The following is a 56,937-nucleotide window of genomic DNA, read 5'->3' on the forward strand; positions in this document are numbered from 1 at the left end:
ATTCCAATGATGCCGTAAACCATCGTATAGCCGATGGCGATCAGGGCATACGTGCTGCCAACGGTGAGACCGTTAACCAGCTGTTGGAAAAAGTGATAGAGGTCAGGCATTACAGCGCTCCTAAAAACCTGATACGCATTTCACTGGTGGAGTCATTTTCCCGCCTGTGCCCCGTGGATCTGCATCCACTTCGGGTCAGGTTTTGCCAGCGAACCGCTGATGACGGTTTTGAGATTTTCAGGTGGGCGGGCTTCCGGATCACGGAAAACAGGCCCAATACGTTCGTAAAACAAAGCCCACGGCACGCCGTGGGCTTTGTTGGCTGTCAGTCAGACAGGGCCTTATTGAGGCGAGACTTCGGTTTTAGGTTTGCCGAAGTGCCACTCGTAGACCACGAACTTGAAGTCTTTCAGGTCGCCCTTGGTGTCGAAGCTCAGGTCGCCGGTCGGGGTCTTGAACGTACCGGCGTGGATGGCTTCGGCCACCTTGGCCGGGTCTTCGCTCTTGGCGGCGGTGATACCGCCGGCGATGACTTCAACTGCGGAGTAGGAAGGGAACACGAACGGACCGCTCGGGTCTTCTTTCTTGGCCTTGAACGCATCCGCCAGGGCTACGTTGGCCGGATCCTGGTCGAAGGATTTCGGCAGGGTCACCAGCAGGCCTTCGGACGCGTCCTTGGCGATCTGCGAAATAGAGTCGTTACCCACGCCTTCCGGCCCCATGAACTTGGCTTTCAGGCCTTTTTCCTGGGCCTGGCGCAGGATCAGGCCCAGCTCCGGGTGGTAGCCGCCGTAGTAGACGAAGTCGACGTTGGCTTGCTTGAGCTTGGCGATCATCGAGGAGAAGTCTTTGTCGCCGGCGTTGATGCCTTCGAACACGGCAACCTTGGTGCCTTTCTTCTCGAGGGTCTGCTTCACGGCGGTGGCGATGCCTTCACCGTATTGCTGCTTGTCGTGCAGCACGGCAACGATTTTCGGCTTCACGTGATCGGCGATGTAGTTGCCGGCGGCAGGGCCCTGGGCGCTGTCCAGGCCGATGGTGCGGAACACCATCTTGTAACCACGGGTGGTGATGTCCGGGCTGGTGGCGGCGGGGGTGATCATGACCACGCCTTCGTCTTCGTAGATGTCCGAAGCCGGTTGAGTGGAGCTGGAGCACAGGTGACCGATCACGAACTTGACGCCGTCGTTGACGACTTTGTTGGCTACGGCGACGGCTTGTTTCGGATCGCAGGCATCATCGTATTCGACGGCCTGGAGCTGCTTGCCATCGACGCCGCCCTTGGCGTTGATTTGTTCGATGGCCATTTTGGCGCCACTGAACTGCATGTCGCCGTACTGGGCTACAGGGCCGGTCTTGGGGCCGGCGATGCCGATCTTGATGGTGTCAGCTGCGAACGAATGGCTGGCGACTCCGGCCAGAACCATAGCGGCAAACAGTTTGGAAATCTGCTTAGTAGCCTTATTCATAGTGCTCCACTCTTACTGTTGTAATTTTTATAGTCCTGGCGCCGTAGCAGCAGAACCGGGTCAGATATCTCTTGGATATCCCCGGAAAATGCCCCCGGCAACTGTACCGGTACAGTGTAGAGCGCCGATTGTTAGCCTGGGAAGCTGGCGCCAGGGGGCAAAATCAGGGGGTGTCGCTTTATTGAAAGAAAAAGACAGAATCGCGGCGGGGTTTTGACCGTATTCAGCGAGCAATCCCTGGCTCTCCTGCACTTCTCTATCGTTGACGCAATTGCAACCGGGTTTGTCTGCCAGAGCACCGACGTTATCATTGCGCCGATTTCTTTTCGGGACAGGCCCATGACTCAAGAACCTAGCACCCTCTATGCCAAGCTGCTTGGTGAAACCGCATCCATTACCTGGAAGGAGCTGGAACCGTTCTTCGCCAAGGGTGCCCTATTGTGGGTCGACGCCAGCCTGGATTTGATCGAGGCAGCCGAGGCCATGGCCGAGAACCAGGCCGAGAAAGTCTCTGCCTGGCTGGCCGCCGAGAAGGTGGGCAAGGTGTCTGCGACGCGGGCGCTGGATCTGGTGGAGCGCGATCCGCTGTTGTGGGCGGTGGTGGTTTCGCCGTGGATTCTGGTCCAGGAAAGGGCGCGGGGCGAAGGCTGAGCACCAAAATAGTGCCTGGTTTTTCCGGTTGAAAGTGTGTAGCCGAGTAACCGCGATGAGGATGATGGCAAGTTGCCCGTGGAGAAAGGCCCCACCCATCTCAGGCTGACGGTGACGTAAGCGGAATGGGAACAGTTTGCAAGGCAGCCCGAGGGCTGCCTGATTGTTCCTGGAGACTACCTTCCTTCTATATATCGCCTTGCAGAAACCGTCGGTCGGCCGCTGGTGAAAGCCATCGACCGGCGGCATCTGCAGGGGCGACAGGCGGTCAGTAAGCGGTCCTGCCCGTGTGGTTGTTCAGCGAGATGACCTTGGTCTTGCCGATGCGGTGGCGGTAGATCTCGCGCAGGTACTTGATGGCCTTCTTCACGCAATCGCGGGACAGGCGGATGTCGTTGATCGAGACGAACTTGTCCTTGTCGTTGATCAGCTCGCGGTACTTCTTCTCGTACATCGGCTTGATCGCGTACCAGTTGGTATCGAGTATCTTCGCCGGGTTCTCGAACTCGTTGAGCAACTCGTCGATGCGGCTTTCATCGAATGCCTCGCTGACGATGAAGTCGAGGATCGAGTTGTCCAGGGTCTCGTCGAAGCGGTACGGGTTGCGGGCGAAGCAACGCTTGATAAAGGCCACGATTAGCGTCAGGAAGTCGTCCGACAGGCACGGGCTCTTGGCGATCAGGGTGGTCAGCGAGAGGTTGGCCGAGGCGCCGATCACCAGGGCGTAACGCTTGAGGGTGGTATTGGGGAACAGGCTGTTGAGGTGGGTCTTGAGCCGGTTCAGGTCCATGTACGACAGCTTGTAGTCCTTGGGCAGGGAGACGATCGACACCACCGACGAGCAGTTCTTGAAGAAGTGCAGGTCGTGCAGGGCGGCGGCGTCGTAACCGGAAGCTTTGTATTGCTCCAGCGCCGCGCGATAACGCTTGGACTCGATCGGCAGCAGGCTGATGCCTTCGATGGCCTGGGTCACCTTGTTGAAGTGCGGCAGGTCGATGGAGCGGAAGAACAGGTCGTCGATGTTCAGGCGCTGCGGCTCTTTCTCGAACACCTTGAACTTGTCGCCGCTCGGCACCGGGGTTTCCGGGACCACGGACTCGGCGTAGGCGATCGCCACCGGGCCGGCCAGGCTCATGAACAGGTCGTTGGCATCCAGGCGGATGGTCTCGCCGATGTCGATGCCGGCGCGGCGGAAGTAGTTCTGGTCGTAGTCGGTGGTCACCGCCTGGGCGGTGAGGATGTTGAAGATCTGCTGGGAGATGTACTGGTTGGCGTGCTTCTCCATGGCGTTGACATCGATGTTCTGGATGTTGCCGTCATCGCTCTCTTCGGCATAACGCATGATGTCGTTAGAGATCAGCATCATCGCGTTCCATGGGCGGATGCGCCCCATGACGCTGGCTTCGCTGCTGTCTTCGTTATCGAAGTTGTAGGAGAAGTCCCATTCTTCCGACAGGTATTTGCACAGCAAGCGTCCGGCGTTGATGTGCAACGCTTCGGACATTTCGCTGCGGTGATCGGAGATGTTCGGCAGTACGCAGATACCGCTGGTGAAGATCGGCTCGAAGACGAAGGAGTGGCCGCTCTTGCTGTCGTGCTCGTCGATCGGCTTGGTGTCGAACGTCTTGTTCATGTACGAGTACTGCTGGGCCAGGCCGAACTCCGAGGCCATGCCCGAACCGGTACCGCCGCCGGCGCTGAAGATTGAGAAGTACAGGCGCGACTGGTTGGCCTTGATGCCGCAGGAGTCGATCAGGTACGAGTGGATCATTTTCCAGTCGGGGCTGGAGAAACGCTGCGTGTCCTTGTTGAGGATGATCTTGGCCAGGTACTGGCCGAGGATCGGCGCGTTGCCGGCGCCGCCGGCATGGACTTCCGAGAGGTCCATGATCTTCATTTTGCTGTAGTCGCGGATGAAGCCGCTTTTTTCGCCCTTGCGCGAGAAGCGGATGCGCCCGGCGATGTCCTTGTCCAGGTCGCCCAGCATCACCAGCGGCTCGACCAGGAACACCGGCTTGCTGGCCTTGCTCTGGCCCAGGCGCAGGTTGTGGCGGATCCACTGGGCGGGGCTGTAGCCCTTGTCGGCATAGGCCTTGTCGTCGGTGTTGAATTCGTTGAGGTAGAACTTGCGGGCGTTGTACACCAGCTCCGCCACATCCAGGGCGATGTTCGATCCGCAGCGGCCCAGGCCGATCAGGCAGACCGAGGGAAACTCCTGCTCGCGGCGCGCCTCGAGTTCGTCTTCCAGGTGCGGCGCGCGGGGAAATACCGAGTCGCGCAGGCCGTCGAGGTTGTCGAGGATGCGGTCGGTGTTGGTTTCGGTGAAGTAGAGGTACTGCTGGGGCGCCTGCGGGCGCGAGCTGGACAATGGCTTCGAATCTGAAAAGCTCTGGCTGCCCGGGGTCAGCGTCAGTTCGGATACTGCGTTGGCAGAATTGTTTTTAGAAGTCATTGTGCGCCGTGTGTCTGGACTGGTCGGCTCGGTGACGAGATGTCAAAGAGCCATCAAGTGGGATCTCGCGACTTTACAGCGCGATATTGGCCCCAGCGATAGGGATAAGTCTGATGACCGCTAGGGGGAATCCTTTCCTGAGCTCAGATAAATCGGCCAGTTTTTGGTGATCTTTAATCAAAAGGAGGCAAGATGATGGCAACGTTACCCACCCTCGGGTTCGCCGGTATTGGCCTGATGGGCTTGCCCATGTGTCGCCGTCTGCTGGCGGCGGGTTATCCCCTGGTGGTGTGGAACCGCAACCGGGAAAAATGCGCACCGCTGCTGGAGGCGGGCGCGCAACTGGCCGAGACTCCGGCCCAGCTGTGCGAGTCCGCGGACCTGGTGCTGCTGTGCCTGGCCAATACCGAGGTGGTGCGCGAGGTGGTGTTCGGTGCCGAGGGCATCGCCCAGGGAGCCCGGGCCGACCAACTGCTGGTGGACCTTTCCAGCCTGGAGCCGACCGCCACCCGGGAAATGGCCGCGCAACTGGCCAGCAGCACCGGCATGGGCTGGGTCGATGCCCCGGTGTCCGGCGGCACGCCCGGTGCCGAGACCGGCAGCCTGGCAATCATGGTCGGCGGCGAGGCGGCGGATATCGAACGGGTGCGCCCGGTCCTGTTCAATCTGGGGCAACGGGTGACTCATATGGGCGGCGTCGGCGCCGGCCAGGTGACCAAGGCCTGCAACCAGATGATCGTTGCCTGCAATGCCCTGGTGATCGCCGAAGTGGTGGCGCTGGCCGAGCGTTCCGGGGTCGATGCGTCATTGCTGGCCGAGGCGCTGGCCGGTGGTTTCGCCGATTCCAGGCCGTTGCAGATTCTCGCCCCGCAGATGGCCGAAAGCCGCTTCGAACCGATCAAATGGCATGTGCGCACCCTGCTCAAGGATCTGGACGGGGCGGTGAAGTTCTCCCGCGAGCAGGGCTCGGCCACGCCGATCAGCGGATTGGCTGCACAACTGATGCGCCTGCATGGCGGCCAGGGCTATCTGGAGCAGGATCCCGCGACCCTGATCCGCCTGTATCGCGAACCGACGTCAGAGGGCTGACCGCGGCGACGGCGGGCAGCATGCGCTGCTCGATCTCGTCGATCACCCCGGGCAACTCTTCCAGGGGCAGCGCCCGGCTGAGCAGGTAACCCTGGATGAAGTCGCAGCCGTATTGGGCGAGGAACTCGTACTGCTGCATGCTCTCGACGCCTTCGGTCACCACCTGCAGGTGCAGGGTATGGGCCATGACGATGATCGCCTGGACGATTTCCTTGTCCTGGGTCGACTGGGGCACGTCCTGGATGAACGAGCGGTCGATCTTCAGGGTGTTGAGCGGCAGGCGCTTGAGGTAGGCGAGGGACGAATAACCGGTGCCGAAGTCGTCGATCGACAGTGACACCCCGAGATTGCGGATCTGCCGCAACAAGGCCACGGTGCTGTCGATGTTACCCATCAGGGCGTTTTCCGTAACTTCCAGTTCCAGGCGCTGGGGCGCGACACCGGCGTTGCTCAGGGTGTTGGCGATCTCCTCGGCCAACTCCTCCCGCGCCAGGTTCAGGGCCGAGCAGTTCACCGCGATTTTCAGCTCGGCAAAGCCATGGCGGGACAGGGCGGCCAGGTCCTCGCAGGCCTTGCGCAGGACCCAGTTGTCCAGTTCGGCAATCAGCCCGTTGGCTTCGGCGATCCCGATGAAACGATCCGGGGCCAGCAGCCCGTGCAACGGATGCCGCCAGCGCACCAGCGCTTCGAGCTTGCTGACCTTGCGGCTGCCCAGGTCGTAGATGGGTTGGTAATACAGGGTCAATCCGGCTTCGTGGCGCAGGGCGTTGCGCAATTCTTCCTCCAGTTGCAGTTCCAGGCTCGCCCGGGTCTTCAGGTTGGTGCTGAAGAAGTGCAGGCTGTTGCGACCGCTGCCCTTGGATTGATAGAGCGCCAGGTCGGCATGCTTGAGCAGTTCTTCGCAGGTTGTGCCATCGTCGGGAAAGACGCTGATGCCGATGCTGGTGGTCATCACCATGCGCCTTCCTGCCAGCTCGATGGGCTCCTTCATCTTGTTCATGATGCGTTGCGCCATGTGCTGGGCTTCGTCGCGGTGGCTCAAGCTCATGAGGATGCAGAACTCGTCTCCACCGAAACGCGCCACCACGTCTTCATGGCTGCGGGTGGAGCTTTTGATGTGGCCGGCAATCACCTTCAACAGTTCGTCGCCGGCATCGTGGCCGAGGCTGTCGTTGATCCGCTTGAAGTGATCGATGTCGAGGAACATCACCGCCAGCATGCCGCCCTGCACGGTCTTTTCGATGAGCTTTTCGGCGAACAACTGATTGAAGCCACGACGATTGATCAGGTTGGTCAGGGCGTCGTAATGCGCCACCTGTTGCAGCGCCACCCGGGCCTGGTCCAGTTGGCTCAGCAGGGTGTTGACCCGGCGCAGGTCCTGTTCCTTGTGCTGGAGTTTCTTGTCCGCCAGGGCCGCGCTGATGCTGCTGCCGATGATCAGCAGGGCGATGACGGCGATGGTCAGGCCCAGTTGCAAGGGGTTGTCATCCACCACTATCGAAGGCGTGCCTGCCACTGGCATCACCAGTTTCAGCGCCCACATGCCGGTGAAATGCATGGCGACTATGCCGCCCCCCAGCAGCAGGCTGGCCGCGTATTTGAGTAACTGGTGGAACACGCCGCTGCCATTGCTCAGGTAGCGGGACAGCAGCAAGGCGACCAGGCTCGCGCTGATGGCGATGGCAATCGACAGGCCGAGGAGATCGGGTTGGTAGTAGGCCGTGGCTTGTGAGCGCATCGCCGCCATGCCGACATAATGCATGACGCAGATGCCCAGGCCGATCCAGATCGATGCCAGGAGGTAGCGCCACAGTTGCAGCTGGGTATGGCTGAGGGTCTTCATCGCCAGCCAGGATGCAATCACCGCGATCAGCAGCGATAGCAGGGTCATCGGCAGGTCGTAATGGGTTTCGATGGGGATTTGCAGTGCCAGCATGCCAATGAAATGCATGGCCCAGATGCCGCCGGCCAGGCAGAAGGCGCCGATCCAGCGCCAGCGTTGCTGGGCGGCTGCCAGGTCGACGTGGCGCACCCGTTCGGCCATGTCCAGGGTGGCGAAGCTGCCAGCGCAGGCCACCAGATAGGCGAGGATCACCAGCACGGGGTTGTGGCTGCAGGTGAGTAATACCTGCCCGCCTTCGGGGAGCTCGGTAAAAAAATGCAGACCAAGCCATTCCATCGCAGGCCCCGTTTCTTGAGTCATCCAGGGCCAGCCCTGATGGCTGACCAATGGGAGTGAGTATAGGAAGCCGAGGCAAGGCCGGGAGCGATGGTGGCAGATTGACTTAAATGATTTTGGAATTCACTCCATAGCCAATCGAGCTAAGCGCTCTGTTCGAAATACAGCGTCGGCTCCAGGGGCGCGAGCCCGAATGCCGCGCGCGCGGCGTCGCAATCGACGTTCTGTTGGCCATTTTCCCAGGACGCCTCGAACTCGCGGCAGGTGCTGGAACGCTGGTGGTAGATCGAACAGCTGACTTCCTTGCCGACCTCGCCGGTCAGCGCGGTGCAGCGGGTCGGCTTGCAATCGGTACCGAGCATGGCGACCCGGCTGGGGCTGATGGACGCCACCAGATCGTCGGGGACCGTACCGCCGGAAGAGGCGCATTCACCCCAGAAAAAAGACACACGAAAGTGTGAACAGCAGGCACCGCAATTCAGACACGGACTGGCTTCGGACATGGGCGTATTCAAAGGGGAGGAGGTTGATGAGGGGGGCAGCAAGGCCGCTATTCTAGGCTTCGCAACGGCCTTGGGAAGGGGGCGCGCGAGGTATTTTTCAGGCCCTGCGCAAGCCCTTGAAAAATCGGGCTTTAGCCCCGGTATCCGGGGGGCTTGCGGCGGTTTCTGCGGGGGCGCAGGCGTTGTTCGGGCGGCCGCCGAGCGCGGTCGACGACCTGTGCTTCGGATTGCCTGATATCAGCCTTACGAATCATTACAGACAAGCGCGGCGGGGCTGACTAGATTGCAACTTCCAGGCTCGGTTGCGTCTGGCCGAATAACAATAAAGAGACCGACCCATGCAGAACTCGACCCAAGCGGCGAATGCCTGGCGCATTCTGTTCCTGTTGTTCCTGGCTAACCTGTTCAACTTCTTCGATCGCACCATTCCGGCCATCATCATCGAGCCGATCCGCATGGAGTGGCACCTGAGCGACTTCCAGATCGGCATCATCGGCACCGCTTTCACCATCGTCTACGCCATTGCCGGCCTGCCCCTGGGGCGCATGGCCGATACCGGCTCGCGCAGCAAGCTCATGGGCTGGGGCCTGGCGGTGTGGAGCGGGCTGACCGCGGTCAATGGCCTGGTGGGCAGTTTCTGGAGTTTCCTCGTGGTGCGCATGGGTGTCGGCATCGGCGAGGCCAGCTATGCGCCGGCGGCCAACTCGCTGATCGGCGACCTGTTCCCGGCCCACCGCCGGTCCCGGGCCATGGGCATCTTCATGCTCGGCCTGCCCCTGGGCCTGTTGTTGGCGTTCTTCACCATCGGCGCCATGGTCAAGGCCTTCGACAGCTGGCGCGCGCCGTTCTTTATCGCCGCGGTGCCGGGGCTGTTGCTGGCGGTGTTCATGTTCTTCATCAAGGAGCCCAAGCGTGGGGCGGCGGAAGCCGTCAAGGTCTCCCAGGAACGCGTCGACCGGCCGATCCGCCGGGTGCTGGCGATTCCGACCTTTCTCTGGCTGGTGCTGGCCGGGCTGAGCTTCAACTTCGCCTCCTACGCCTGCAACTCGTTCCTGGTGCCGATGCTGCAGCGTTACTTCCTGATGCCCTTGCAGGAAGCCGCGGTGGCGACCGGGGTGATAGTCGGGATGACCGGCCTGTTCGGCCTGACCCTGGGCGGCTGGGTCGCCGACAAGATTCACCTGCGTGTCGCCAATGGCCGGTTGCTGTTCGCCGCCTTCAGCATGTTGATCTCGACCCTGTGCACCGCCTGGGCCCTGCATGCCGGGCGCATCGAGATCGGGGTATTCGTCGCGGTGTTCAGTGTCGGCTGGCTGTTCACCTACAACTACTATACCTGCGTTTACACGGCGATTCAGGATGTGGTCGAACCACGTCTGCGGGCCACGGCCATGGCGCTGTTCTTCGCCGGCCTGTATCTGCTGGGCGGAGGCCTGGGGCCGGTGGTGGTGGGGGCGCTGTCCGATCACTTCGCCCATGCGGCGATGTACGCCGCCGGAGCCGAGCAGATGACCGAGGCGTTCAAGGCGGTCGGCCTGCATGACGCCATGTACCTGATCCCGGTGGCGTTGCTGTTGACCATGCTGTTCCTGTTCCTGGCCTCGCGCTGCTTCGTGCGCGATGCGCAGCGGATGAAGGACGGGTTGGTACCGGGCGAGCCGGCGGGGGCGGCGGTGACCGCCTGATCGCCCAGGCTCCGACAGAAGTAGATAAAAAAAGGCCCGCAGTGTGCGGGCCTTTTCATTTACCGGCAGAGCAGGGGGATCAGCCCGCCACCAGCACCCGGATCGCCTCCAGGCGCAGCGCGGCTTTCTCAAGCATGGCCAGGCCTTGTTCGCGTTGTTGGCGCAGGGCTACCAGCTCGCTGTCGCGCACGGTTGGGTTGACCGCCTGCAACGCGGTCAGGCGCGCCAGCTCTTCGTCGGTGTCGGCGGCCAGGCGACGTTGCGCCTCGGCCACGCGCTCGGCGTGACGCGGGGCGATCTTCGCTTCGCCGGCGTTGATCTTCGGCGTCAGCTGGTCGCGCTGGGCCTGGATGAACTTGTTGGCGCTGGCCCGTGGCACGCTTTCCAGTTGGTCGTTGAGGGTCTCGAAGGCGACGCGTGCCGACAGGTCGTTGCCGTTGGCGTCCAGCAGGCAGCGCAGGGCGGCCGGTGGCAGGTAGCGGCCCAGCTGCAGCGAGCGCGGTGCCACCACTTCACTGACATACAGCAGTTCCAGCAACACGGTGCCGGGTTTCAGCGCCTTGTTCTTGATCAGCGCCACGGCGGTGTTGCCCATGGAGCCGGACAGCACCAGGTCCATGCCGCCTTGCACCATCGGGTGTTCCCAGGTGATGAACTGCATGTCTTCGCGAGACAGCGCCTGGTTGCGGTCGTAGGTGATGGTCACGCCTTCGTCGTCGCCCAGCGGGAAGCTGGCGTCGAGCATTTTTTCGCTCGGCTTGAGGATCAGCGCGTTGTCCGAATGGTCTTCGCTGTCGATGCCGAAGGCGTCGAACAGGGTTTCCATGTAGATCGGCAGGGCGAATTGGTCGTCCTGCTCGAGGATCGCTTCCACCAGTGCATCGCCTTCGCCGGCGCCGCCGGAGTTGAGTTCCAGCAGACGGTCGCGGCCGGTGTGCAGCTCGGCTTCCAGGCGCTCGCGCTCGGTGCGCGCCTCGTCGATCAGCGCTTGCCACTCGCCGTCGTCGGCTTCTTCCAGCAGCGGCAGCAGGCGCGGGCCGAACTGATGCTGCAGGGCGTTGCCGGTCGGGCAGGTATTGAGGAAGGCGTTCAGCGCTTCGTGGTACCACTGGAACAGGCGCTCTTGCGGGCTGGTTTCCAGGTACGGCACATGCAGCTCGATCACGTGTTTCTGGCCGATCCGGTCGAGACGGCCGATCCGCTGCTCCAGCAGGTCCGGGTGCGACGGCAGATCGAACAGCACCAGATGGTGGGCGAACTGGAAGTTGCGACCTTCACTGCCGATTTCCGAGCAGATCAGCACCTGGGCGCCGAACTCTTCGTCGGCGAAGTAGGCGGCGGCGCGGTCGCGCTCGAGGATGTTCATGCCTTCGTGGAATACCGTGGCCGGGATACCGGAGCGCACGCGCAGGGCGTCTTCCAGGTCCATGGCGGTTTCGGCGTGGGCGCAGATCACCAGGACCTTGGTGCGCTTGAGCATTTTCAGCTGGTCGATCAGCCACTCGACGCGTGGGTCGAACTTCCACCAGCGTTCTTCTTCGCTGGCGTCCGGCTGGGCCTGGAAGCTGACTTCCGGGTACAGCTCGGCGTGCTCGCCCAGCGGCAGTTCCAGGTACTCGTCCGGGCATGGCAGCGGGTACGGGTGCAGCTTGCGCTCAGGGAAGCCTTGCACCGCGGCGCGGGTGTTGCGGAACAGCACGCGGCCGGTGCCGTGGCGGTCCAGCAACTCGCGCACCAGGCGCGCGCTGGCTTCAGTGTCGCCGTCGTTGACGGCGGCGAGCAGGGCTTCGCCTTCGTTGCCGAGGAAACTGTGGATGGTCTTGTGCGCTTCTGGCGACAGGCGCCCTTTATCCAGCAACTCCTGCACGGCTTCGGCCACCGGGCGATAGTTTTCGCTCTCGGCACGGAAGGCGGCCAGGTCGTGGAAGCGGTTCGGGTCGAGCAGGCGCAGACGGGCGAAGTGGCTGTCCTGGCCCAGTTGTTCCGGGGTGGCGGTGAGCAGCAGGACACCGGGGATCACCTCGGCCAGCTGTTCCACCAGCGCGTATTCCGGGCTGACCTGATCTTCGTGCCACACCAGGTGGTGGGCCTCGTCGACCACCATCAGGTCCCAGCCGGCGGCGAACAGCGCGTCCTGGGCCTTCTCGTCGCCCACCAGCCATTCCAGGGCCACCAGGGCGAGCTGGGTGTCTTCGAAGGGGTTGGCGGCATCGCTTTCGATAAAACGCTCTTCGTCGAACAGCGCGACCTGCAGGTTGAAGCGCCGGCGCATTTCCACCAGCCACTGGTGCTGCAGGTTCTCCGGGACCAGGATCAGCACGCGGCTGGCGCGGCCCGACAGCAGCTGGCGATGGATCACCAGGCCGGCTTCGATGGTCTTGCCCAGGCCCACTTCGTCCGCCAGCAGAACCCGCGGCGCGATACGGTCGGCGACTTCACGGGCAATGTGCAGCTGGTGGGCGATAGGCTGGGCGCGTACGCCACCCAGGCCCCACAGCGACGATTGCAGCTGGCGGCTGGTGTGTTCCAGGGTGTGGTAGCGCAGGGAGAACCAGGCCAGCGGGTCGATCTGCCCGGCGAACAGACGGTCGCTGGCCAGGCGGAACTGGATGAAGTTCGAGAGTTGGGTTTCCGGCAGGGTGACGACTTCGTTCTGCCCGTTGAGGCCGTGGTAGACCAGCAGGCCGTCGACGTCGTCGACTTCGCGCACGGTCATTTTCCAGCCTTCGAAGTGGGTGATGGTGTCACCCGGGGAAAACCTCACGCGAGTGAGGGGCGCATTCCGTAGCGCATACTGGCGAGTGTCGCCAGTGGCCGGATAGAGCACGGTCAGCAAGCGGCCGTCCTGTGCCAGAACGGTGCCTAGACCTAGCTCGGCTTCGCTGTCACTAATCCAGCGTTGCCCCGGTTGATACTGCTGCGCCATGCTGCCTGACTCCCGCCTTGAAAAAGCCGACTATGTTAACGGATCGGCGGCCTCAGGCCAAAGAACTCTAACAAAAACAACTACGCTGGAAGGTAGCGTATCGGGCGCATTTGTCGGGGCTCGGGGCACTATCGGGTGACGACTGGGTCACAAGTTTGCGACCGATGGCTCAAGTCGCCCCCGCAGCAGCCGATAGCCTGCCGACAGGAGACCAATAATATGCTGCCCCCGATGCTGCCCTTGAGTGCCGTGCCCGTGACCTCCCAGCAGGATCCGATCCGGCCGCGCCCGGATATCCCGCCGGTGGTACCGGTGCAACAGAGTTCCAACGAAAGCACCATCGACCTGCACAAGCGCGATGCCGAACAGTCGGCGCTGCTGCTGCGCGAAGAACAGCAGCGCCAGCAGCAAAGGCACAAACGCCAGCGCGAAGCCGAGGCTGCGGACGATCCCGAACTGCACCTGGCCGTGCCTGGGGACGAGTTGAATGCCGACAACACCGTGCCGGTGGCGCCGCTGATCGAGGACGCGCCACGCCAGGGGCTGTGGGTCGACGTCGAGGTCTAGATGCTGTTCCTTGATGCCTGCGACAGTGGCGGGCAAGGGATCACAGGGTGCACTTCGCGCGATGCTGGTCAAACGGCGGACCCCCTTTAATTGCGCTCAATATCCTCCGATCACTGGTCAGGCGCCGCGTCACGCCGCATTATTGGCAAACCCGCAAGGGCCGCAGCCGCGCTATCGCTATATAGAGGCTCCGGTCGACATAGACCTGAACGATGCAAGCCAACGCCATGAGCCAAGACGACAACCTGATCGACCTGAACGCCGAACGTGCCAAGCGTGTGCATGACTTGAAGGAAAAGCGCCTGAACGAAGTGCGCCAGGCATTCGAGCAGGCAATGCCTTTGGGCAAGCCGAAGAAGAAACCGAAAAAGCCGAAAAAGCGCTGAACCGGGCGCGATCTGTTGATGTAAGTCAGTTATTTCCCCTCCCTGTCGTCCTGTCTGGGTCGACCATTGACCCCGGTCAATTTTCCCCGCCGCCTCTTTGGTTAACTTAGCCCCATCGCAACAGGGCAAGAGCAGGAGGCCAGTCATGTTTTTCGACAATGTGGTGATCGCCGGAGTGCTGACTGTCGGCCTCATGGTTCTGTTTTTCGCCGGGTTTGGATTTTTCATCTGGAAAGATGCGCATAAACGCAAAAAACCTTAAGTCTTTCCGGTAACGAGCACGCAAGGCATTTTGGGCAACTTCGGTTGCCCTTTTTTTTTGCCTGTGTGTTTTGTGGCAAAGCCATCATTTATTTCAGGCACAAAAAAAGGTGCGACCCGAGGGGCGCACCTTTTTTGTCGCGGACTGAACGAATCAGGTCCCGAGGGCTTTCGAGGCCAGCCAGAACAGACCGGCCGAGAGCGCCACGGTTGCCGGCAGGGTCAGCACCCAGGCCAGCAGGATGGTGCGTACGGTGCCGCTTTGCAGGCCGCTTTTGTTGGCGACCATGGTCCCCGCCACGCCCGAAGACAGCACGTGGGTGGTCGATACCGGCAGGCTGAAGATATTGGCCATGCCGATCAGGCCGGCGGCGGTGATCTGCGCCGACATGCCCTGGGCATAGGTCATGCCTTGCTTGCCGATTTTCTCGCCGATGGTCTGTACCACGCGTTTCCAACCGATCATGGTCCCCAGGCCAAGGGCCAGGGCCACGGCCAGGATCACCCAGAAGGGCGCGTATTCGGTGGTGGCGGTCAGGTCTTTGCGCAACTTGTCCAGGTCGGCCTTTTCACGGGCTGCGAGGTGCGGCAGCTTGCCGACTTTCTTCGCGGTGTCATCCAGGCAGAGCAGGTAGCGACGCACTTCGATACGGCTTTCGGCCGGCAGCGAGTGATAGTCGGCGACACCCTTGAGGGTGCCCAGCAGCGCGGCGATGGTCGGTTCGGTCTGCTGCGGGTTGCAGCGGAATTTGCCTGGCAGGTCGTCTTTCACGCTTTTGCCCAAGGCCAGGAACTCGCCCAGGGAGTCCTCGTTACGCTGGTAGAACTGGCTCAGGTGCAGGGTGGCGTCGCGGGTACGTTCGATCTGGTAGGTGGTGCTGTTCAGGTCGAGCACGAACTGCGCGGGCACGATACCGATCAGTACCAGCATGATCAGGCCGATGCCTTTCTGGCCGTCGTTGGAGCCGTGCACGAAGCTCACGGCCATGGCCGAGATCACCAGCACCAGGCGATTCCAGAAGGGCGGGTGTTTCTTGTCGTCGACCTTGCGGCGTTGTTCCGGGGTCTTGTGCATCTTCGAGATCGGGCGCCACCACTTCAGGCCGATCAGCACGAGAGCGGCAATCAGGAAGCCGGCCATGGGCGAGAACACCAGGGAAGCACCGATGTCGATCGCCTTCTGCCAGTTCACGCCATCGCCCAGCGGGATGTCGTTGAGCAGGGCATTGGCCAGGCCGACACCGAGGATCGAACCGATCAGGGTGTGGGAGCTGGAGGCGGGAATACCGAAGTACCAGGTGCCCAGGTTCCAGGTGATGGCCGCGGCCAGCAACGAGAAGACCATGGCCAGGCCGTGGCCGGTGTTGACATTGATCAGCAGCTCGACCGGCAGCAGATGGACGATGGCATAGGCCACGCCGACACCGCCCAGCAGCACGCCGAGGAAATTGAATACACCGGAAAAGAATACGGCCAGGTGCGGCGGCATGGCTTTGGTGTAGATAACAGTGGCAACCGCATTTGCGGTGTCATGAAAGCCGTTGATGAACTCGTAGGCGAGGACAAAAGCCAGGGCGAGCAAGAGGCTCACAAGCACCCAAGCATCCAGTCCGCTGAATAAATCGATCATGAAGGTTTTCTGACCCGGTCATAAGGGGGCGCGATTATGCCAGAAAACCCTGGTAATCGATGCACTAGGTGCTGGTTGGTAACATTCTTCAACGAAAAAGCCGGAGGCAGGCCAATGGCCATGCCTTTTTTTCGGGGCATGGGCAAGCCATTGATTTTACTGGGGCTCATCCTCATGGCCAGGGGCGCAACGCTGAGCCAAACCTCTCAAACGCTTGTATGAAATTTCAGTGCCATGACATTTTTTGAGCCCTTGGGGGCCATTCGCTGCCACCCGGCGGATGTCAGGCCGACCTTGCGATCGACCTTTATCTGCAAGGGCATCGAGCCGTGCGAAAGTTTCAGGCGAACAGCGTCACGGCTGGTCTGCCTTGAGCTCTTTTTCCATCTTTTGCAGTTCTTGGGTGAAGGCCTGGTCGAGAACGCTGGCGCGCTTGCGCCAGGGTTTGCGTTCCGGTTCAGGCTGGGCGGCGTAGGTGGTGACTTCGCCTCCGTAAACTTCCTTGTAACGTTGTTCCTGGCGCTCAAGTTCCGCGCGCAGTTCGTCTTTCGTCACAGTGTTACCTAACTGAGTTGAGATTATCCCGATGATACGCATTGCCTAGATCGGGTTTATCGAGCGCCTCGTACTCGGCTCGATTAAAGGAGCCAGGATTGCGATGGGGCTCGCCAAACCGCTTCTTGCATGCGGCCACGCCACCGGACAAGAACAGCTGTCGTAGCAACAGTTACTTTTTTGCAGCGCATTGGCCGGGCATATTGAGATGAGCGTCAAGCGCTTGCTGCAGGAGGCGTCATTTACTGTACGCAACCTGATGATGTTGCCGAACGCAGAAAAGCGTCGGTGATCACTTTGCTCATTATAGCGGCGGCCATGAATAACTCTATCGGCAATAAGTTAAAAATCGTCAACTTGATATCAGGGTTTTGTTACACGAAAGTTTTAATCCGGATGACGAGAGCAGTTCTGTAACAAGGCCTGACAAGTTGCCTGGACTAACGCGCAAGAAATGAGAGTTTTATTGGCGGCGAAAAAGCAGCACATCGCATGGCAGGCATTTATCGCAATGGATTGCGATTATCGGTCGATGGTTCGATAATCGCCCAACGTTAGCCGTGCAGGCTTGTGCATCCTCTCCAGTACGGCTTGTAATAAGCCGGACTTCCGTCGCAGAGAACCTGAAATGAACGATCAATTGCGTAATTCCTTCGCTTCCGCCGCGCCGCCGATTGTCGCTTCGCCGGCCAAGCGGATTCAGGCGCTGACGGGTGATCCGGATTTCATGACCTCTCTGGCTCGCGGCCTGGCGGTGGTCCAGGCCTTTCAGGAGCGCAAGCGCCATCTGACCATCGCCCAGATCAGCCACCGTACGGAGATTCCCCGTGCCGCCGTGCGCCGCTGCCTGCATACCTTGATCAAGCTCGGTTACGCCACCACCGATGGCCGCACCTATTCGTTGCTGCCCAAGGTGCTGACGCTGGGGCATGCCTATCTGTCTTCCACGCCGCTGGCGGTGTCGGCCCAGCCTTACCTGGACCGCATGAGCGAGCAACTGCACGAAGCCTGCAACATGGCCACCCTGGAAGGCGACGACATTCTGTACATCGCCCGTTCGGCCACCACCCAGCGCCTGATCTCGGTCGATCTCTCGGTGGGTGGGCGCCTGCCGGCCTACTGCACATCCATGGGCCGGATCCTGCTGGCGGCGCTGGATGACGCCTCGTTGCGCGAATACCTCGACCATGCCGACCTGCAAGCCAAGACCAGCCGTACTTTGCACACGCCGCAGGCGTTGCTCGAATGCCTGCAGCAGGTCCGGCAGCAGGGTTGGTGCATCGTCGATCAGGAATTGGAACAAGGCCTGCGCTCCATCGCCGTACCGGTATACGACGCTTCGGGCCAGGTATTGGCCGCGCTCAACGTCAGCACCCATGCCGGCCGCGTCAGCCGCGCCGAGCTGGAGCAGCGCTTCTTGCCGGGCCTGCTCAGCGCCAGTCGCGACCTCAGCGCCCAATTGTTCGCTTGAGGGCTGTCTGCTTAAGCTGTTCGATAAACGCACAGATACGCGCTTGCTGAATTGACGCTCTTTCCCTTGCCTCATTAATGTCGCGGCAGCGTCATCCGGCCACTGGAGCACTGCCTCTCCAATGGCCGCATGGCGACCCCATAATAATGAAGAGGCCAGCCCCCATGAGCATCGCCTGCGCGCCCAGCCGCGCCCCTCTATCCTGCCTTCGCCTGCCGACGGCCTGATCCCGCAAGACCCTTTTCGATCTGAACCGACCAGCTCTGGCTGGCACCTGTGCGCCTGCGTTTTTCGCGTGGAATAAAAATAATGAACCAGCCTCAATCCGCTGTAGGGAACTGCCTCGATGTGCAGTCCTTTATCAATGCCCAGCCGCTGTCGCGCTATCAGTGGCGGGTGGTGATCCTGTGTTTCCTGATTGTCTTCCTCGATGGCCTCGATACCGCGGCCATGGGCTTTATCGCGCCGGCGCTGTCCCAGGATTGGGGCATCGACCGCGCCAGCCTCGGCCCGGTGATGAGTGCCGCGCTGATCGGCATGGTCTTCGGGGCGCTGGGCTCCGGCCCGCTGGCTGACCGCTTCGGGCGCAAAGTGGTGCTGGTGGGGGCGGTGCTGCTGTTCGGTGCCTTCAGCCTGGCGTCGGCCTACAGCAGCAATGTCGACCAGTTGCTGGTGCTGCGTTTCCTGACCGGCCTGGGCCTGGGCGCCGGCATGCCGAATGCCACCACGCTGCTGTCCGAATACACCCCCGAGCGCCACAAGTCATTGCTGGTGACCAGCATGTTCTGTGGTTTCAACCTGGGCATGGCCGGCGGCGGTTTCATTTCCGCCAAGCTGATCCCGGCGTTCGGCTGGCACAGCCTGTTGCTGATCGGCGGGATTTTGCCGTTGATCCTGGCACTGGTGCTGCTGGTCTGGCTGCCGGAGTCGGCGCGTTACCTGGTGGTGCGCAATCGTGGCACCGATAAGGTGCGCAAGGCCCTGGCGCCGATCGAGCCGGGCACGGTCGGCCAGGCCGCGAGCTTCAGCGTGCCGGAGCAGAAGACCGTGAAAGCGCGCAACGTGTTTGCGGTGATTTTCTCCGGGACCTACAGCGTCGGTACCTTGCTGTTGTGGCTGACCTATTTCATGGGGCTGGTGATCGTGTACCTGCTGACCAGCTGGCTGCCGACCCTGATGCGCGACAGCGGCGCAAGCATGGAGCAGGCGGCCTTTATCGGCGCGCTGTTCCAGTTCGGCGGGGTACTCAGCGCGGTGGCGGTGGGCTGGGCCATGGACCGCTTCAACCCGCACAAGGTCATCGGCACCTTCTACCTGCTGGCCGGGGTCTTCGCCTACGCGGTCGGGCAAAGCCTGGGCAACATCACCTTGCTGGCGACCCTGGTGCTGGTCGCCGGCATGTGCGTCAACGGCGCGCAATCGGCAATGCCGTCCCTGGCCGCGCGCTTCTATCCGACCCAGGGCCGCGCCACCGGCGTGTCGTGGATGCTCGGCATCGGTCGCTTCGGGGCGATCCTCGGGGCCTGGATGGGCGCCACGCTGCTGGGGCTGGGCTGGAACTTCGAGCAAGTGCTGACCGCGCTGGTGATCCCGGCCGCACTGGCGACCACGGCGGTGGTGATCAAGGGCATGGTCAGCCATGCGGATGCGACCTGAGCGAATGAGCAAGGCGCTCCTGAAGGGAGCGCTGAATACCTGTAGCCGCTGCCGCAGGCTGCGATAAGGCCAAAGGCCTTCAGCGTCCTGAGATCTTCGCGACCGTTCTCCGAACGCGGCCCGGGTCGATCGCAGCCTGCGACAGCGGCCACAGCACAATCGATAGTCAGACAACAATCTGTTCGATAAACGAACGCTCAGTCGATTATCGGATTGTTTGGGTTTTTCCCTCGGCTTAATCTTCAGTCACTCCGGCGCATCCTTCGGCGCCTTTTTCTTCCAGTCGCTCAATAACAATCGGGAGATCCCCCATGGCTGAAATCCTTTCGCTGCACGACGCGGTGAAGCAGTTCGTCAACGACGGCGATACCGTCGCGCTCGAAGGCTTCACCCACCTGATCCCCACGGCCGCGGGTCATGAAATCATTCGCCAGGGCAAAAAAGACCTGACCCTGGTACGGATGACCCCTGACCTGATCTACGACCAGTTGATCGGTGCCGGTTGTGCCCGCAAGCTGATTTTCTCCTGGGGCGGCAACCCGGGCGTCGGCTCCCTGCATCGCCTGCGGGACGCGGTCGAGAAGCAATGGCCGCACCCCCTGGAAATCGAAGAACACAGCCACGCCGACCTGGCCAACGCCTACGTGGCGGGCGCCTCGGGCCTGCCATTCGCGGTCTTGCGCGCTTATGCCGGTTCCGACCTGCCGAAGGTCAACCCGCTGATCAAGAGCGTGACTTGCCCATTCACCGGTGAAGTGCTGGCGGCGGTGCCATCGGTACGTCCTGACGTCACCGTGATCCATGCGCAGAAAGCCGACCGCAAGGGCAACGTGCTGTTGTGGGGCATTCTTGGCGTACAGAAGGAAGCCGCCCTGGCCGCCAAGCGCTGCATCGTCACCGTGGAAGAAATCGTCGACGACCTGAACGCCCCGATGAATGCCTGCGTGCTGCCGACCTGGGCCCTGAGCGCGGTCTGCCATGTGCCGGGCGGCGCCCATCCGTCCTACGCCCACGGGTACACCGAGCGCGACAACATCTTCTACCAGGCCTGGGACCCGATCGCCCGCGACCGTGAAACCTTTACCGCCTGGATCAACGAATACATCCGCGGCAGTGCTGACTTCAGCGAATTCCAGGCCAAGCTGGCCGCAGCAACGGGGGCCAAATAATGACTTACTCCACCAATGAAATGATGACCGTTGCCGCCGCCCGCCGCCTGCAGAACGGCTCGGTGTGTTTTGTCGGGATCGGCCTGCCGTCCAAGGCCGCCAACCTGGCGCGCCTGACCTCGTCGCCGGACGTGGTGCTGATCTACGAATCCGGCCCGATCGGCGCCAAGCCCAGCGTGCTGCCGCTGTCCATCGGTGACGGCGAGCTGGCCGAGACCGCGGACACCGTGGTGCCGACCGGCGAGATCTTCCGCTACTGGCTGCAAGGCGGGCGGATCGACGTCGGTTTCCTCGGCGCCGCCCAAGTCGACCGTTTCGGCAACATCAACACCACGGTGGTCGGCGATTACCACCAGCCGAAAGTCCGCCTGCCGGGCGCCGGCGGTGCGCCGGAGATCGCCGGCTCGGCCAAGAGCGTGCTGATCATCCTCAAGCAATCGTCGCGTTCCTTTGTCGACAAGCTCGACTTCATCACCTCGGTCGGTCACGGCGAAGGCGGCGATTCGCGCAAGCGCCTGGGCCTGCCAGGGGCCGGGCCGGTGGGGATCATCACCGACCTGTGCATCATGGAGCCGGAAGCCGGCACCCATGAATTCGTGGTGACCTCGCTGCACCCGGGCGTGACCCGTGAGCAGGTGGTCGCCGCCACCGGCTGGGCGATTCGTTTCGCCGACCAGGTGGCGGAAACCGCCGCCCCGACCGAGATCGAATTGACCGCCCTGCGTGACCTGGAAGCCCGCACCGCCGCGGCCCATGGCCAAACCCCGGGAGAAGCCTGATGCGCGAAGTGTTTATCTGTGACGCCATTCGTACCCCCATCGGCCGCTTTGGTGGCGGTTTGTCGACGGTGCGGGCCGACGATCTGGCCGCCGCGCCGATCAAGGCACTGATCGAGCGCAACCCGTCGGTGGACTGGAACGCGGTGGACGAGGTGTTCCTCGGTTGTGCCAACCAGGCCGGCGAAGACAATCGCAACGTGGCGCGCATGGCGCTGCTGCTGGCCGGGCTGCCGGAAACTATTCCGGGCGTGACCCTCAACCGCCTGTGCGCTTCGGGCATGGATGCCATCGGCACCGCCTTCCGCGCCATTGCCAGTGGTGAGATGGAGCTGGCCATCGCCGGCGGCGTCGAGTCGATGTCCCGCGCGCCCTTTGTCATGGGCAAGGCCGACACCGCCTTTTCGCGCAACATGAAGCTGGAAGACACCACCATCGGCTGGCGCTTCATCAACCCGCTGATGAAGGCCCAGTACGGCGTGGATGCGATGCCGCAGACCGCCGACAACGTCGCCGACGATTATCAGGTGTCGCGTGCCGACCAGGATGCGTTCGCCCTGCGCAGCCAGCAGCGCACCGCCGCGGCGCAGGCCGCCGGGTTCTTCGCCGAGGAAATCGTCCCGGTGCGTATCGTCCACAAGAAGGGCGAGACCCTGGTCGAGCAGGATGAGCACCCGCGGGCCGATACCTCGCTGGAAACCCTGGGCAAACTCAAGCCGGTCAACGGCCCGGACAAGACCGTCACCGCCGGGAACGCCTCGGGCGTCAACGACGGGGCAGCGGCGCTGATCCTGGCGTCGGCCGAGGCGGTGAAAAGGCACGGCCTGACCGCCCGTGCCCGGGTGCTGGGCATGGCCAGCGCCGGCGTGGCGCCACGGGTGATGGGCATCGGCCCGGTGCCGGCGGTGCGCAAGTTGACCGAACGCTTGGGTGTGGCGGTCAGCGATTTCGATGTGATCGAACTCAACGAAGCCTTCGCCAGCCAGGGCCTGGCAGTATTGCGCGAACTGGGCCTGGCGGACGACGCGCCACAGGTCAACCCCAACGGTGGTGCCATCGCCCTCGGCCATCCGCTGGGCATGAGCGGCGCGCGCCTGGTATTGACCGCGCTGCACCACCTGGAAAAGACCGGTGGCAAGAAAGGCCTGGCGACCATGTGCGTGGGTGTCGGCCAGGGCCTGGCATTGGCCATCGAGCGCGTCTGACGCGCTTCTTATAAGAACGAGGAACGAGCATGACCGACAAGCCCGGTTACCGGCGCCCGCAACCAGGTACTCAGCCTGATTACCTGCACCCGGCCTACAAATCCACCAACACCCGCTCGCCGTCCAAGCCGCTGGTGTTCCTGCCCCATTCGCTGTCGGAAATCACCGGCCCAACCATCGGCGCCGATTACCTGCAGGACAAGGATAACGACCTGACCGCCCAGCATGCCGGCGAGCCCCAGGGCGAACGCATCATCATCCACGGCCGGGTGCTGGACGAGAACGGCCTGCCGGTGCCGGGGATCCTGGTGGAGATCTGGCAGGCCAACGCCGCCGGTCGCTACAACCACGACCGCGACCTGCACGACGCACCGCTGGACCCGAACTTCACTGGCACCGGGCGTACTGTCACCGATGCCGATGGCTGGTACCAGTTCCAGACCATCAAGCCCGGTGCCTACCCCTGGGGTAACCATCACAACGCATGGCGTCCGGCGCATATCCACTTCTCGCTGTTCGGCCCGAGTATCCTCACGCGCCTGGTGACCCAGATGTATTTCCCGGGCGACCCGCTGCTGGCCTACGACCCGATCTACAACTGCGTGCCGGACACTAGCGCCAAGGAACGCCTGATCGCCAGCTTCGACCTGGAGAAAACCATTCCGTCCTACGCCCTTGGCTACCGTTGGGACATCGTCTTGCGCGGCCGCGATGCCACGCCGATGGAGAAATAAGATGACGCTGACTGCGACCACGTCCCACACCGTCGGCCCGTACTACCACATCGGCCTGACCTGGCTGAACCGCGAAGACCTGACCCAGGCCGAGACCCTCGGCGAGCGGGTGGCGATCAGCGGCCAGGTGGTGGATGGCAACGGTGATTTCGTCAACGACGCCATGCTGGAAATCTGGCAGGCCAACGCGGTCGGCAAGTACGACCACCCGGAAGACGATCAGGCCAAGGCCCTGGACCCGAACTTCCAGGGCTTCGGCCGGGTGCCGGTGGATGGGGAAGGGCGTTTCCGTTTCACCACCATCAAGCCGGGTACCGTACCTGGCCTGAAAGGCTCGACCCAGGCGCCGCACCTGGTGGTGCTGGTGTTTGCCCGGGGCCTGGTCAAGCACCTGCTGACCCGTATCTACTTCGACGGCGAGCCGGCCAACGCCGCCGATCCGCTGCTGGCCTGCGTGCCCGAAGAGCGTCGCGCCACCTTGCTGGCCAAGGCCGATGCGCCGGGCCACTACCAGTGGAACGTGATCCTGCAGGGGACCGACGCGGAAACGGTGTTCTTCGATTATTGAGTGTGCCTGGGGGGAGTGGGCTGGTTCGCGATAAGGCTGAGCCGGCCGCTCCCCCCAAGGTCGTCTTGCGGAACGGGACTGTTACAAAGTATGTCTAGACTCACAACGTCCCCAAAGAGTGAAAAGCCATGACAACGTTAACCAGTCACTACACGGCCGAGGAGCGCAGCAAGAGGATCTTCGCGATCGTCGGCGCCTCCTCCGGCAACCTGGTCGAATGGTTCGACTTCTACGTCTACGCCTTCTGCGCGATCTATTTCGCTCCGGCGTTTTTCCCCTCCGACGACCCCACGGTGCAACTGCTCAATACCGCCGGCGTGTTCGCCGCCGGGTTCCTGATGCGTCCTATCGGCGGCTGGCTGTTCGGCCGGGTGGCCGACAAGCACGGGCGCAAGAATTCCATGATGATCTCGGTGCTGATGATGTGCGCCGGCTCCTTGGTCATCGCCTTCCTGCCGACCTACGCCAGCATCGGCGCCTGGGCACCGGCGCTGCTGCTGATGGCGCGGCTGTTCCAGGGCCTGTCGGTGGGCGGTGAATACGGCACCACCGCGACCTACATGAGCGAAGTCGCGCTCAAGGGCCAGCGCGGGTTCTTCGCGTCCTTCCAGTACGTGACCCTGATCGGCGGGCAACTGCTGGCGGTGCTGGTGGTGGTGATCCTGCAACAGTTCCTCGACGAGGCGGAGCTCAAGGCCTGGGGCTGGCGGATTCCGTTCGTGATTGGCGCCATTGCGGCCCTGATCTCCTTGCTGCTGCGGCGCTCGCTGAAAGAAACCACCAGCAAGGAAATGCGTGAAGACAAGGACGCCGGTAGCGTGGCCGCGCTGTTCAAGCATCACTCGAAGGCCTTTGTCACGGTGCTGGGCTACACCGCCGGCGGCTCGCTGATTTTCTACACCTTCACCACCTATATGCAGAAATACCTGGTGAACACCGCCGGCATGCACGCCAAGACCGCCAGCTACATCATGACCGGCGCGCTGTTCCTGTACATGTGCATGCAGCCGCTGTTCGGCATGCTGGCGGACAAGATCGGCCGGCGTAACTCGATGCTCTGGTTCGGCGCGCTGGGCACGCTGTGCACCGTGCCTATCCTGCTGACCCTGAAAACCATCACCAGCCCGTTCCTGGCCTTCGTGCTGATCACCCTGGCCCTGGCGATCGTCAGTTTCTACACCTCCATCAGCGGCCTGGTAAAAGCCGAGATGTTCCCGCCGCAAGTGCGGGCGCTGGGGGTAGGCCTGGCCTATGCGGTGGCCAACGCGCTGTTCGGCGGTTCGGCGGAGTACGTGGCCCTGGGCCTGAAATCCCTGGGCATGGAAAACACCTTCTACTGGTACGTGACGGCGATGATGGCGATTGCCTTCCTGTTCAGCCTGCGCCTGCCGAAACAGGCGGCGTACCTGCACCACGATCTGTGACCTGTCCGCGTGCGTCCGTCGCGGACGCACGCCCCAAAGGATTGTTTATGAGCACACCGGCGAGCAACCAACTGTTCGATGCCTACTTCACCACCCGCGATATGCGCGCGGTGTTCTGCGACCAGGGTCGGGTCCAGGCCATGCTCGACTTCGAGGCCGCGCTGGCCCGGGCCGAGGCCCGGGTCGGGGTGATCCCGGCCGCGGCGGTGGCGCCGATCGAGGCGGCCTGCCGGGCCGGGCTCTATGATTTTGCCGCCCTGGGCCAGGCCATCGCCACGGCGGGCAACTCGGCGATTCCGCTGGTCAAGGCCCTGGGCAAACAGATCGCCAAGAGCGATGCCAGCGCCGAGCGTTATGTGCACCTGGGCGCCACCAGCCAGGATGTGATGGACAGTGGGCTGGTCCTGCAAGTGCGGCAGGCGCTGAGCTTGATCGACAACGACCTGGCGCGCCTCGGCGGCATCCTGGCCGCCCAGGCCCAGCGTTATGCCGACACCCCCATGGCCGGCCGCACCTGGCTGCAACATGCCACGCCGGTCACCCTCGGCATGAAGATCGCTGGCTGGCTGGGGGCAGTGACCCGCAGTCGCGAGCGCCTGGCGCAGCTCAAGCCGCGCTTGCTGGTGCTGCAGTTCGGCGGTGCCTCCGGGACCCTCGCGGCCCTGGGCGAGCAGGCCCTGCCGATTGCCCAGGCCCTGGCCGAGGAGTTGCAACTGAGCCTGCCGGAACAGCCCTGGCACACCCAGCGCGACCGGTTGGTGGAGTTCGCTTCGGTGCTCGGCCTGATCGCCGGCAGCCTCGGCAAGCTCGGCCGTGACATCAGCCTGTTGATGCAGACCGAGGCGGCGGAAGTCTTCGAGCCGTCGGCGCCGGGCAAGGGCGGCTCCTCGACCATGCCGCACAAGCGCAACCCGGTGGGCGCGGCGGTATTGATCGGCGCGGCGACCCGGGTTCCCGGGCTGCTGGCGACGATGTTCAGCGCCATGCCCCAGGAGCACGAACGCAGCCTGGGCCTGTGGCACGCCGAATGGGAAACCCTGCCGGAGATCTGCTGCCTGGTGTCCGGGGCCTTGCAACAGGCACTGCTGGTGGCCGACGGGCTGGAAGTCGACGCCGCGCGCATGGCCAGGAACCTCGACCTGACCCAGGGGCTGGTGCTGGCGGAAGCCGTGAGCATCGCCCTGGCCCAGCGCCTGGGCCGCGAGACCGCGCACCATCTGCTGGAGCAATGCTGCAAGCGCGCGGTGGCCGAACAGCGGCATCTGCGCACGGTGCTGGGGGATGAGCCGCAAGTGACCGCCGAGCTGTCGGCGGCGGAACTGGATCGCCTGCTGGACCCGGCGCATTACCTCGGCCAGGCGCACGCCTGGGTCGAGCGCGCCGTGGCCGAACATTTAGCCTTGAACGCCTGAAGGAGACTGCCGTGGCATTCGTACAACTCGCCGATGGCGAACTGCATTACCAACTGGACGGCCCGGCCGATGCGCCGGTGCTGGTCCTGTCCAACTCCCTGGGTACCGACCTGCACATGTGGGACATGCAGATTCCGGCCTTTACCAAGCACTTCCGGGTGCTGCGTTTCGACACCCGTGGCCACGGCAAATCCCTGGTCACCGAAGGCCCCTACAGCATCGAGCAGTTGGGACGTGACGTGCTGGCGCTGCTGGATGCCCTGCATATCCAGCGTGCGCATTTCTGCGGCCTGTCCATGGGCGGGCTGATCGGCCAGTGGCTGGGTATCAATGCCGGCGAGCGCCTGAACAAACTGGTGGTATGCAACACCGCGGCGAAGATCGGCGACCCATCGGTATGGAACCCGCGCATCGAAACCGTGCTGCGCGACGGCCAGGCGGCCATGGTCGCATTGCGCGATGCCTCGATCGCCCGCTGGTTCACCCCGGACTTCGCCGCGGCGCACCCGGACCAGGCCAAGCTGATCACCGACATGCTGGCGGCCACCTCGCCCCAGGGTTATGCCGCCAACTGCGCGGCGGTGCGCGATGCGGATTTCCGCGAGCAACTGTCGGCGATCGAGGCGCCGACCCTGGTGGTGTCCGGCACCGAAGATGCGGTCACGCCGCCCTCGGGCGGGCATTTCATTCAGGAGCGCGTGCGCGGCGCCGAATACGCCGAGTTCCATGCGGCGCACCTGTCCAACGTCCAGGCTGGCGCTGCGTTCAGCGAGCGGGTCGTGGCATTTTTGCTGGCCGACCAGCGTATTTAAGGAGCCTCCCGTGGACGAGAAACAACGTTACGCCGAAGGCATGCAAGTGCGTCGCGCGGTGCTGGGCGATGCCCATGTCGATCGCAGCCTGAGCACCCTGACCGAGTTCAACTCGGAGTTCCAGGAAATGATCACCCGGCACGCCTGGGGCGATATCTGGACGCGTCCGGGCCTGCCGCGCCATACCCGCAGCCTGATCACCATCGCCATGCTGATCGGCATGAACCGCAACGAAGAGCTCAAGCTGCACCTGCGCGCCGCCGCCAACAACGGCGTGAGCCGCGCCGAGATCAAGGAAGTGATCATGCAGAGCGCGATCTACTGCGGCATTCCGGCGGCCAACGCGACCTTCCACCTGGCTGAGTCGGTGTGGGACGAGCTGGGCGTCGAATCCCGCGCCTGATAACCCACGATCTATAAAGGAACGCGGCGCCGCTGCATTTTCCCTGCAGGAGCGAGCTTGCTCGCGATGAACCTGAGGGTGCCGTGTTCAGCCCGTCAATACGCGCCATCGTCGACGATCATCGCGAGCAAGCTTCGCTCCTACAAAAACAAGGCCAGCCCCGGGGAATGGGGCTGGCCTTGTTTTTGGTGTGGGCGAGCGAGTGGGCTTACAGCAGGCTGATCGGGTAGCTGATGATCAGGCGGTTCTCGTCGAACTCGTTGGTGCTGAAGTCGCGGCGCATGGTCGAGTTGCGCCATTTGACGTTGAGGTTCTTGAGCGTGCCGCTTTGCACGGTGTAGGCCAGTTCGCTCTCGCGTCCCCATTCCTTGCCGTCGGTGATGGTGCCGGTATGCACGTTGTCGCCCTTGATGTAGCGGTTCATCAGGGTCAGGCCGGGGATGCCAACCGCGACGAAGTTGTAGTCATGGCGCAGCTGCCAGGATCTTTCCTGGGCGTTGTCGTAGCTGGCGTTGTAGCTGTCGTTGGCCAGGGTGCCGCCGCTGGTGCCGTTGACGCGCATCCAGGCGTTGTCGCCGGTGAGTTTCTGCAGGCCGACGTAGAAGGTGTGGCCGCCGTACTTGGCCGAGAACAGGCCCGACCAGGTCTTGTTGTCCAGGTCGCCGGCGCGGGCGCTGCCATCTTCCTTGCCGTAGAAGAAGCCGATGTTGGCGCCCAGGGTCCAGTCGCCCAGCGGCTGGCTGTGGATCAGGTTGAGGTATTGCTGGCTGTAGATGTCCTTGAGCTGGGCGTTCCACACCCCGACCTGGGTGCGCTTGTCGTTGAAGCTGTATTCGCCGCCCTGGAAGTTGAAGCGGTCGGAGGTGAAGGCCGCTTTGCCGGTCATCGACATGTCGCTCATGCTGCTGTCGTCACGCGGGCTGTTGGCGCGGAACTGGCCACCGTAGAGGGTCAGGCCGTCAATTTCCTTCGAGGTGATCTGGCCGCCGCGGAAGGTCTGGGGCAGGGAGCGACCGTCGTCCGAGCGCAGGATCGGCAGCACCGGCATCCATTCGCCGACCTTGACCTCGGTCTGCGACAGGCGGGCCTTGAATGCCACGCCCGTGCGGCCGAAGTGGTCGGCCGGGCGCCCGTCGTGATCCAGCGGCAATAACTGGGTACCGCCGGTGCCTTTGCCGCCATCGAGCTTCAACGAGTACAGCCCCAGTACGTCCATGCCGAACCCGACGGTGCCTTGGGTGAAGCCGGATTTGGCGTCGAGGATGAAGCTCTGCGTCCATTCTTCAGCCTTACCCTGGGCCTTGCCCGGGTTGGTGAAGTTGCGGTTGATGTAGAAGTTGCGCAGGTTCAGGTTGACCTTGGCGTCTTCGAGAAAGCCGGACTCCGCGGCCATGACCGGCAGGGCCGTGCCGGCGATGCCGACGGCCAGCAGGCTGGGCAGCAGTGAATAGGGAGTGCGAGTGGATGGCTTCATGGATCGGGCTCTCTAATTGTTAGGGGTGAGGCTGGGCGCTGCGGCAACGTCAGGTTGCAGACAAGGTTGAAACCGGGAGGGTGGAGGGAACGGAATCAGCCGGAGCGGGCAGGGCGCGGGGTCATGATGACGAACCTGTTGTTATTGGTTTTTGCAGGTGCGGGGAATGGTGCGTTGGATCAACGACCCTGTTCAATTGGCCTTGGCGGGTTTTGGGCGATTAACGAACACAAGTGATGGCGGTCTTCGGCTCATAAAAAAACCCACCGCAAGGTGGGTTTTTTCAAGCGGCATGCACTCAGAACAGCTTCAGTGGCGGTGCCTCTTTGCTCACTTCCGCTTTCTGCGAACCTTGCTCGTTCCAACCGCCGCCCAGGGCCTTGTACAGGTTGACCTCGCTGGTCAGCTGCGCAAGCCGGTCGGTGATCAACGCTTGCTGCGCGCTGAACAGCGAGCGCTGGGCGTCGAGGAACGTCAGGTTGCTGTCGACACCGATGCGGTAGCGACGCTCGGCCAGGCGGTAGTAGTCCTGGTTGGCATTGACGAAGTCACGCTGGGCCTGCAACTGCTGGTTGTAGGTCTGGCGTGCGGCCAGGCCATCGGAGACTTCCTGGAAGGCGGTCTGGATGGACTTCTCGTACTGCGCGACGTTGATGTCTTTCTGGATTTTCGAGTAATCCAGGCTGGCGCGCAGGCTGCCGGCGTTGAAGATCGGGATATTGATCTGCGGCGCGAACGACCAGGTGCCCGAGCCGCCCTTGAACAGGCCGCCCATATCCGGGCTCAAGGTCCCGGCATTGGCGGTCAGGCTGATGCTCGGGAAGAACGCCGCGCGTGCCGCGCCAATACTGGCGTTGGCGGCTTTCAGGTTGTGCTCGGCGGCGAGGATGTCCGGACGGCGTTGCAGCAATTCCGACGGCAGGCCGGCGGGCAACTCGCTGAGCAGGTCGGCCGACAACGGCTGCGGGCTCGGCAGGTTGGCCGGGATCGAGGTACCCAGCAGCAGGGTCAGACTGTTTTCGTCCTGGGCCACCTGGCGGGTATAACGCGCCAGTTGCACCCGTGCGTTTTCCACCGAGGTCCGCGCCTGGCTCAGGTCCAGGGCCGAGGCCACGCCGACTTCGTTGCTGCGCGAGGTGAGACGGTAGCTCTCCTCGTAGGCCGCCAGGGTGTCCTGGGTCAGCTTGAGCAGTTCCTTGTCGGCCTGCCAGGTCAGGTAGGCATTGGCCACGCTGGCCACCAGGCTGATCTGCGTGCTGCGCCGGGCTTCTTCGCTGGAGAAGTAAGTCTGCAAGGCCTGCTCGCTCAAGCTGCGAACGCGACCGAACAGGTCCAGCTCATAAGCGCTGACACCCAGGGTTGCCGAGTACTGGCTGGAGATGGCCGCTTCACCGGTCTGCGACAACCGTGCCGGGGTGCGTTGACGGCTGCCGCTGCCGTTGGCCGAAACCGCCGGGAACAGGTCCGCGCGCTGGATCTGGTATTGAGCGGCGTAGGCGTCGATGTTCAGCGCCGCGACCCGCAGGTCGCGGTTGTTCACCAGCGCGGTCTGGATCAGCTGCTGCAGGGCAGGGTCATGGAAGAACTGCCGCCAGCCCTGTTCGGCGGCTGCCTGGTTGGCAGCCTCCGCAGGCGAATAGGCCGGCCCTTGCGGGTATTGCGCCGCGACCGGCGCTTGCGGCTGCTGATAATCCGGTATCAGCGAGCAACCACTCAGCACGGCGGCGGTGATTGCGAGGGAGAGTAGCGACTTGCTCATTGGCCAGCCTCTTCAGGAGTTTCAGTAGTTTGCGCCTCGTCTGCCTTGCGACGGCCCATCTTGGACACGGTGACGAAGAACAAAGGCACCCAGAATATCGCCAGGACAGTCGCGGTGAGCATACCGCCAATCACCCCGGTACCGATCGCATGCTGGCTGCCCGAGCCTGCGCCGGTGGAGATGGCCAGCGGTACCACACCGAGCACGAAGGCCAGGGAGGTCATGATAATCGGACGCAGACGCATGCGGCAGGCTTCGATCGCCGCGTCCACCAGGCTGCGGCCCTGCTCGTGCAGTTCCTTGGCGAACTCGACGATCAGAATGGCGTTTTTCGCCGCCAGGCCGATGGTCACCAACAGCCCCACCTGGAAGTACACGTCGTTGGACAGGCCGCGCAGGCTGGTCGCCATCAGCGCACCGATGATCCCCAGCGGCACCACCAGCATGACCGCGATCGGAATCGACCAGCTTTCATACAGCGCCGCCAGGCACAGGAACACCATCAGCAGCGACAAGGCGTACAGCGCGGGAGCTTGCGAGCCCGACAGGCGTTCCTCGTAGGACAGGCCGGTCCAGGAGATACCGACACCGGCCGGCAGCTTCTTGGCGATGGCTTCGACTTCGGCCATGGCTTCACCGGTGCTGTAGCCCGGCGCCGGGGCACCCAGGACTTCCACCGCTTCCACGCCGTTGTAACGGGCCAGTTTCGGCGAACCGTAGATCCACGTGCCCTTGGCGAAGGAGGCGAACGGCACCATGGTCCCGGCGCTGTTGCGCACGTACCACTTCTTCAGGTCCTCGGGGCTCATGCGAGCGTTAGGCTGACCCTGGATGTACACCTTCTTCACCCGACCGCGGTCGATGAAGTCGTTGACGTAGCTACTGCCCAGGGCAATCGACAAGGTGTTGTTGATGTCGGAGATGGTCACGCCCAGGGCGCTGGCCTTCTCGTCATCGATTTCCAGCTGGTACTGCGGCTCGTCGTTCAGGCCGTTCGGACGCACCTGGGACAGGATCTTGCTTTGCGCCGCCATGCCGAGGAACTGGTTGCGCGCTTCCATCAGTTTTTCGTGGCCGATACCGGCGCGGTCCTGCAGGAACACGTCGAAACCGGTGGCGTTACCCAGCTCCAGTACCGCCGGCGGGGCGAAGGCGAACACCATCGCATCGCGGAAGCTGAAGAAGTGCTGCTGGGCCCGGGCCGCCAGGTTGAACACGCTGTTTTCCACGGAGCGTTGGTCCCACGGCTTGAGCATGATGAATGCCATGCCCGAACTCTGGCCACGACCGGCGAAGTTGAAGCCGTTCACGGTGAAGACCGAGGCCACGGTGTCCTTTTCCTTGTCCAGCAGGTAGGCGCGCATTTCATCGACTACCACCTGGGTCCGCTCGGAACTGGAGCCGGCCGGGGTCTGTACCTGGGCGAACAGTACGCCCTGGTCTTCTTCCGGAAGGAACGCGGACGGGATGCGCATGAACAGCCAGATCATGCCGACCACGATCAGCACGTAGGCCAGCAGGTAAGGCGCCTTGTGCCGCAGGATGTTGCCCACGCCACGCTCGTAGCTTTTGACGCTGCGGTCGAAGTTACGGTTGAACCAGCCGAAGAAACCTTTTTTCGGCGCGCCGTGCTCGCCATGGGGAATGGCCTTGAGCATGGTGGCGCACAGGGCCGGAGTGAAGATCAGGGCAACCAGGACCGACAGGGCCATGGCCGAGACCACGGTGATCGAGAACTGCTTGTAGATCACACCGGTGGAACCGCTGAAGAACGCCATTGGCAGCAGTACCGCCGACAGCACCAGGGCAATGCCGACCAGGGCGCCCTGGATCTGGCCCATGGACTTCTTGGTCGCTTCCTTGGGCGACAGGCCTTCCTCGGCCATTACCCGCTCGACGTTTTCCACCACGACGATGGCATCGTCCACCAGCAAGCCGATGGCCAGTACCATGCCGAACATGGTCAGGGTGTTGATGCTGAAGCCGGCGGCCGCGAGGATACCGAAGGTACCCAGCAACACCACTGGAACGGTCATGGTGGTGATGACGGTGGCGCGGAAGTTCTGCAGGAACAGGAACATCACCAGGAACACCAGCACGATCGCTTCGACCAGGGTTTCAACCACACCCTTGATCGACTCGGTCACCACTGGGGTGGTGTCGTACGGGAACACCACTTTCATCCCTTGCGGGAAGAACGGTTCCAGGTCGCTGATGGTCTTGCGCAGGGCCTTGGCGGTGTCCAGGGCGTTGGCGCCGTTGGCCAGTTTCACGGCCAGGCCGGAAGCCGGGGCACCGTTGAACTGGGCACTGACGGAGTAGTTTTCACCGCCCAGAGCCACATCCGCGACATCGCCCAGACGCACTTGCGAGCCGTCCGCGTTGACCTTCAGCAGGATGGCCTTGAACTGCTCGGCAGTCTGCAGGCGGGTCTTGCCGATGATGGTGGCGTTCAGTTGCTGGCCTGGCAGGGCTGGCAAGCCACCGATCTGGCCGGACGACACCTGGACGTTCTGCGCCGCCACGGCGTTTTTCACGTCGACCGGAGTCAGGTTGAAGTTGTTCAGCTTGGCCGGGTCGAGCCAGATACGCATGGCGTACTGGGCACCGAACACCTGGAAGTCACCCACGCCCGCGGTCCGCGAGATCGGGTCCTGCATGTTGGACACGATGTAGTTCGAGAGGTCGTCCTTGGACATGCTGCCGTCCTCGGAAACCACACCGATCACCAACAGGAAGTTCTTCACCGCCTTGGTCACGCGGATACCCTGTTGCTGCACTTCTTGCGGCAGCAGCGGGGTGGCCAGGTTCAGCTTGTTCTGTACCTGGACCTGCGCGGTGTCCGAGTTGGTGCCCTGCTCGAAGGTCGCGGTAATGGTCATGCTGCCGTCGGAGTTACTTTCCGAGGACACATAGCGCAGGTTGTCGATACCGTTGAGCTGCTGCTCGATGACCTGGACCACGGTGTCCTGCACGGTCTGTGCGGAAGCGCCTGGGTAGGTCACGGAGATGGCGATCGCTGGAGGCGCGATGCTCGGGTATTGGTTGATCGGCAATTTGAGGATCGATAGAGCCCCGACCAGCATGATCACCAGGGCGATTACCCAGGCGAAAATCGGACGGTCGATAAAAAATTTCGACATGGTTTACTCCCCTTTGCCGCCTGCAGCTTTGTCAGTTGCCTGTGCAGTGGCCGGGTTTTTTGCTGGAACGTTGGTCGCTTCGCTGGCTTTGACTTCGACGCCAGGTCGGACGAATTGCAGCCCTTCGGTGATCAGGCGATCACCGGCCTTCAGGCCGTCCTCGATCAGCCACTGGTTGCCGACGGTGCGGCTGGCCTTGAGCTGACGCAGTTCAACCTTGTTGTCCGGGCCAACCACCAGGGCGGTCGGTGTGCCCTTGAGGTCGCGGGTCACGCCTTGTTGCGGGGCGAGGATCGCCGCGGCATTCACGCCGGCCTGCAGTTGCGCATGCACGAACATGCCGGGCAGCAGGGTGTGTTCCGGGTTCGGGAACACCGCGCGCAGGGTCACGGAACCGGTGGTTTCGTCGACCGACACTTCGGAGAACTCCAGCTTGCCGTCGAGTTTGTACTGGCTGCCGTCTTCCAGGGTCAGCTTGACCTTGGCGGCGTTGTCGCCGGCCTTCTGCAGGCGACCGCTTTCCAGCTCGCGGCGCAGCTCGAGCAACTCGACCGACGACTGGGTGACGTCGACGTAGATCGGGTCGAGTTGCTGGATGGTTGCCATGGCGGTGGACTGACCGTTGCTGACCAATGCGCCTTCAGTGACCGAAGAACGGCCGATACGCCCGGAGATCGGCGACAGCACCTTGGTGTAGCGCAGGTCGATCTGGGCGCTCTGCAGCGCGGCTTCCGATTGCAGGCGGTTGGCGACGGCGGTGTCGTATTCCTGGCGGCTTACGGCTTGCTCGTCGACCAGCTGCTTGTAGCGATCGGAGATCGACTTGGTCGATTGCAGGTTGGCCTGGGCGCTCTTGAGGGTCGACTCATAGACCGACGGATCGATCTGATAGAGCTGCTGACCTTCCTTGACGTCGCCGCCTTCCTTGAACAGACGCTTGAGAATGATGCCGTTGACCTGAGGACGGACTTCGGCGATCCGGAACGCAGTGGTGCGCCCTGGAAGCTCGGACGTCAGGGTAAAGGCTTGAGGTTGCAGGGTGACTACGCCGACCTGAGGGGCTTGTGGGGCGGGAGCCGCCTCTTCCTTTTTACATCCGCTGAGCAGCGATGCCAGGGCGACGGCAGTGACCAGAGCGGTAACAGCTGGCTTGAGTTGCATGAAGATCCTCGGGTCAGGCGCGCAAAATGCGCACTCGAAAAGTGGAAGGGTAAAAAACGAGTGCTGAGTGGATAAGTAGCTTGCTAAGGAATATACTTACGTTCATGGTTGTTTGTAAATACCTTGGCGGCGTACCCATTCGGTTACAAAAGCCGTTGCAAGTGTCGAATTGTAGGTTGGGTAAACGGCACCCGAGATGCCGTTCCATATTTATTCAGATGAGCTTCATGCATCGCTGAAACATCCTGATCGAGGTTTACTGCCATGGTCCGTCGTACCAAAGAGGAAGCTCAAGAAACCCGCAAACAGATACTCGAGGCGGCCGAAAAAGCCTTCTACGAGCGCGGTGTGGCGCGTACCACCCTGGCCGATATCGCGACTTTGGCCGGTGTCACGCGTGGAGCTATTTACTGGCATTTCAGCAACAAGGCGGATCTGGTGCAGGCCATGCTCGATACCTTGCGCGAGCCGCTGAATGAAATGGCCAGGGCCAGTGAAGACGAAGAGGAAGTCGATCCGCTGGGGTGCATGCGCAAGCTGCTGATTCATTTGTTTCATCAAATTGCCCTGGACCCGAAAACCCGACGCATTAATGAGATTTTGTTTCACAAGTGCGAATTCACCGATGAAATGTGCGACTTGCGGCGCCAGCGTCGCGCGGCCAGCCTGGATTGCAACGTGCATATCGAGCTGGCGTTGCGCAATGCCGTGAAGCGGGGACAACTGCCCGAGAACCTCGATACTGCCCGGGCGGCCATCAGTATCCACGCCTATATTGATGGCATTCTTTATCAGTGGCTGTTGGCGCCGGACAGTTTCGAACTCCATAAGGAAGCGGAGCGCTGGATCGATACCGGATTGGACATGCTGCGCCTGAGTCCCAGCCTGCGTAATTGAGACAAAATGCGGAATTACGTCGGCAGATGTCAACGTTTGCGCGTTATAAAACGCGATGTTTTATTCGTCACGGCTCACCGGGATGCCTTTATATACGTGCCGACTTTATCTTGATAGATAGCGAGCTACGTATTTTGTAGGGAAATTGTTGCGAGTATGTGAATGAGTGTGAGTACCGCGGCTTATAAGGGCACCGAGCAACCGGTCAAAGGTATAGCACTGATTTGCCTGGCGGTTTTGCTGTTCGCCAGTCATGACACCCTGTCCAAATACCTGTCCGGGTTCTATCCCATCGTCATGGTGGTCTGGGCCCGGTATGTGGTGCACACGCTGTTGATGCTGGTGGTGTTCGTGCCGCGCAGCGGTTTCTCCGCCGTGGTGCGTACCAAGCGTCCGGGCCAGCAACTGTTGCGCGCCTTGTGCCTGATCGGCACCAGCCTGTTTTTCACCACCGGCCTGCGTTATATCCCCCTGGCCGAGGCCACCGCGGTCAACTTCCTCGCGCCTTTGCTGGTTACCGCCTTGTCCGTGCCGCTGCTGGGCGAGCGGGTGACCCGCAGCCAGTGGCTGGCGGTGCTGGCCGGTTTCGTCGGGGTATTGATCGTGATTCGTCCGGGCGGCGCCTTGTTCACCCCGGCGATCCTGCTGCCGCTGTGCTCGGCCTTGTGTTTTGGCTTCTATCAGTTGCTCACCCGCAAGCTCAGCGGTGTCGACAGCCCCACCACCAGCAACTTCCTCACCGGGATTCTCAACAGCCTGATCATGAGCGCGGCGCTGCCGTTCTTCTGGAGCACGCCGACCCTGGGGCACGCCCTGTTCATGATCGGCCTCGGTACCTGCGGCATGCTCGGCCACCTGTTGCTGACCCAGGCTTTCCGCCATGCCGCGCCGGCGATGCTGGCGCCATTCAGCTACGGGCAGATCCTGTTCGCCGGCATGTACGGCTACCTGATCTTCGATCACACCCCGGACAGCTTCGGCATAATCGGGATCGCGGTGATCTGCCTCAGCGGCCTGGCCGTGGCCTGGGGCCAGCGCAAACGCGGCTGATTGCCTGGCGCCTGTGTCACCTTGGCAGGCATCCCCTTGCTCCTATGGAGGCATGTTTGCGTGACGCAGTAAAAAGCCCCGGCTCTTGCGAGTCCGGGGTTTTTTTATTGAAGCGTCTTACAGCGTCGGGTAGTCGATATAGCCGACCGGGCCCTTGGCGTAGAACAGCTCGGGACGCGCGTCGTTGAGCGGTGCATCGGCCTTCAGGCGGGCCGGCAGGTCCGGGTTGGCGATGAAGGGCACACCGAAGGCCACGGCATCGGCCTTGCCGCTGGCCAGCCAGGCATTGGCGCTGTCCTTGGTGAAGCGTTCGTTGGCGATGTAAGGGCCGCCGAAGGCTTCTTTGAGTTGTGGGCCGAGGCTGTCGGCGCCTTCTTTCTCGCGGGAGCAGATAAAGGCGATACCGCGTTTGCCCAGCTCGCGAGCGACATAGGTGAAGGTTTCGGCCAGGTTGTCGTCGCCCATGTCATGGGAGTCGGCCCGTGGCGCCAGGTGTACGCCGACACGGCCGGCGCCCCAGACTTCGATGGCGGCGTCGGTCACTTCCAGCAGCAGGCGGGCGCGGTTTTCCAGGGAGCCGCCGTACTGGTCGGTGCGCTGGTTGGTGGAGCTTTGCAGGAACTGATCCAGCAGGTAGCCGTTGGCGCCGTGGATTTCCACGCCGTCGAAACCGGCAGCCTTGGCGTTCTCGGCGCCAACGCGGTAGGCGTCGACGATGTCGGCGATTTCAGCGGTTTCCAGGGCGCGCGGGGTCGGGTAGTCGGCCAGCGGACGCACCAGGCTGACATGGCCCTTGGGCTGGATGGCGCTTGGCGCGACCGGCGCTTCGCCGTTGAGGTAGCTCGGGTGTGAAACCCGGCCCACGTGCCACAGCTGCAGGAAGATCTTGCCGCCCGCGCCGTGAACGGCCTTGGTCACGTTGCTCCAGCCGCGCACCTGGTCGTTGGACCAGATGCCCGGGGTGTCCGGGTAGCCGACGCCCATCGGGGTCACCGAGGTGGCCTCGCTGAGGATCAGGCCGGCGGAGGCGCGTTGTACGTAGTACTCGGCCATCAGCGCGTTCGGCACGCGGCCCTCGTCGGCTCGGCAGCGGGTCAGCGGCGCCATGATGATGCGGTTGGCCAGCTCGAGGTCGCCGAGTTTGATCGGATCGAAAATAGTCGTCATGAAATACACCCTTCTTTAGATGAACGTATCAGTTGGTGGCAGGAGCCAGATCGGCGTTGCCGCCCTGGCGAAAGGTAATCAGCGTCACCAGCAGGGCCAGGACCGCCAGCGCGGCGGCCGCCAGCGGCACGTTGACCAGGCCGTAGCCGTGGGCAATGACGCTGCCGCCGACCCAGGCGCCCAGGGCGTTGCCGATGTTGAAGGCGCCGATGTTCAGCGTGGACACCAGGTTCGGCGCGGCCTTGCCGAAGGTCACCACGTTGACCTGCAGGGCGGGCACCGCGGCGAAGCAGGCGGTGGCCCAGAGGAACAGGGTGACTTCGGTGGGGATCAGCGCGACGCTGGTCCAGGTCAGCACGGAGCTGGTCACGGCCATGGCGATCAGCACGCCGACCAGGGTGCCCGACAGGCTCTTGTCGGCCATCTTGCCGCCGATGATGTTGCCCAGGGTCAGGCCCAGGCCGATCAGCACCAGGGTCCAGGTCACGCCCTGGGGCGAGACGCCGGTCACCTCGCCCAGCAGCGGGGCGACATAGGTGAACAGGGTGAACACCGAAGCGGAGAACAGCGCGGTCATGCTCAGCGACAGCCAGATCCCGGCGCCCTTGAGGGCGATCAGTTCCGAACGCATGTCGAGCTTCTCTTCGTCGCGCTTGGCGGGCAGGAAGCGGATCAGGCCGATCAGGGCAATCACGCCGATCACGGTCACCGCCCAGAAGGTCGAACGCCAGCCGGCCTGCTGGCCCAGGGCGGTGCCCAGCGGTACGCCGAGCACGTTGGCCAGGGTCAGGCCGGTGAACATCAGGGCCACGGCGGAAGCACGCTTGTTGGCGGGCACCAGGCCTGCCGCGACCACCGAACCGATACCAAAGAAGGCGCCATGGCACAGGGCGGTGACCACACGGGCGAACATCAGCACGTCATAGTCACTGGCCAGCGCACACAGCAGGTTGCCGACGATGAAAATCCCCATCAACGCCACCAGGGCGGCCTTGCGCGGCAGCCTGGCGGTGGCCAGGGCCATGAACGGCGCGCCGATCGCCACGCCCAGGGCGTAGCCGGTCACCAGCCAGCCGGCGCCGGGGATCGACACACCCAGGTCGTTCGCCACATCGGGCAGCAGGCCCATGATGACGAACTCGGTGGTGCCGATGGCGAAGGCGCTCAAGGCCAGGATGAGGAGCGAGAGGGGCATTGTCGGGTCCTTGTCAGTCTTTGATGCGAAGTTCTGCGGTCAGCTTCTCGAGGAAGGCCTGGATCACATCTTCGTTGCGTTTGAAAAAGTGCCATTGGCCGGCTTTCTGGCTGCTGATCAGGCCAGCCCGTTGCAAGGTCGCCAGGTGCGCGGAGACGGTCGACTGCGACAGGCCGCAGCGTTGGTCGATCTGTCCGGCGCAGATGCCGTACTCGTGGTTGTGGGTCTGATCGGGGAACTGGACCTTCGGGTCCTTGAGCCAGATAAGGATGTCTCGTCGTACTGGGTGCGCCAGGGCTTTTATTATTTCGTCGAGGTCGATGGACATGGCGGTGCTCGGTTTCCGTAAAACGTTATATCGCGATGAGGCGAACTTTAAATCGCTATTTCGCGATATACCAATATGATTTTGATCTGAGATCAGCGTTAATCGGTATATCGGGTTATAACGATATGTGAGGCGCGGTGCTAAGCTGCGCGAATGAATTATCTCGCACATCTGCATCTCGGCGGCCAGCGCCCCGGTCAATTACTCGGCAGTTTGTATGGCGACTTCGTCAAAGGGCGCCTGCAGGGCCAGTTCGACCCGGAAATCGAGGCGGCGATCCAGCTGCATCGCAGCATCGACATCTTTACCGACCGCCATCCGTTGGTGGGCGAGTCGCTGTCGCGTTTTTCCCTGACCCGCCGGCGTTATGCCGGCATCGTCCTGGACGTGTTTTTCGACCACTGCCTGGCCCGGGACTGGGCGCTCTATGCCGACCGGCCGTTGGAGCTGTTCACTTCGGACGTATATCGGGTGCTGGCGGCCGAACCCCGGTTGCCCGGGCGCCTGGCGCAGATCGCGCCGCATATGGCCGCCCATGACTGGCTGGGTTCCTACCGCGAGTTCGAGGTGCTGGAGCAGGTGTTGCGGGGGATTGCCCGGCGCCTGTCACGCCCGGAAGAACTGGCGGCGGCGATGGGCGAGCTGGAGCGGCTGTATCAGCCGTTGAGCGAGGATTTCCGGGTGTTCTACCCGCAGTTGCAGGTGTTCGCCGCGCAACATATGCAGCCGCGGTAGGAGCCGGCACGCCGGCTCCTCCAGGCTCAGGCGGCGATCAGGTCGCCGGCACGCCGTGGCTCGGCTGGCTGGACGATGTCGCCAAACAGAACCTTCTGCACCGCCTGTTGCGCCTGGAACGCCAGCGCGGCGCGCTCCTGGCCCTGGCAGGCAATCGGCTGCAGCAGATGGATTTCCACCCGGCCCTGATCGTTGGCGAACAAACGCATCAGGTGCGACAGCAAGTCGTCGTCGCCGATGAACGGCGCCAGCGGATCGATATCACCATCGCGCAGGTAACGAATGGCCACCGGCTGCAACGCCACGTCGGCGTCGATGGCGCTGGCCAGCAGGCGACCGTGGAAGGTGCGCAGGCTGCGGCCGTCGGTGGTGGTGCCTTCGGGGAACATCAGCAATGGGTGGGTCTGCTGCAGATGGCGGGTCATCTGCTTGCGGATCAACTGGCTGTCGCCCGAACCGCGGCGGATAAACAGGCTGCCCGCCTTGGCGGCCAGCCAGCCGGCAACCGGCCAGGTGCGCACTTCGGCCTTGGACAGGAACGACAGCGGCGTCAGCGCGCCGAGCAGCGGGATATCGGTCCAGGACACGTGATTGCTGACCCACAGCATCGGCTGCTTCGGCACCTCGCCGTGCACCGTCACGCCGAAGGGCAGGGCATTGCTCAGGCGCGCCATGAAAAAGCGCGACCAGCGCTGGCGCCGGACCATGGAATGGGCGACGCCCAGGCGCTCGAACACGCCGAACACGCAGGCCATGCTCAGGCCCAGCGCCACCACCAGCAGCACCCGGGCGATGCGCCCGTAGACCCGTAGCCGGCGCATCACACGGCCGCCTTGAAGTGACGGGCGTAGCGCGGGCACAACTCATCGCGCTTGAGCAGGATGAACACGTCGGCCACCTGGAAGTCCTGGTCCCAGCACGGCTCGCCGCAGATCTTCGCGCCCAGGCGCATGTAGGCCTTGAGCAGCGGCGGCATCTCGGCGATGACGTTGGACGGGATATCGAGGTTCGGCAGCGGGTTCTTCGGTTCGGCGCGCAGGTGCTCGGTGCACAGGTAGCGTTCGCGCAGGCGCTGCATGATCGCGTGGGCCTGCACGCCGCCGTCCTGCATCGGGATGCTGGCGCAGCCCATCAGGTAGCTGTAGCCGCCCTGGTTGAGCACTTCGGCCAGCTCGCCCCAGAGCACGGCGATGGTGCCGCCGTTGCGGTAGGCCGGGTCGACGCAGGTGCGGCCGATCTCGAGGATCGGGCCCTTGAGCTGGACCAGGCCGTGCAGGCTGAATTCTTCTTCGCTGTAGAAACGCCCCAGGCTGCTGGCGGCCTGGTGGTCGAGCAGGCGGGTGGTGGCGACCAGGCGGCCGCTGTTCAAGTCACGCACGCCGATGTGGCTGCAGTGGACATCATAGTCATCCATGTCCAGACCCAGCTCCGCGCCTTTCAGTTTGGCGTTGAATTCGCCGCTGAAGACGTTGAAGCGCAGGGCCTGGGCTTCTTGCAGGGCCGCGGCGCCCACCAGGCGCTCGGCTTGCAGGCGGCGTTCATTGCCGGTGTCGCTGATGCGGGCGATCTGAGTCATTGTGAATCTCCGTGCGGGCCACTGACCCGCCTTGGGTTGCAGCCGATCGACTTTGTTGTGCAAAGTCAGGCTATGTAGCCCCGGTGTCATCGCCATGAAGCTTTGGTGATGCTTATATGACAGCCCCTGAGGACCCGCTTATGCCCTGGCAAGCCCTGCTGCACAGCCGTCGCCGGCTGCCCGCCCACCCGGACCTGGCCGAAGGTTATGTCGCGTTGTTACAGGAACTGGGACCGGTGACGCCCTTCGAGCTGGCGGTGCGCGGCGGGCGGCTGATGGCCACCCCGGGGCTGGCCTTCCTGGTGGGCTACCAGGCGGCCTTGCGCATGCTCTGGCCCAGCGCGCCGCTGAGCCTGGGCGCGCTGTGCGCCACCGAGCAGCGCAGCCTGCGCCCGGCTGACATGCAGACCCGCCTGCGGGACCTGCACCTGAACGGGCGCAAGGATTTCGTCACCGCCGGCGATGCCGCCGACTGGCTGCTGATCGCTGCCCGCTGCGAGGCGCAAGGCGAGTCGCCGCGCCTGAGCCTGGCGGTGGTCCATGCTGGCGAGCCCGGGGTCAAGGTCGATAAGCTGCCGGCGATCCCGCTGATGCCGGACATCAGCCACGGCCGCCTGCAACTGGATAACGCCCTGTGCGAACGGCTGGCGGGCGACGGTTGGGATGCCTACGTCAAACCCTTTCGCACCCTGGAAGACATCTATGTACTCAGCGCCATGACTGCCTGGCTGTATGGCGTCGGCCAGGACAACGACTGGCCGCAGACCCTGCTCCTGCAATTGCTGGCCTTGCTCGCCGGTTGCGCGGAAGTCAGCCGGCAGAACCCCTCGCTGGGCAGCGGGCATGTGTTGCTGGGTGGCCTGTTCGCCCAGTTCGACGGGCTCAAGCCGGCCCTCGAGCAGGCCTTTGCCGATGGCCCGCCGCAGTGGGCCGAATTGTGGAAGCGCGATCGGGCGGTGCTGGACCTGGCGGCGGGGGCGCGGAGCAAACGCCTGGCCAAGGCGCTGGCTCTATAAATAGAAGGGAGTCGCGGGAGCGCCGGCCGGACAAAAACTGTCATCTCCCTGGTCTACCCTCAGCGGGTTCCCTTGCCCGAGTTCCCGCCATGCTCAAAGGCTCGACCCTGCTGCTTGCGTTGCTGTTGATGCTCCCACCCGCCTGGGCCGAGAACTGGCCCGGCGCGCAATGGAGCAAGGGCCCCGCAGCCAGCGGCCCGGCCCTTGAGGCATTGGAGGCCTATGCCTTCGCGCCCCGCAACGAGGCGACCCGCCTGGGCATCCGCAGCGACGCCTTGCTGGTGATCCGCGATGGCCAGTTGATCTATGAGCGTTATGCCGGCCCGACCAACGCCGATACCCCGCACCTGACCTGGTCCATCAGCAAAAGCCTGTTGGCCGCGGTGCTGGGCGTGGCCTATGGCGAAGGGCGTTTCCAGTTGCAGGACAAGGCCGCACGCTTCCTGCCGGCGCTGCGCCAGCACCCGGATATCCGCATGGCCGACCTGCTGCACTGGGCCTCGGGCCTGGACTGGCAGGAGGATTACGAGTACGCGCCCCTCAAGTCCTCGGTGGTGGCCATGCTCTACACCCGCGGCCACGGCGATATGGCGAGCTTTACCGCCGAGCACCCGGCCTTCAGCCCGCCGGGGCAGGTGTTTCGTTATTCCAGCGGTGACAGCAACCTGCTGTCGGCGGCCCTGAAAGGCATGCTGGGCGCCCAGCGTTATGCCGATTACCCGTGGCAGGCGCTGTTCGAGCCCCTGGGCATTACCCACGCCGTGTGGGAAAGCGACGCCACCGGCACCTTCGTCGGTTCCTCCTATGCCTACCTCACGGCCCGCGATCTGGCGCGGGTCGGCCTGTTGATGCTGCGCGACGGGCGCTGGGGCGAGCGCCAGTTGCTGCCCAGGGACTGGGTCGAATTCAGTCGCACGCCGTTCGCCGGTTATCAGGCCAATCAGGACGAGCTGGTGCCCGGCGGCCATTGGTGGCTCAACCGCGCCGTTGGCGGAGCCCCGTCGCCCTGGCCGGACGCGCCGGCCGATACCTTCGCGGCACTGGGCCATTGGGGGCAGGCGTTGTACGTGATTCCCAGCGCCGGGCTGGTGATCGTGCGTTATGCCGACGACCGCGACGGCAGCTATAGCCACAACGCATTGCTCAAGCTGGCCCTGGCGGCCTTCGCCCGGCAGGTGCAGCCATGAGCCGGCGTCCGTGGTTCGTGCGCCATCCCTTTGCCAGCCTGCTGTTGCTGGCGCTGTTGGCCTTGCTCGGCTGGGGCTGGAGCGAGCGGGTCGCCCTGCGGGCCTTCCCGGACATCCTCAGCGCCTACAGCGCCAAGGAGTACTGCTCCTGCCGCTACGTGATGCACAACGCCGCCGAGTACTGCGAAGGTTATGTGCAGCAGTACCTGCCACTGAAAAGCCTGCAGGACGATGCCGAGCACAAGCGGGTCAGCGCCAGCGGCCTGGGACGCAGCCATAGCGCTGTCTGGCTGGGCGAACGCCAGGGCTGTCGACTGGAGCCCTGAACGGCGCCGCGTAAAGATCGGTAACCCTTTCCCGGGGCTGCCAGCCCCCATGCTGATTGGCTCCCCGCACAAGGTTCCACCCTGTGGAACCACATTTGATTGTCGCGGGCGACGGCTCGCGGTTATCTGAGGGCACGCCGCGATCACGCCTTGCCGCACCGTGAGACGCTCCGAAAAAAAGAACGGGATTACACCCGGCCCGAGGAGATACGTCATGACCCGTTTCCCGCATATCTTTGCCTGGCTCGACGACGTCGCCAGCGACCTGCGCGCCGTGCGCCAGGACATCCACGCCCACCCCGAACTCGGTTTCGAGGAGAACCGCACCGCGGCGCTGGTCGCCCGCTCCCTGGAGGAGTGGGGCTACCAAGTGCATAGCGGCATCGGCAAGACCGGCGTGGTCGCTGTGCTGCGCAACGGCAGCAGCCCGCGCCGGCTTGGCCTGCGCGCCGATATGGACGCCTTGCCGATCATCGAGAACAGCGGCGTGGCCTACAGCAGCCGCCACAGCGGATGCATGCATGCCTGCGGGCATGACGGCCACACCGCCATGCTCCTTGGCGCGGCGCGCTACCTGGCGGCCACGCGCCAGTTCGACGGCACCCTGACCCTGATTTTCCAGCCGGCCGAAGAAGGCCAGGGCGGCGCCGAAGCGATGCTCGCCGACGGCCTGCTGGAGCGTTTCCCCTGCGACGCGTTGTTCGGCATGCACAACATGCCGGGGCTGCCGGCCGGCCACCTGGGTTTTCGTCAAGGGCCGATGATGGCCTCCCAGGACCTGCTCACCGTGACCCTCGAAGGCGTGGGCGGGCACGGTTCGATGCCGCACCTGACGGTCGATCCGCTGGTGGCCGCGGCCAGTGTGGTGATGGCCTTGCAAACCGTGGTGGCGCGCAACATCGATGCCCAGGAGGCGGCGGTGGTGACGGTCGGTGCGCTGCAGGCCGGCGAGGCGGCCAACGTCATTCCACAACAGGCGCTGCTGCGCCTGAGCCTGCGGGCGCTGAACGCGCCAGTGCGCGAGCAGATGCTCGAACGGGTCAAGGCGATCATCCACACCCAGGCCCAGAGCTTCGGCTGCTCGGCCAGCATCGAACACCGCCCGGCCTATCCGGTGCTGGTCAACAGCCCGGAGCAGACCGAATTCGCCCGTCAGGTCGGGGTGGCGCTGCTGGGCGAGCAGGCGGTCGACGGCAACACGCGCAAGCTGATGGGCAGTGAAGACTTTGCCTGGATGCTGCAGCGCTGCCCCGGCAGCTACCTGTTCATCGGCAACGGCCTGTCCCGGCCGATGGTTCACAACCCCGGCTACGACTTCAACGACGACATCCTGCTGACCGGCGCCGCCTATTGGGCCGCGCTGGCCGAGAGCTGGCTCGAGCCGGCCTGAGTTTTCCCTTTCTTCTGCCGCTGAATCGGGCGCCGTGGCGCCCGGCACTTCCCATAAGGGGCCGACTCGTTACCCGAGAGGCCCGACAAGAATAGAAGGACAGCGCTCATGCACACCTCGAAATCCAGTGTTTCGCGTACCCGGCAAGTGGTCGCCGCGGTGATCGGCAACGCCCTGGAGTGGTACGACTTCATCGTCTACGGCTTTCTGGCCAGCATCATCGCCCGGCAGTTTTTTCCCTCCGACGACGAGTACGCCTCGTTGCTGATGGCCCTGGCCACCTTTGGCGTGGGCTTTTTCATGCGCCCGGTGGGCGGCATCCTGCTGGGCATGTATTCCGACCGCAAAGGCCGCAAGGCGGCCATGCAACTGATCATCCGCTTGATGACGGTCTCCATCGCCCTGATCGCCTTTGCCCCCAACTACGCGGCCATCGGCATGGGCGCGCCGCTAATGATCGTGGTCGCGCGCATGCTGCAGGGCTTCGCCACCGGCGGCGAATACGCCAGCGCCACGGCCTTCCTGGTGGAAAGCGCGCCGGCGCACCGCAAGGGCCTGTACGGTTCCTGGCAATTGGTCGGGCAATGCCTGGCGGTGTTCTCCGGGGCGGCGATGGTGGCGTTGGTCACTCATCTGTTCTCGCCCGAGGACCTCGATCTGTGGGGCTGGCGCCTGCCGTTCGTCATCGGCTTGCTGATCGGCCCGGTGGGCCTGTGGATCCGCAAGTACATGGAAGAGCCGGAAGCCTTCGTCGAGGCCCGCAGGCAGGTGCGCGGCAACGGCCCGGGCCTAATGCAGGTGCTGCGCGAGCACCGGCGCAGCATCCTGGTGTCCATGGGCCTGGCCTGCGGGGCGACGGTGTCGTTCTACGTGGTGCTGGTGAACATGCCGACCTTCGCCCACAAGAACCTCGGCTTGCCGCTGGACCAGGTGTTGCTGGTGCAGATGTTCGCGGTGGCGCTGATGACGGTGGTGATTCCATTGTCCGGCGCCCTGTCAGACCGGCTGGGGCGGCGCCCGGTGTTGCTGGCCTTCACCCTGGCGTTTTTCGTCATGGTGTACCCGCTGTACGTCTGGGTCGCCGCGGCGCCCTCGATCGAGCGCCTGCTGGTGATGCAGGTGCTGCTGTGCAGCGCCATCGGCGGTTTCTTTGGCCCGGCGCCGACGGCGCTGGCCGAACAGTTCCCGGTGCAGGTGCGTTCCACCGGGGTGTCGGTGGCCTACAACGTGGCGGTCATGGTCTTCGGTGGTTTTGCCCCGCTGATCGTGACCTGGCTCAGCAAGGTGCTGGGCACCCCGGTGGCCCCGGCGTTTTATGTCTTGTTTGCCTGCGTGTTGACGCTGCTGGGCACTTATTGCCTGCATGAGGCACCCAAAGAGAAGAAACCGAGCACACTGAACTTCGGGGTGAAGCCTTGATGGATATCGCAATACAAGACCTTGGACCTATTGTCGAGCTGGGCGCCGTCGAGCTGTCCCGGGCGATCCACGCCCGCAGGTTTTCCTGCCGCGAAGTGATGTCGGCCTACCTGGACCGGATCGAGCGCTGCAACCCCCGGGTCAATGCCCTGGTGTCCCTGCGTGAGCGCCAGGTACTGCTGGCCGAGGCCGAGGCGCGCGACCGCCAGCTGGACCGGGGCCAGCCCCTGGGCTGGATGCACGGCATGCCCCAGGCGATCAAGGACCTGGCGGCCACCGCCGGGCTGCGCACGACCCTGGGCTCGCCGCTGTTCGCCGAACAGATCCCGGCCCATGACGCCATCTGCGTGGAGCGGGTCCGGGCCAGCGGGGCAATCATCGTCGGCAAGAGCAACGTGCCGGAGTTCGGCCTGGGCTCGCAGACCTACAACAAGGTGTTCGGCACCACCGGCAATGCCTACGACCCGACGTTGAATGCCGGTGGCAGCAGTGGCGGGGCGGCGGTGGCCCTGGCGCTGCGCATGCTGCCGGTGGCCGATGGCAGCGACATGATGGGCTCGTTGCGCAACCCGGCGGCCTTCAACAATGTCTTCGGCCTGCGCCCGTCCCAGGGCCGGGTGCCTCATGGCCCGGCACCGGAGCTGTTCGTCCAGCAACTGGCCACCGAGGGCCCGATGGGCCGCAGCGTGGCCGATATCGCGCGTCTGCTGGCCACCCAGGCCGGGTACGACCCGCGGGTGCCCTTGTCGCTCAAGGACGACCCGGCGATCTTCAACGAGCCTTTGCCGCGGGACTTTCGCGGCACGCGTGTGGGCTGGCTGGGGGACTACGACGGCTATCTGGCCATGGACGATGGTGTGCTGGCGCTGTGCGAGTCGGCACTGGGGGATTTTCGCCAGCTGGGCTGCGAGGTCGAGGCCTGCCAGCCGGCGTTTTCCATGGCGGCGCTGTGGCAGTGCTGGCTGGTGCACCGGCATTGGCTGGTCCAGGGCAACCTGGGGCCGCTGTATGCCGACCCGCAGAAGCGTCAGTTGCTCAAACCCGAGGCGCAGTGGGAAGTCGAGGGCGGGCTGCGCCTCAGCGCGGCGGAGGTCTACCAGGCCTCGCAGATTCGCAGCGACTGGTACCGGGCCCTGGAGCGATTGTTCGAGCGTTACGATTTCCTGCTGTTGCCCAGCGCCCAAGTGTTCCCTTTCGATGCAGGGGTGCCTTGGCCGCGCCTTGTCGGAGGGCGGGAAATGGACACTTACCATCGCTGGATGGAAGTGGTGATCGGCCCGACCCTGGCCGGCCTGCCGAGCCTCAGCGTGCCGGTCGGCTTCAACCCGGCGGGCTTGCCCATGGGCATGCAGATCATCGGCCCGGCCCAGGCCGACCGGGCGGTGTTGCAGCTCGGTCATGCCCACGAACAACTGACGCAGTGGGTCAGGCGCCGGCCGCCGGGTCATCCGTTGTAACCCTCGAACCGGGGGGTACGGGTTTATCGGGCCCGCATCTTGCTGCGTAAAACGCTCATCCATCCGCTTATCAGGGAGGTCGGCATATGGCCAGCAAGGTAGAAACCGGCAGTGTGCGTTCGGTCGAACGGGCTTTGGCGATCGTCGAACTGCTGGGCCAGCACCAGGCCCTGGGCCTGGAGGAGCTGCACTACCTGACGGCGCTGCCCAAGGCCACGGTGTCGCGCATGCTCCTGACGTTGCAGGAGCAGGGCTGGATCTATCGCGGCCTGAGCGACCGGCGCTACCGGCTGTGCGCCAGGCGGCTGTTCGGCGACCAGCAGCAACGCTTCAAGCGGCAACTGGTGGAGCGCGCCGCGCCCTGGTTGCAGGCGCTGAGCGAGCGCACCGGGCTGGTGGTCGACCTGTCGTGTTTCGACGGCGAGCGCCTGGAGGTCATGGAAAGTTCGATCCCGGCGGTGCTGCGCAAGCGTTATCCGCATAACTGCCAGATCGTCGGCCACTATTCGAGCCTGTTCCATTCGGCGATGGGCAAGGCGTGCCTGGCCGAGCTGGATCACGAGCAGGTCCAGCGCCTGGCCGTCCGCGAGCGGGTGCCCCAGGAGGACCAGTACCGCGCCTGCGAGCAATCCCAGCATCAGGGTTTTGGCCAGCGCACCGAAGGTTATTGGGAGTACCCGGTGCGGCTGCCGTTCCTGATTCGCGCCGTGGCCTTGCCGATTCGTGACCAGGGCCGGCTGGTGGGCAGCATGGCCCTGCACTGGCCGATGGACCAGGCGCCGGTGGAGCGAGTGCTGAGTTTGCACCTGGACAGCCTCGCGGCGACTGTCCACGATGTCGAGCGCAGCCTGTAGCCGCTGCCGCAGGCTGCGATCGGCCGGCACGGCCGTGACATTCTCGCGGGCGCAGGAGGTCCTGCGGACCTTTCGCAGCCTGCGCCAGCGGCTAGGGAATTCACCGTTCGGGGCTGGTCGCTGTTTGCAAGCGCGCGCGGGCCGGTTAAGGTTCGGCTCAGATTTCTCGACCCCATGAGTCTTCCATGTTCAACGCTTCTTTCCCCAAAGCCCTGGGCGCTTTGCTGCTGGCCTGCGCGGCCTGGCCGGCCCAGGCTAACTGGTACCTGGACAACGAGTCCTCGCGCCTGTCGTTCGTCACCACCAAAAACGCCAATGTTTCCGAAGTCCAGCGCTTCCTGGTCCTGCACGGCAAGGTCGACGCCAAGGGCATGGCGCAGCTGGAAGTCGAGCTGGACTCGATCAACAGCGGGATTCCGCTGCGCGACGAGCGCATGCGCAAGGAGCTGTTCGAAATCGAGCGGCATCCGGATGCCCTGATCAACGCACAGATCAACCTGCGCCCGATCAACGACCTGGCGCCCGGCGCGCAGATCGAGCTGCGTTTGCCGGTCAATGTCACCCTGCACGGCAAACAGCATGAATACAGCGCCGAACTGCTGGCCACGCGCCTGGACGATCGGCGTTTCCAGGTGGTGACTCTGGAGCCGCTGGTGCTCAACGCCGCCGATTTCGACCTGGTGCCGGGGCTCGAAACCCTGCGCAAGGCGGCCGGCCTGTCGGCGATCAGCCTGTCGGTGCCGGTGGGTGCGGTGCTGATCTTCACGGCGCGCTGATATGGCGGGCGCGGTCTTTCCCTGGCGTGAAGGCAATCGTTTCGAGTTGCTGATCGACGGTCCGAGTTTTTTCCCGCGGATGCTGGTGGCGATCGCCCGTGCCCGTGAGCAGGTGGAACTGGAGCTGTACCTGGTGGAGGCGGGCGCCTGCGCCGAGGCCATGGTCCAGGCCCTGACCCAGGCCGCGGAGCGCGGGGTGCGGGTGCGTTGCCTGTTCGACGACTACGGCAGCCTGGCCTTCACCCTGGGCCTGCGCCAGCGCTTGACGGGCGCCGGCGTCGAACTGCGCTTCTACAATCGCCTGAGCTGGCGCCGCGGGGTGCGCAACCTGTATCGCGATCACCGCAAACTGTTGCTGGTGGATCAGGAGCTGGCGGTGGTCGGCGGCACCGGCGTGACCGATGAATTCTGGAACCCGCTGCAGGACAGCTGCGACTGGCATGAGGTCATGGTGGAAATCAGCGGCCCGCTGGTGCTCGACTGGCAGATGCTGTTCGACCGGCAGTGGATCGCCAACCGCTATCGCACGGCCTGGAAGCCGGCGTCGAACTTCGGTCTGCCACGCCTGCCGCGGGTGCCGGCCCAGGGCGAGGGCATGGGCCGGGTGGCCTATGCCGACGCCCGGCAACACCGGGACATTCTGCAATCGCTGGTGCGCGCGCTGAACAGCGGGCAACGGCGAATCTGGCTGGCGACCCCGTATTTCCTGCCGACCTGGAAGGTCCGCCGCTCCTTGCGCCGCGCCGCCGGGCGCGGAGTGGACGTGCGCCTGCTGCTGACCGGGCCGCGCACCGATCACCCGTCGGTGCGTTATGCCGGGCATCGTTATTACCCGCGCCTGCTGCGGGCCGGGGTGAAGATCTTCGAATACCAGCCGCGTTTCCTGCACCTGAAGATGGTGCTGATCGACGATTGGGTGAGCATCGGCTCGTGCAACTTCGATCACTGGAACCTGCGCTTCAACCTCGAGGCCAACCTCGAAGCCCTCGACATGCCGCTCACCGATGCGGTGCTTGCAAGCTTCCTCGCCGACTTCGACCAGAGCCAGGAAGTCAGCCTCGAAGCCTGGAAGAACCGCCCGCTGTGGCGGCGGGTCAAGCAGCGGATCTGGGGCTGGGTGGACCGGCTGGTGGTCAACCTGCTCGATCGCCGCGACTGAACTCGCCTTGGCCTGAGCAAGCTCGCTCCTACAAGAACGATAGGAGCGAGCCAGGGAGGGGTTACAGCAGTTCGAAGCTCTGTTGCTTGACGTCCCGGGAGTCCAGGCCGATCTCGACCTTGAACTCGCCCGGTTCCGCGGCGTACTTGAGCTGGGCGTTGTAGAACTTCAGGTCGTCTTCGCTGATGCTGAAGTGGATCACCTTCTGTTCGCCGGCCTTGAGCTGCACTTTCTGGAAGTTTTTCAGTTCCTTGATCGGGCGGATCACGGAGCCGGCGACGTCCTGGATATACAGCTGCACCACGGTTTCGCCGTCGCGCTTGCCGGTGTTTTTCAGGGTCACGCTGGCGTCGAGCTTGCCGCTCTTGTTCAACGTGGTCGACGACAGGGCCATGTCCGACAGGCTGAAGGTGGTGTAGCTCAGGCCATAACCGAACGGAAACAGGGGACCGGTGGTGTCGTCGAAATACTGCGAGGTGTAGTTGCCTGGCTTGCCCGGGGTGAACGGCCGGCCAATGGTCAGGTGGTTGTAGTAGGTCGGGATCTGCCCCACCGAACGCGGGAAGGTGATCGGCAGCTTGCCGGACGGGTTGTAGTCGCCGAACAGCACGTCGGCGATGGCGTTGCCGCCTTCGGTGCCGCTGAACCAGGTTTCCAGGATCGCGTCGGCCTGTTCGTTCTCGTCGAGCAGCGCCAGTGGCCGGCCGTTCATCAATACCAGCACCAGCGGCTTGCCGGTGGCCTTGAGGGCCTTGATCAGCTCGCGCTGGCTGGCCGGGATGTGCAGGTCGGTACGGCTCGAGGATTCGTGGGACATGCCCCGCGATTCGCCCACCGCCGCCACCACCACGTCAGCCTGCTGCGCGGCCTTTACCGCTTCGTCGATCAACTGCTGGGCCGGGCGCGGGTCGTCCACCACTTCCGGGGCATCGAAGTTGAGGAAGTTCAGGTAGTCGACCACCGCCTTGTCGGCGGTGATGTTCGAACCACGGGCGTAGATCAGCTGCGCCTGATCGCCCAGGGCGCGGCTCATGCCGTCGAACAGGGTGACCGATTGCGCCGGCACGCCGGCGGCGGCCCAACTGCCCATCATGTCGATCGGCGCCTTGGCCAGCGGGCCGACCAGGGCGATCTTGCCGGCCTTTTTCAGCGGCAGGGTTTCATTGGCGTTCTTCAGCAGCACCAGGCTGCGGCGCGCCACATCGCGGGCATCGCTGCGGTGCAGGCGGCTTTCGGCGTTGGTGTCGGCCGGGTCTTCTTCGGCCTTGCCGATGCGCAGGTAGGGGTTGGCGAACAGGCCCATGTCGTACTTGGCGGCCAGCACTTCGCGCACGGCGTTGTCCAGGTCGCGCTGGCTGACGTCGCCGGACTTGATCAGCCCCGGCAGTTCCTTGGCGTATAGCGAGTCGTTCATGCTCATGTCGATGCCGGCCTTGATCGCCAGCTTGGCGGCTTCGCGGCCGTCCTTGGCGACGCCATGGCGCATCAGCTCGACGATGGCGCCGTGGTCGCTCACCGCCAGGCCCTTGAAGCCCCACTCCTTGCGCAGCAGGTCGTTCATCAGCCAGGTGTTGGAGGTGGCCGGCACACCGTTGATCGAGTTCAACGCCACCATCACCCCGCCGGCACCGGCGTCGATCGCGGCGCGGTAGGGCGGCAGGTAGTCCTGGTACATCTTCACCGGGCTCATGTCGACGACGTTGTAGTCGCGACCGCCTTCCACCGCGCCGTACAGGGCGAAGTGCTTGACGCTGGCCATGATGCTGTCAGCGTTCTTCGGGCTGTCGCCCTGGTAGGCCTTGACCATGACCTTGGCGATGCGCGAGACCAGGTAGGTGTCTTCGCCGAAGCCTTCGGAGGTGCGGCCCCAGCGTGGGTCGCGGGAGATGTCGACCATCGGCGCGAAGGTGATGTCCAGGCTGTCGGCGCTGGCTTCCCGGGCGGCGATGCGCCCTGAGCGGCCGATGGCGTCCATGTCCCAGCTCGACGCCAGGGCCAGGGGGATCGGGAAGATCGTGCGGTGGCCGTGGATCACGTCATAGGCGAAGAACATCGGGATCTTCAGCCGGCTGCGCATGGCCGCGTCCTGCATCGGCCGGTTTTCCGGGCGGGAGATGGAGTTGAAGGTGCCGCCGATGCGCCCGGCGGCGATTTCCTTGCGGATCAGCTCGCGGGGCATTTCCGGACCGATGCTGATCAGGCGCAACTGGCCGATCTTTTCATCCAGGGTCATCTGCTTGAGCAGGTTGTCGATGAAAGCGTCCTTGTTCTGCAGGACCGCGTCCGAAAAGGGTTTTTCCTGGGCCGATACCGGCGTGGTGGCGGCGAGGGCAGGGTGACTGGCCAGGCTGATCAGCAAACCCAGCAAACACAGCTTCTTCATGAATATTGTTCTCTAGGGCCTAAAACAGACGCGATCAGTACGCGTCGAGCGGCCGAAAATTGGGAGAGCGGCTAATAAAGGAACGACTATTGTTGTTCGGATAAATGCAGCACACTTCTGAACTCTTTTTCGCGCTGGGCATCTTTTAGCCGATTGGCCCGATGCAATCCAGTGGTGGCGGCAGATTATGCCCGATGCACTCGATTCAAAGGGTTACAGCTTCCATCCCCTAGGTTGCAAGGAGCGTCACCACCATGAACGTACGACAGAGCCTTCGCTCAAGCTGGCCCGTGATGGCATTGCTGCTGCTCGGCAGCCTGCTCAGCGGCTGCGGGATCAACAACATCCCGACCCTCGACGAACAGGCCAAGGCGGCCTGGGGTCAGGTCCAGAACCAGTACCAGCGTCGCGCCGACCTGATCCCCAACCTGGTGGAAACGGTCAAGGGCTACGCCAAGCACGAACAGGAGACCCTGACCGCGGTGATCGAGGCGCGGGCCAAGGCGACGTCGATCCAGGTCGATGCCAGCACCCTGGACAACCCGGAAAAACTCAAGCAGTTCCAGCAGGCCCAGGACCAGCTGACCGGCGCCTTGAGCCGTTTGATGGTGGTGTCCGAGCGGTATCCGGACCTCAAGGCCAACCAGAACTTCCTGGCCCTGCAGTCGCAGCTCGAAGGCACCGAGAACCGCATCGCCGTGGCGCGTCGCGATTTCATCCTCGCGGTGCAGAAGTACAACACCGAGATCCGTACCTTCCCCGGCCGCCTGTGGCACAGCGTGATGTACAGCAACCTGCCGGTACGCGAGACCTTCGAGGCCACCAGCCCCGACGCCGACAAAGCGCCGCAAGTGAAGTTCTGATCAGCAGCGGCTACCCGCGGATCGTGCGAGCGACCGCGGGATCCGCCCCGGCGTTACCACGGATGAGGTTCCAATGCGCGTGTTGAGAGTGGGTGTGGTGCTGTTGCTCTGGGTGTTGGCGATAACGGCCCAGGCCGAGCTGAAGTTCCCGGCGCTGAGCGGGCGGGTGGTGGACAACGCCCAGATGATCGAGCCGGCGGTGCGCCAGCAACTGACCCAGGAGCTGGCCTCCCACGAACAGTCCACCGGCGAGCAGGTGGTGGTCGTGACCCTGCCGGACCTGCAAGGCACCAGCATCGAGGACTTCGGCTATCAGCTGGGGCGCTACTGGGGCATCGGCCAGAAGGACAAGAACAATGGCGCCTTGTTGATCGTCGCCCGCGATGATCGCAAGCTGCGCATCGAAGTCGGTTACGGCCTGGAAGATCGCCTGACCGACGCGCAAAGTTCGGTGATCATCAACCAGGTCATCACCCCGGCCTTCAAGGCCGGCCATTTCAGCAAGGGCATCAGCGATGGCGTGTCGGCCATGCTGCTGGTGCTGGGCGGCAATCCACTGGACGAACCGAGCGCTGCCTATGACGGTGGCGGCGAGCGCGGCAGTGAGTTTTTCGAGCGGCATCCCGGCGCGCTGGTGTTCCTGGTGCTGCTGTTTATCGTGACGATCTTCGTCTGCCAGTTGCTTGGCATCCTGCCCAGCGGTGGCGGCGGGCGTGGCGGTTCCGGAGGTTTTGGCGGGGGTGGTTTTGGCGGCGGAGGCGGTGGGGGCTTCAGCGGCGGCGGTGGTAGTTTTGGCGGCGGCGGATCGTCAGGCGGCTGGTGACTAACAATAATCGATGAGTATGGGAAGACATGGCACTACTGAGTGAGTACGAACAACGGCAGGTCGCCGAGGCGATCGCCCGGGTCGAACAGCAGACCGATGCCGAACTGGTCACCGTGCTGGCCGCCCGCGCCGACGACTACGCCTATATCCCGTTGCTCTGGGCCAGCCTGCTGGCGCTGATCGTGCCGGGCGTGGTGCATTACGCCACCGGCTGGATGAGCATGCACCTGTTGCTGCTGGTGCAGTGGGCGACCTTTATCGTGCTCTGCCTGGTGTTCCGCATTCCGCGGATCACCACCCGCCTGATTCCGCGTTCGGTACGCCACTGGCGCGCCTCGAACCTGGCCCGCCGCCAGTTTCTCGAACAGAACCTGCACCACACCGTCGGTAGCACCGGGATGCTGATCTTCGTCTGCGAAGCCGAGCGTTATGTGGAGATCCTGGTGGACGAGGGCATTTCCAGGCGCCTCGACGACAAGACCTGGGACGCCATTGTCCAGGCCTTCACCCAGCAGGTGAAGCAGGGGCAGACCCTGCAAGGCTTCATCAACTGCATCGAGGCCTGCGGCGAACTGCTCAAGGTGCATGTGCCGGTGACCCATGTGCGCAACGAACTGCCCAACCGCCTGGTGGTCCTGGCCTGATTTCCCTCGTCCCTGTAGCCGCTGCCGCAGGCTGCGCCAGGTCCGCAGGACCTCCAGCGATCTCGAGAGCGCCACGGCCTTTCGGCCGATCGCAGCCTTCGGCAGCGGCTACAGGAGGCCCCATCGCCTGGAATTCTGCGCCGCCGGGTAAATAACTCCGTGCCCCGGC

The 56,937-nt window shown here is 63.6% G+C and carries 49 protein-coding genes and 1 pseudogene (1 of these 50 cut by a window edge); 32 read left to right on the top strand and 18 right to left on the bottom strand.

Annotation, left to right across the window (positions count from 1 at the left end; translation table 11 throughout):
* Nucleotides 1–110 carry the beginning of a high-affinity branched-chain amino acid ABC transporter permease LivH gene (gene livH / locus CRO75_RS14865; RefSeq protein ID WP_007926616.1) on the bottom strand. It extends 814 nt beyond the left edge of the window, so the window shows 110 of its 924 coding nt (coding positions 1–110); its start codon is at nt 108–110; its stop codon lies beyond the left edge, outside the window.
* Nucleotides 111–341: 231 nt separating this feature from the next.
* Complete coding sequence (locus tag CRO75_RS14870) at nt 342–1,469, bottom strand: branched-chain amino acid ABC transporter substrate-binding protein (RefSeq protein WP_097136462.1); 1,128 nt, start codon at nt 1,467–1,469, stop codon at nt 342–344.
* Between the two features lie 339 nt (nt 1,470–1,808).
* On the opposite strand from CRO75_RS14870, the gene CRO75_RS14875 reads away from it, so the two are divergent.
* A complete protein-coding gene (locus CRO75_RS14875; RefSeq protein ID WP_097136577.1) occupies nt 1,809–2,120 on the top strand; it encodes a DUF2288 domain-containing protein in 312 nt (103 codons plus the stop codon).
* Between the two features lie 268 nt (nt 2,121–2,388).
* On the opposite strand, the gene CRO75_RS14880 is transcribed toward CRO75_RS14875, so the two are convergent.
* Nucleotides 2,389–4,572, bottom strand: coding sequence for a hypothetical protein (locus CRO75_RS14880; protein ID WP_007926612.1), 2,184 nt, complete (start codon nt 4,570–4,572; stop codon nt 2,389–2,391).
* Between the two features lie 192 nt (nt 4,573–4,764).
* On the opposite strand from CRO75_RS14880, the gene CRO75_RS14885 reads away from it, so the two are divergent.
* Complete coding sequence (locus CRO75_RS14885) at nt 4,765–5,661, top strand: NAD(P)-dependent oxidoreductase (RefSeq protein ID WP_097136464.1); 897 nt, start codon at nt 4,765–4,767, stop codon at nt 5,659–5,661.
* On the opposite strand, the gene CRO75_RS14890 is transcribed toward CRO75_RS14885, so the two are convergent.
* On the bottom strand, nt 5,552–7,840 hold the full coding sequence (locus CRO75_RS14890) for a bifunctional diguanylate cyclase/phosphodiesterase (RefSeq protein ID WP_097136466.1): 2,289 nt from the start codon (nt 7,838–7,840) through the stop codon (nt 5,552–5,554). The two genes, CRO75_RS14885 and CRO75_RS14890, sit on opposite strands and share 110 nt — an antisense overlap.
* A 143-nt stretch (nt 7,841–7,983) precedes the next feature.
* A complete protein-coding gene (locus CRO75_RS14895; RefSeq protein ID WP_007926609.1) occupies nt 7,984–8,343 on the bottom strand; it encodes a YkgJ family cysteine cluster protein in 360 nt (119 codons plus the stop codon).
* Nucleotides 8,344–8,681: 338 nt separating this feature from the next.
* Here CRO75_RS14895 and CRO75_RS14900 point away from each other — a divergent pair, with 338 nt between their 5' ends.
* The gene (locus CRO75_RS14900) at nt 8,682–10,028 is read left to right on the top strand and encodes an MFS transporter (protein WP_097136468.1); all 1,347 of its coding nucleotides are present in this window, start codon (nt 8,682–8,684) and stop codon (nt 10,026–10,028) included.
* A 79-nt stretch (nt 10,029–10,107) separates the two neighbouring features.
* Here CRO75_RS14900 and rapA read toward each other — a convergent pair whose 3' ends face one another.
* On the bottom strand, nt 10,108–12,954 hold the full coding sequence (rapA, locus tag CRO75_RS14905) for an RNA polymerase-associated protein RapA (protein ID WP_097136470.1): 2,847 nt from the start codon (nt 12,952–12,954) through the stop codon (nt 10,108–10,110).
* Between the two features lie 219 nt (nt 12,955–13,173).
* Here rapA and CRO75_RS14910 point away from each other — a divergent pair, with 219 nt between their 5' ends.
* The 3 genes from CRO75_RS14910 (at nt 13,174) to ccoM (ending at nt 14,169) form a co-directional block, all read left to right on the top strand.
* The gene (locus tag CRO75_RS14910; RefSeq protein WP_007926605.1) at nt 13,174–13,521 is read left to right on the top strand and encodes a hypothetical protein; all 348 of its coding nucleotides are present in this window, start codon (nt 13,174–13,176) and stop codon (nt 13,519–13,521) included.
* 227 nt (nt 13,522–13,748) lie between these two features.
* A complete protein-coding gene (locus CRO75_RS33010) occupies nt 13,749–13,907 on the top strand; it encodes a hypothetical protein (protein WP_023968072.1) in 159 nt (52 codons plus the stop codon).
* Between the two features lie 145 nt (nt 13,908–14,052).
* Nucleotides 14,053–14,169, top strand: coding sequence for a cytochrome c oxidase subunit CcoM (gene ccoM / locus CRO75_RS33610; RefSeq protein ID WP_007926603.1), 117 nt, complete (start codon nt 14,053–14,055; stop codon nt 14,167–14,169).
* A 153-nt stretch (nt 14,170–14,322) separates the two neighbouring features.
* On the opposite strand, the gene CRO75_RS14920 is transcribed toward ccoM, so the two are convergent.
* The gene (locus CRO75_RS14920) at nt 14,323–15,798 is read right to left on the bottom strand and encodes an inorganic phosphate transporter (protein ID WP_009042494.1); all 1,476 of its coding nucleotides are present in this window, start codon (nt 15,796–15,798) and stop codon (nt 14,323–14,325) included.
* A 354-nt stretch (nt 15,799–16,152) separates the two neighbouring features.
* Nucleotides 16,153–16,353, bottom strand: coding sequence for a hypothetical protein (locus CRO75_RS14925; RefSeq protein ID WP_009042495.1), 201 nt, complete (start codon nt 16,351–16,353; stop codon nt 16,153–16,155).
* A gap of 628 nt (nt 16,354–16,981) precedes the next feature.
* Here CRO75_RS14925 and pcaR point away from each other — a divergent pair.
* The 11 genes from pcaR (at nt 16,982) to pcaC (ending at nt 27,983) form a co-directional block, all read left to right on the top strand.
* Nucleotides 16,982–17,824 (top strand): pca regulon transcriptional regulator PcaR, encoded by an 843-nt coding sequence (gene pcaR, locus CRO75_RS14930; RefSeq protein WP_007926599.1) that lies wholly within the window; start codon nt 16,982–16,984, stop codon nt 17,822–17,824.
* A 309-nt stretch (nt 17,825–18,133) separates the two neighbouring features.
* Complete coding sequence (locus tag CRO75_RS14935) at nt 18,134–19,480, top strand: MFS transporter (protein WP_097136472.1); 1,347 nt, start codon at nt 18,134–18,136, stop codon at nt 19,478–19,480.
* A 311-nt stretch (nt 19,481–19,791) separates the two neighbouring features.
* Nucleotides 19,792–20,649: a CoA transferase subunit A gene (locus CRO75_RS14940; protein ID WP_009042497.1), complete on the top strand. Its 858-nt coding sequence runs from the start codon at nt 19,792–19,794 to the stop codon at nt 20,647–20,649.
* A complete protein-coding gene (locus CRO75_RS14945; protein ID WP_172833204.1) occupies nt 20,646–21,428 on the top strand; it encodes a CoA-transferase subunit beta in 783 nt (260 codons plus the stop codon). Before CRO75_RS14940 ends, CRO75_RS14945 begins: the two co-directional genes overlap by 4 nt.
* A complete protein-coding gene (gene pcaF / locus CRO75_RS14950; RefSeq protein ID WP_177409752.1) occupies nt 21,425–22,630 on the top strand; it encodes a 3-oxoadipyl-CoA thiolase in 1,206 nt (401 codons plus the stop codon). The genes CRO75_RS14945 and pcaF overlap by 4 nt, the downstream gene beginning before the upstream one ends.
* Before the next feature lie 29 nt (nt 22,631–22,659).
* Nucleotides 22,660–23,364: a protocatechuate 3,4-dioxygenase subunit beta gene (pcaH, locus tag CRO75_RS14955; protein ID WP_009042500.1), complete on the top strand. Its 705-nt coding sequence runs from the start codon at nt 22,660–22,662 to the stop codon at nt 23,362–23,364.
* Nucleotide 23,365: 1 nt separating this feature from the next.
* Complete coding sequence (pcaG, locus tag CRO75_RS14960) at nt 23,366–23,932, top strand: protocatechuate 3,4-dioxygenase subunit alpha (protein ID WP_097136476.1); 567 nt, start codon at nt 23,366–23,368, stop codon at nt 23,930–23,932.
* A 128-nt stretch (nt 23,933–24,060) separates the two neighbouring features.
* Nucleotides 24,061–25,356 (top strand): MFS family transporter, encoded by a 1,296-nt coding sequence (locus CRO75_RS14965; protein ID WP_038581603.1) that lies wholly within the window; start codon nt 24,061–24,063, stop codon nt 25,354–25,356.
* 47 nt (nt 25,357–25,403) lie between these two features.
* Entirely contained in the window at nt 25,404–26,768 is a 1,365-nt protein-coding gene (locus CRO75_RS14970; protein ID WP_097136479.1) for a 3-carboxy-cis,cis-muconate cycloisomerase, read from the top strand.
* 11 nt (nt 26,769–26,779) lie between these two features.
* The gene (pcaD, locus tag CRO75_RS14975) at nt 26,780–27,580 is read left to right on the top strand and encodes a 3-oxoadipate enol-lactonase (RefSeq protein ID WP_097136481.1); all 801 of its coding nucleotides are present in this window, start codon (nt 26,780–26,782) and stop codon (nt 27,578–27,580) included.
* A gap of 10 nt (nt 27,581–27,590) precedes the next feature.
* Nucleotides 27,591–27,983, top strand: a complete 393-nt coding sequence (pcaC, locus tag CRO75_RS14980; RefSeq protein WP_009042505.1) for a 4-carboxymuconolactone decarboxylase — start codon at nt 27,591–27,593, stop codon at nt 27,981–27,983.
* A gap of 208 nt (nt 27,984–28,191) precedes the next feature.
* On the opposite strand, the gene CRO75_RS14985 is transcribed toward pcaC, so the two are convergent.
* From CRO75_RS14985 to emhA, 4 genes are all read right to left on the bottom strand, one after another.
* Nucleotides 28,192–29,457 (bottom strand): OprD family porin, encoded by a 1,266-nt coding sequence (locus CRO75_RS14985; RefSeq protein ID WP_009042506.1) that lies wholly within the window; start codon nt 29,455–29,457, stop codon nt 28,192–28,194.
* Between the two features lie 298 nt (nt 29,458–29,755).
* Nucleotides 29,756–31,216 carry an AdeC/AdeK/OprM family multidrug efflux complex outer membrane factor gene (gene adeC / locus CRO75_RS14990; RefSeq protein WP_009042507.1) on the bottom strand — a complete coding sequence of 487 codons (1,461 nt, stop codon included), beginning with the start codon at nt 31,214–31,216 and terminating at the stop codon, nt 29,756–29,758.
* Nucleotides 31,213–34,359, bottom strand: a complete 3,147-nt coding sequence (gene emhB / locus CRO75_RS14995) for an efflux RND transporter permease subunit EmhB (protein ID WP_097136483.1) — start codon at nt 34,357–34,359, stop codon at nt 31,213–31,215. The genes adeC and emhB overlap by 4 nt, the downstream gene beginning before the upstream one ends.
* Before the next feature lie 3 nt (nt 34,360–34,362).
* Nucleotides 34,363–35,520: an efflux RND transporter periplasmic adaptor subunit EmhA gene (emhA, locus tag CRO75_RS15000; RefSeq protein WP_009042509.1), complete on the bottom strand. Its 1,158-nt coding sequence runs from the start codon at nt 35,518–35,520 to the stop codon at nt 34,363–34,365.
* A gap of 264 nt (nt 35,521–35,784) precedes the next feature.
* Between emhA and emhR the strand changes: the two genes are divergently transcribed.
* Together emhR and CRO75_RS15010 are read left to right on the top strand one after the other, a co-directional pair.
* Nucleotides 35,785–36,417, top strand: coding sequence for an efflux system transcriptional repressor EmhR (emhR, locus tag CRO75_RS15005; protein ID WP_009042510.1), 633 nt, complete (start codon nt 35,785–35,787; stop codon nt 36,415–36,417).
* A gap of 162 nt (nt 36,418–36,579) precedes the next feature.
* Nucleotides 36,580–37,467 carry a DMT family transporter gene (locus CRO75_RS15010; protein ID WP_097136485.1) on the top strand — a complete coding sequence of 296 codons (888 nt, stop codon included), beginning with the start codon at nt 36,580–36,582 and terminating at the stop codon, nt 37,465–37,467.
* Between the two features lie 117 nt (nt 37,468–37,584).
* On the opposite strand, the gene CRO75_RS15015 is transcribed toward CRO75_RS15010, so the two are convergent.
* Genes CRO75_RS15015 through CRO75_RS15025 form a run of 3 tightly spaced genes read right to left on the bottom strand, consistent with a single transcriptional unit; the run spans nt 37,585 to nt 40,157 of the window.
* Entirely contained in the window at nt 37,585–38,634 is a 1,050-nt protein-coding gene (locus tag CRO75_RS15015) for an alkene reductase (protein WP_009042512.1), read from the bottom strand.
* Between the two features lie 28 nt (nt 38,635–38,662).
* Nucleotides 38,663–39,829, bottom strand: coding sequence for an MFS transporter (locus tag CRO75_RS15020; RefSeq protein WP_085530022.1), 1,167 nt, complete (start codon nt 39,827–39,829; stop codon nt 38,663–38,665).
* Nucleotides 39,830–39,842: 13 nt separating this feature from the next.
* Nucleotides 39,843–40,157, bottom strand: a complete 315-nt coding sequence (locus CRO75_RS15025; protein ID WP_007926562.1) for a helix-turn-helix transcriptional regulator — start codon at nt 40,155–40,157, stop codon at nt 39,843–39,845.
* Nucleotides 40,158–40,310: 153 nt separating this feature from the next.
* Here CRO75_RS15025 and CRO75_RS15030 point away from each other — a divergent pair, with 153 nt between their 5' ends.
* Nucleotides 40,311–40,892, top strand: coding sequence for an ACP phosphodiesterase (locus CRO75_RS15030; RefSeq protein ID WP_097136487.1), 582 nt, complete (start codon nt 40,311–40,313; stop codon nt 40,890–40,892).
* A gap of 26 nt (nt 40,893–40,918) precedes the next feature.
* Here the strand turns inward: CRO75_RS15030 and CRO75_RS15035 are convergent, their stop codons facing one another.
* Together CRO75_RS15035 and olsB are read right to left on the bottom strand one after the other, a co-directional pair.
* Entirely contained in the window at nt 40,919–41,713 is a 795-nt protein-coding gene (locus tag CRO75_RS15035; protein ID WP_097136489.1) for a lysophospholipid acyltransferase family protein, read from the bottom strand.
* Nucleotides 41,713–42,468 carry an L-ornithine N(alpha)-acyltransferase gene (gene olsB / locus CRO75_RS15040; RefSeq protein ID WP_007926556.1) on the bottom strand — a complete coding sequence of 252 codons (756 nt, stop codon included), beginning with the start codon at nt 42,466–42,468 and terminating at the stop codon, nt 41,713–41,715. The genes CRO75_RS15035 and olsB overlap by 1 nt, the downstream gene beginning before the upstream one ends.
* 140 nt (nt 42,469–42,608) lie before the next feature.
* Between olsB and CRO75_RS15045 the strand changes: the two genes are divergently transcribed.
* The 9 genes and pseudogenes from CRO75_RS15045 to CRO75_RS15085 all read left to right on the top strand — a co-directional run bounded on the left by CRO75_RS15045 (nt 42,609) and on the right by CRO75_RS15085 (nt 52,052).
* Nucleotides 42,609–43,484 (top strand): acyl-CoA dehydrogenase family protein, encoded by an 876-nt coding sequence (locus CRO75_RS15045; protein ID WP_097136491.1) that lies wholly within the window; start codon nt 42,609–42,611, stop codon nt 43,482–43,484.
* Between the two features lie 89 nt (nt 43,485–43,573).
* On the top strand, nt 43,574–44,671 hold the full coding sequence (locus CRO75_RS15050; RefSeq protein ID WP_097136493.1) for a serine hydrolase: 1,098 nt from the start codon (nt 43,574–43,576) through the stop codon (nt 44,669–44,671).
* Nucleotides 44,668–44,997, top strand: a complete 330-nt coding sequence (locus tag CRO75_RS15055) for an amidase (protein WP_097136495.1) — start codon at nt 44,668–44,670, stop codon at nt 44,995–44,997. Before CRO75_RS15050 ends, CRO75_RS15055 begins: the two co-directional genes overlap by 4 nt.
* 214 nt (nt 44,998–45,211) lie before the next feature.
* Nucleotides 45,212–46,421: pseudogene (locus tag CRO75_RS15060) on the top strand (M20 aminoacylase family protein); the annotation flags it as partial.
* Nucleotides 46,422–46,495: 74 nt separating this feature from the next.
* Nucleotides 46,496–47,806 (top strand): citrate-proton symporter, encoded by a 1,311-nt coding sequence (locus CRO75_RS15065; protein ID WP_092160507.1) that lies wholly within the window; start codon nt 46,496–46,498, stop codon nt 47,804–47,806.
* Entirely contained in the window at nt 47,806–49,263 is a 1,458-nt protein-coding gene (locus CRO75_RS15070; protein ID WP_097136498.1) for an amidase, read from the top strand. Before CRO75_RS15065 ends, CRO75_RS15070 begins: the two co-directional genes overlap by 1 nt.
* A gap of 86 nt (nt 49,264–49,349) precedes the next feature.
* Nucleotides 49,350–50,117, top strand: coding sequence for an IclR family transcriptional regulator (locus CRO75_RS15075; protein WP_007927441.1), 768 nt, complete (start codon nt 49,350–49,352; stop codon nt 50,115–50,117).
* Nucleotides 50,118–50,302: 185 nt separating this feature from the next.
* On the top strand, nt 50,303–50,893 hold the full coding sequence (locus CRO75_RS15080) for a YceI family protein (RefSeq protein WP_009042522.1): 591 nt from the start codon (nt 50,303–50,305) through the stop codon (nt 50,891–50,893).
* 1 nt (nt 50,894) lies between these two features.
* Entirely contained in the window at nt 50,895–52,052 is a 1,158-nt protein-coding gene (locus tag CRO75_RS15085) for a phosphatidylserine/phosphatidylglycerophosphate/cardiolipin synthase family protein (RefSeq protein ID WP_097136500.1), read from the top strand.
* Between the two features lie 61 nt (nt 52,053–52,113).
* On the opposite strand, the gene bglX is transcribed toward CRO75_RS15085, so the two are convergent.
* Nucleotides 52,114–54,435, bottom strand: coding sequence for a beta-glucosidase BglX (gene bglX, locus CRO75_RS15090; RefSeq protein ID WP_097136502.1), 2,322 nt, complete (start codon nt 54,433–54,435; stop codon nt 52,114–52,116).
* A 254-nt stretch (nt 54,436–54,689) separates the two neighbouring features.
* Here bglX and CRO75_RS15095 point away from each other — a divergent pair, with 254 nt between their 5' ends.
* The 3 genes from CRO75_RS15095 (at nt 54,690) to CRO75_RS15105 (ending at nt 56,768) form a co-directional block, all read left to right on the top strand.
* The gene (locus CRO75_RS15095; RefSeq protein ID WP_062823443.1) at nt 54,690–55,298 is read left to right on the top strand and encodes a LemA family protein; all 609 of its coding nucleotides are present in this window, start codon (nt 54,690–54,692) and stop codon (nt 55,296–55,298) included.
* Nucleotides 55,299–55,371: 73 nt separating this feature from the next.
* Nucleotides 55,372–56,121, top strand: a complete 750-nt coding sequence (locus CRO75_RS15100) for a TPM domain-containing protein (RefSeq protein ID WP_062823442.1) — start codon at nt 55,372–55,374, stop codon at nt 56,119–56,121.
* Between the two features lie 29 nt (nt 56,122–56,150).
* Entirely contained in the window at nt 56,151–56,768 is a 618-nt protein-coding gene (locus CRO75_RS15105) for a TPM domain-containing protein (RefSeq protein WP_085530030.1), read from the top strand.
* Nucleotides 56,769–56,937 lie beyond the last annotated feature (169 nt).

Source organism: Pseudomonas sp. LAMO17WK12:I10, from assembly GCF_900215185.1.
GTDB classification, from domain to species: Bacteria; Pseudomonadota; Gammaproteobacteria; order Pseudomonadales; family Pseudomonadaceae; genus Aquipseudomonas; species Aquipseudomonas chlororaphis.

What these genes read in the sequence shown, in the direction of transcription:
- CRO75_RS15045 (WP_097136491.1), top strand. Translation starts at nt 42,609, where the DNA reads ATGCCCTGGCAAGCCCTGCTGCACAGCCGTCGCCGGCTGCCCGCCCAC.
- CRO75_RS15035 (WP_097136489.1), bottom strand. Translation starts at nt 41,713, where the DNA reads ATGCGCCGGCTACGGGTCTACGGGCGCATCGCCCGGGTGCTGCTGGTG.
- pcaR (WP_007926599.1), top strand. Translation starts at nt 16,982, where the DNA reads ATGAACGATCAATTGCGTAATTCCTTCGCTTCCGCCGCGCCGCCGATT.
- olsB (WP_007926556.1), bottom strand. Translation starts at nt 42,468, where the DNA reads ATGACTCAGATCGCCCGCATCAGCGACACCGGCAATGAACGCCGCCTG.
- CRO75_RS14885 (WP_097136464.1), top strand. Translation starts at nt 4,765, where the DNA reads ATGATGGCAACGTTACCCACCCTCGGGTTCGCCGGTATTGGCCTGATG.
- CRO75_RS14875 (WP_097136577.1), top strand. Translation starts at nt 1,809, where the DNA reads ATGACTCAAGAACCTAGCACCCTCTATGCCAAGCTGCTTGGTGAAACC.
- CRO75_RS15015 (WP_009042512.1), bottom strand. Translation starts at nt 38,634, where the DNA reads ATGACGACTATTTTCGATCCGATCAAACTCGGCGACCTCGAGCTGGCC.
- CRO75_RS14920 (WP_009042494.1), bottom strand. Translation starts at nt 15,798, where the DNA reads ATGATCGATTTATTCAGCGGACTGGATGCTTGGGTGCTTGTGAGCCTC.
- CRO75_RS14910 (WP_007926605.1), top strand. Translation starts at nt 13,174, where the DNA reads ATGCTGCCCCCGATGCTGCCCTTGAGTGCCGTGCCCGTGACCTCCCAG.
- CRO75_RS15100 (WP_062823442.1), top strand. Translation starts at nt 55,372, where the DNA reads ATGCGCGTGTTGAGAGTGGGTGTGGTGCTGTTGCTCTGGGTGTTGGCG.
- pcaH (WP_009042500.1), top strand. Translation starts at nt 22,660, where the DNA reads ATGACCGACAAGCCCGGTTACCGGCGCCCGCAACCAGGTACTCAGCCT.
- CRO75_RS15095 (WP_062823443.1), top strand. Translation starts at nt 54,690, where the DNA reads ATGAACGTACGACAGAGCCTTCGCTCAAGCTGGCCCGTGATGGCATTG.
- CRO75_RS33010 (WP_023968072.1), top strand. Translation starts at nt 13,749, where the DNA reads ATGAGCCAAGACGACAACCTGATCGACCTGAACGCCGAACGTGCCAAG.
- CRO75_RS15020 (WP_085530022.1), bottom strand. Translation starts at nt 39,829, where the DNA reads ATGCCCCTCTCGCTCCTCATCCTGGCCTTGAGCGCCTTCGCCATCGGC.
- CRO75_RS15010 (WP_097136485.1), top strand. Translation starts at nt 36,580, where the DNA reads ATGAGTGTGAGTACCGCGGCTTATAAGGGCACCGAGCAACCGGTCAAA.
- emhR (WP_009042510.1), top strand. Translation starts at nt 35,785, where the DNA reads ATGGTCCGTCGTACCAAAGAGGAAGCTCAAGAAACCCGCAAACAGATA.
- CRO75_RS14965 (WP_038581603.1), top strand. Translation starts at nt 24,061, where the DNA reads ATGACAACGTTAACCAGTCACTACACGGCCGAGGAGCGCAGCAAGAGG.
- pcaG (WP_097136476.1), top strand. Translation starts at nt 23,366, where the DNA reads ATGACGCTGACTGCGACCACGTCCCACACCGTCGGCCCGTACTACCAC.
- CRO75_RS14870 (WP_097136462.1), bottom strand. Translation starts at nt 1,469, where the DNA reads ATGAATAAGGCTACTAAGCAGATTTCCAAACTGTTTGCCGCTATGGTT.
- CRO75_RS15105 (WP_085530030.1), top strand. Translation starts at nt 56,151, where the DNA reads ATGGCACTACTGAGTGAGTACGAACAACGGCAGGTCGCCGAGGCGATC.
- CRO75_RS14900 (WP_097136468.1), top strand. Translation starts at nt 8,682, where the DNA reads ATGCAGAACTCGACCCAAGCGGCGAATGCCTGGCGCATTCTGTTCCTG.
- CRO75_RS15070 (WP_097136498.1), top strand. Translation starts at nt 47,806, where the DNA reads ATGGATATCGCAATACAAGACCTTGGACCTATTGTCGAGCTGGGCGCC.
- CRO75_RS14985 (WP_009042506.1), bottom strand. Translation starts at nt 29,457, where the DNA reads ATGAAGCCATCCACTCGCACTCCCTATTCACTGCTGCCCAGCCTGCTG.
- CRO75_RS14940 (WP_009042497.1), top strand. Translation starts at nt 19,792, where the DNA reads ATGGCTGAAATCCTTTCGCTGCACGACGCGGTGAAGCAGTTCGTCAAC.
- adeC (WP_009042507.1), bottom strand. Translation starts at nt 31,216, where the DNA reads ATGAGCAAGTCGCTACTCTCCCTCGCAATCACCGCCGCCGTGCTGAGT.
- CRO75_RS15080 (WP_009042522.1), top strand. Translation starts at nt 50,303, where the DNA reads ATGTTCAACGCTTCTTTCCCCAAAGCCCTGGGCGCTTTGCTGCTGGCC.
- CRO75_RS14890 (WP_097136466.1), bottom strand. Translation starts at nt 7,840, where the DNA reads ATGGAATGGCTTGGTCTGCATTTTTTTACCGAGCTCCCCGAAGGCGGG.
- CRO75_RS15055 (WP_097136495.1), top strand. Translation starts at nt 44,668, where the DNA reads ATGAGCCGGCGTCCGTGGTTCGTGCGCCATCCCTTTGCCAGCCTGCTG.
- emhA (WP_009042509.1), bottom strand. Translation starts at nt 35,520, where the DNA reads ATGCAACTCAAGCCAGCTGTTACCGCTCTGGTCACTGCCGTCGCCCTG.
- CRO75_RS15050 (WP_097136493.1), top strand. Translation starts at nt 43,574, where the DNA reads ATGCTCAAAGGCTCGACCCTGCTGCTTGCGTTGCTGTTGATGCTCCCA.
- CRO75_RS14895 (WP_007926609.1), bottom strand. Translation starts at nt 8,343, where the DNA reads ATGTCCGAAGCCAGTCCGTGTCTGAATTGCGGTGCCTGCTGTTCACAC.
- CRO75_RS15075 (WP_007927441.1), top strand. Translation starts at nt 49,350, where the DNA reads ATGGCCAGCAAGGTAGAAACCGGCAGTGTGCGTTCGGTCGAACGGGCT.
- bglX (WP_097136502.1), bottom strand. Translation starts at nt 54,435, where the DNA reads ATGAAGAAGCTGTGTTTGCTGGGTTTGCTGATCAGCCTGGCCAGTCAC.
- CRO75_RS14935 (WP_097136472.1), top strand. Translation starts at nt 18,134, where the DNA reads ATGAACCAGCCTCAATCCGCTGTAGGGAACTGCCTCGATGTGCAGTCC.
- CRO75_RS14880 (WP_007926612.1), bottom strand. Translation starts at nt 4,572, where the DNA reads ATGACTTCTAAAAACAATTCTGCCAACGCAGTATCCGAACTGACGCTG.
- emhB (WP_097136483.1), bottom strand. Translation starts at nt 34,359, where the DNA reads ATGTCGAAATTTTTTATCGACCGTCCGATTTTCGCCTGGGTAATCGCC.
- CRO75_RS15065 (WP_092160507.1), top strand. Translation starts at nt 46,496, where the DNA reads ATGCACACCTCGAAATCCAGTGTTTCGCGTACCCGGCAAGTGGTCGCC.
- CRO75_RS15085 (WP_097136500.1), top strand. Translation starts at nt 50,895, where the DNA reads ATGGCGGGCGCGGTCTTTCCCTGGCGTGAAGGCAATCGTTTCGAGTTG.
- CRO75_RS14970 (WP_097136479.1), top strand. Translation starts at nt 25,404, where the DNA reads ATGAGCACACCGGCGAGCAACCAACTGTTCGATGCCTACTTCACCACC.
- CRO75_RS15030 (WP_097136487.1), top strand. Translation starts at nt 40,311, where the DNA reads ATGAATTATCTCGCACATCTGCATCTCGGCGGCCAGCGCCCCGGTCAA.
- CRO75_RS15025 (WP_007926562.1), bottom strand. Translation starts at nt 40,157, where the DNA reads ATGTCCATCGACCTCGACGAAATAATAAAAGCCCTGGCGCACCCAGTA.
- rapA (WP_097136470.1), bottom strand. Translation starts at nt 12,954, where the DNA reads ATGGCGCAGCAGTATCAACCGGGGCAACGCTGGATTAGTGACAGCGAA.
- ccoM (WP_007926603.1), top strand. Translation starts at nt 14,053, where the DNA reads ATGTTTTTCGACAATGTGGTGATCGCCGGAGTGCTGACTGTCGGCCTC.